The organism is Mesorhizobium sp. B2-5-11, assembly GCF_006440835.1.
Classification (GTDB): Bacteria; Pseudomonadota; Alphaproteobacteria; order Rhizobiales; family Rhizobiaceae; genus Mesorhizobium.
In genome coordinates, this window is sequence record NZ_VFUK01000015.1 from 56,871 (window position 1) to 113,166 (window position 56,296).

The 56,296-nt window shown below is 64.5% G+C and carries 53 protein-coding genes and 1 pseudogene (2 of these 54 only partly in view); 29 read left to right on the forward strand and 25 right to left on the reverse strand.

The window, feature by feature from the left end:
* The 4 genes from FJ490_RS29315 to hisS form a co-directional block, all read right to left on the reverse strand.
* Positions 1 to 518 carry the 5' portion of an AMP-binding protein gene (locus FJ490_RS29315; RefSeq protein ID WP_140729351.1) on the reverse strand. The gene continues 1,255 nt to the left of window position 1, outside the view, so only the first 518 of its 1,773 coding nucleotides appear in the window; it begins with the start codon at positions 516 to 518; the stop codon falls past the left edge of the window.
* A gap of 246 nt (positions 519 to 764) precedes the next feature.
* The gene (hisG, locus tag FJ490_RS29320) at positions 765 to 1,463 is read right to left on the reverse strand and encodes an ATP phosphoribosyltransferase (RefSeq protein WP_140498360.1); all 699 of its coding nucleotides are present in this window, start codon (positions 1,461 to 1,463) and stop codon (positions 765 to 767) included.
* On the reverse strand, positions 1,460 to 2,581 hold the full coding sequence (locus FJ490_RS29325) for an ATP phosphoribosyltransferase regulatory subunit (RefSeq protein ID WP_140524793.1): 1,122 nt from the start codon (positions 2,579 to 2,581) through the stop codon (positions 1,460 to 1,462). The genes hisG and FJ490_RS29325 overlap by 4 nt, the downstream gene beginning before the upstream one ends.
* A gap of 178 nt (positions 2,582 to 2,759) precedes the next feature.
* Positions 2,760 to 4,265: a histidine--tRNA ligase gene (hisS, locus tag FJ490_RS29330; RefSeq protein WP_140581203.1), complete on the reverse strand. Its 1,506-nt coding sequence runs from the start codon at positions 4,263 to 4,265 to the stop codon at positions 2,760 to 2,762.
* Between the two features lie 249 nt (positions 4,266 to 4,514).
* Here hisS and FJ490_RS29335 point away from each other — a divergent pair, with 249 nt between their 5' ends.
* Complete coding sequence (locus FJ490_RS29335) at positions 4,515 to 4,760, forward strand: hypothetical protein (protein WP_140498363.1); 246 nt, start codon at positions 4,515 to 4,517, stop codon at positions 4,758 to 4,760.
* A 2-nt stretch (positions 4,761 to 4,762) separates the two neighbouring features.
* On the opposite strand, the gene FJ490_RS29340 is transcribed toward FJ490_RS29335, so the two are convergent.
* Entirely contained in the window at positions 4,763 to 5,401 is a 639-nt protein-coding gene (locus FJ490_RS29340; RefSeq protein WP_140729352.1) for a DNA-3-methyladenine glycosylase I, read from the reverse strand.
* 214 nt (positions 5,402 to 5,615) lie between these two features.
* Here FJ490_RS29340 and FJ490_RS29345 point away from each other — a divergent pair, with 214 nt between their 5' ends.
* Entirely contained in the window at positions 5,616 to 6,350 is a 735-nt protein-coding gene (locus FJ490_RS29345; RefSeq protein ID WP_140498365.1) for a L,D-transpeptidase, read from the forward strand.
* A gap of 252 nt (positions 6,351 to 6,602) precedes the next feature.
* Positions 6,603 to 7,523 carry a bifunctional 5,10-methylenetetrahydrofolate dehydrogenase/5,10-methenyltetrahydrofolate cyclohydrolase gene (locus FJ490_RS29350; RefSeq protein ID WP_140524795.1) on the forward strand — a complete coding sequence of 307 codons (921 nt, stop codon included), beginning with the start codon at positions 6,603 to 6,605 and terminating at the stop codon, positions 7,521 to 7,523.
* A 14-nt stretch (positions 7,524 to 7,537) separates the two neighbouring features.
* Here the strand turns inward: FJ490_RS29350 and glcF are convergent, their stop codons facing one another.
* The 4 genes from glcF to FJ490_RS29375 form a co-directional block, all read right to left on the reverse strand.
* Positions 7,538 to 8,863, reverse strand: a complete 1,326-nt coding sequence (glcF, locus tag FJ490_RS29355; protein ID WP_140558675.1) for a glycolate oxidase subunit GlcF — start codon at positions 8,861 to 8,863, stop codon at positions 7,538 to 7,540.
* 11 nt (positions 8,864 to 8,874) lie between these two features.
* The gene (glcE, locus tag FJ490_RS29360; RefSeq protein ID WP_140558673.1) at positions 8,875 to 10,080 is read right to left on the reverse strand and encodes a glycolate oxidase subunit GlcE; all 1,206 of its coding nucleotides are present in this window, start codon (positions 10,078 to 10,080) and stop codon (positions 8,875 to 8,877) included.
* Between the two features lie 217 nt (positions 10,081 to 10,297).
* Positions 10,298 to 11,794 (reverse strand): FAD-linked oxidase C-terminal domain-containing protein, encoded by a 1,497-nt coding sequence (locus FJ490_RS29370; protein ID WP_140656596.1) that lies wholly within the window; start codon positions 11,792 to 11,794, stop codon positions 10,298 to 10,300.
* Between the two features lie 160 nt (positions 11,795 to 11,954).
* Positions 11,955 to 13,277: a DUF3422 family protein gene (locus FJ490_RS29375; protein WP_140498370.1), complete on the reverse strand. Its 1,323-nt coding sequence runs from the start codon at positions 13,275 to 13,277 to the stop codon at positions 11,955 to 11,957.
* Positions 13,278 to 13,485: 208 nt separating this feature from the next.
* On the opposite strand from FJ490_RS29375, the gene FJ490_RS29380 reads away from it, so the two are divergent.
* Genes FJ490_RS29380 through FJ490_RS29390 form a run of 3 tightly spaced genes read left to right on the forward strand, consistent with a single transcriptional unit; the run spans position 13,486 to position 16,258 of the window.
* On the forward strand, positions 13,486 to 14,289 hold the full coding sequence (locus tag FJ490_RS29380) for an FCD domain-containing protein (protein WP_140515030.1): 804 nt from the start codon (positions 13,486 to 13,488) through the stop codon (positions 14,287 to 14,289).
* A gap of 25 nt (positions 14,290 to 14,314) precedes the next feature.
* On the forward strand, positions 14,315 to 15,451 hold the full coding sequence (locus tag FJ490_RS29385; protein ID WP_140524799.1) for an alpha-hydroxy acid oxidase: 1,137 nt from the start codon (positions 14,315 to 14,317) through the stop codon (positions 15,449 to 15,451).
* A 39-nt stretch (positions 15,452 to 15,490) separates the two neighbouring features.
* Entirely contained in the window at positions 15,491 to 16,258 is a 768-nt protein-coding gene (locus FJ490_RS29390; protein WP_140729353.1) for a metallophosphoesterase family protein, read from the forward strand.
* A 40-nt stretch (positions 16,259 to 16,298) separates the two neighbouring features.
* Here the strand turns inward: FJ490_RS29390 and FJ490_RS29395 are convergent, their stop codons facing one another.
* Both FJ490_RS29395 and FJ490_RS29400 read right to left on the reverse strand, forming a co-directional pair.
* On the reverse strand, positions 16,299 to 16,439 hold the full coding sequence (locus FJ490_RS29395) for a hypothetical protein (RefSeq protein WP_181165325.1): 141 nt from the start codon (positions 16,437 to 16,439) through the stop codon (positions 16,299 to 16,301).
* A gap of 281 nt (positions 16,440 to 16,720) precedes the next feature.
* Complete coding sequence (locus tag FJ490_RS29400) at positions 16,721 to 17,419, reverse strand: type 1 glutamine amidotransferase (protein WP_140729376.1); 699 nt, start codon at positions 17,417 to 17,419, stop codon at positions 16,721 to 16,723.
* A gap of 88 nt (positions 17,420 to 17,507) precedes the next feature.
* Between FJ490_RS29400 and FJ490_RS29405 the strand changes: the two genes are divergently transcribed.
* From FJ490_RS29405 to FJ490_RS29420, 4 genes are all read left to right on the forward strand, one after another.
* Complete coding sequence (locus FJ490_RS29405; protein WP_140729354.1) at positions 17,508 to 18,170, forward strand: hypothetical protein; 663 nt, start codon at positions 17,508 to 17,510, stop codon at positions 18,168 to 18,170.
* Between the two features lie 31 nt (positions 18,171 to 18,201).
* Positions 18,202 to 18,936 (forward strand): 16S rRNA (uracil(1498)-N(3))-methyltransferase, encoded by a 735-nt coding sequence (locus FJ490_RS29410; protein WP_140729355.1) that lies wholly within the window; start codon positions 18,202 to 18,204, stop codon positions 18,934 to 18,936.
* Between the two features lie 243 nt (positions 18,937 to 19,179).
* The gene (locus tag FJ490_RS29415; RefSeq protein WP_140498377.1) at positions 19,180 to 20,553 is read left to right on the forward strand and encodes a glutamate--cysteine ligase; all 1,374 of its coding nucleotides are present in this window, start codon (positions 19,180 to 19,182) and stop codon (positions 20,551 to 20,553) included.
* 99 nt (positions 20,554 to 20,652) lie between these two features.
* Positions 20,653 to 21,699 carry a DUF937 domain-containing protein gene (locus FJ490_RS29420; RefSeq protein ID WP_140729356.1) on the forward strand — a complete coding sequence of 349 codons (1,047 nt, stop codon included), beginning with the start codon at positions 20,653 to 20,655 and terminating at the stop codon, positions 21,697 to 21,699.
* Positions 21,700 to 21,868: 169 nt separating this feature from the next.
* Here FJ490_RS29420 and FJ490_RS29425 read toward each other — a convergent pair whose 3' ends face one another.
* A complete protein-coding gene (locus FJ490_RS29425) occupies positions 21,869 to 22,159 on the reverse strand; it encodes a DUF1127 domain-containing protein (RefSeq protein WP_140498379.1) in 291 nt (96 codons plus the stop codon).
* Positions 22,160 to 22,336: 177 nt separating this feature from the next.
* Between FJ490_RS29425 and FJ490_RS29430 the strand changes: the two genes are divergently transcribed.
* The 3 genes from FJ490_RS29430 (at position 22,337) to FJ490_RS29440 (ending at position 26,128) form a co-directional block, all read left to right on the forward strand.
* Complete coding sequence (locus tag FJ490_RS29430; RefSeq protein WP_140498380.1) at positions 22,337 to 23,293, forward strand: LysR substrate-binding domain-containing protein; 957 nt, start codon at positions 22,337 to 22,339, stop codon at positions 23,291 to 23,293.
* Positions 23,294 to 23,369: 76 nt separating this feature from the next.
* Positions 23,370 to 25,001, forward strand: a complete 1,632-nt coding sequence (gene xseA, locus FJ490_RS29435) for an exodeoxyribonuclease VII large subunit (RefSeq protein WP_140729357.1) — start codon at positions 23,370 to 23,372, stop codon at positions 24,999 to 25,001.
* A gap of 8 nt (positions 25,002 to 25,009) precedes the next feature.
* Positions 25,010 to 26,128 carry a P1 family peptidase gene (locus FJ490_RS29440; protein ID WP_140558658.1) on the forward strand — a complete coding sequence of 373 codons (1,119 nt, stop codon included), beginning with the start codon at positions 25,010 to 25,012 and terminating at the stop codon, positions 26,126 to 26,128.
* 52 nt (positions 26,129 to 26,180) lie between these two features.
* On the opposite strand, the gene FJ490_RS29445 is transcribed toward FJ490_RS29440, so the two are convergent.
* Together FJ490_RS29445 and FJ490_RS29450 are read right to left on the reverse strand one after the other, a co-directional pair.
* Entirely contained in the window at positions 26,181 to 26,432 is a 252-nt protein-coding gene (locus FJ490_RS29445) for a DUF768 domain-containing protein (protein WP_140498383.1), read from the reverse strand.
* A gap of 410 nt (positions 26,433 to 26,842) precedes the next feature.
* Complete coding sequence (locus FJ490_RS29450) at positions 26,843 to 27,532, reverse strand: SDR family NAD(P)-dependent oxidoreductase (protein WP_140729358.1); 690 nt, start codon at positions 27,530 to 27,532, stop codon at positions 26,843 to 26,845.
* A gap of 30 nt (positions 27,533 to 27,562) precedes the next feature.
* Here FJ490_RS29450 and FJ490_RS29455 point away from each other — a divergent pair, with 30 nt between their 5' ends.
* Positions 27,563 to 27,829 (forward strand): hypothetical protein, encoded by a 267-nt coding sequence (locus FJ490_RS29455; RefSeq protein ID WP_140729359.1) that lies wholly within the window; start codon positions 27,563 to 27,565, stop codon positions 27,827 to 27,829.
* Between the two features lie 48 nt (positions 27,830 to 27,877).
* On the opposite strand, the gene FJ490_RS29460 is transcribed toward FJ490_RS29455, so the two are convergent.
* Positions 27,878 to 28,897, reverse strand: a complete 1,020-nt coding sequence (locus tag FJ490_RS29460) for an isopenicillin N synthase family oxygenase (protein ID WP_140729360.1) — start codon at positions 28,895 to 28,897, stop codon at positions 27,878 to 27,880.
* A gap of 372 nt (positions 28,898 to 29,269) precedes the next feature.
* Between FJ490_RS29460 and FJ490_RS29465 the strand changes: the two are divergent.
* Positions 29,270 to 29,580: pseudogene (locus FJ490_RS29465) on the forward strand (ABC transporter ATP-binding protein); the annotation flags it as partial.
* 185 nt (positions 29,581 to 29,765) lie between these two features.
* On the opposite strand, the gene FJ490_RS29470 reads toward FJ490_RS29465, so the two are convergent.
* From FJ490_RS29470 to FJ490_RS29485, 4 genes are all read right to left on the reverse strand, one after another.
* Complete coding sequence (locus tag FJ490_RS29470; protein WP_140729361.1) at positions 29,766 to 32,045, reverse strand: xanthine dehydrogenase family protein molybdopterin-binding subunit; 2,280 nt, start codon at positions 32,043 to 32,045, stop codon at positions 29,766 to 29,768.
* Between the two features lie 2 nt (positions 32,046 to 32,047).
* Positions 32,048 to 33,067, reverse strand: coding sequence for a xanthine dehydrogenase family protein subunit M (locus FJ490_RS29475; RefSeq protein WP_140498388.1), 1,020 nt, complete (start codon positions 33,065 to 33,067; stop codon positions 32,048 to 32,050).
* Position 33,068: 1 nt separating this feature from the next.
* Complete coding sequence (locus FJ490_RS29480) at positions 33,069 to 33,689, reverse strand: (2Fe-2S)-binding protein (RefSeq protein WP_140558654.1); 621 nt, start codon at positions 33,687 to 33,689, stop codon at positions 33,069 to 33,071.
* Positions 33,690 to 33,901: 212 nt separating this feature from the next.
* Entirely contained in the window at positions 33,902 to 34,735 is an 834-nt protein-coding gene (locus tag FJ490_RS29485; protein ID WP_224519174.1) for a 3-keto-5-aminohexanoate cleavage protein, read from the reverse strand.
* Positions 34,736 to 34,815: 80 nt separating this feature from the next.
* Here FJ490_RS29485 and FJ490_RS29490 point away from each other — a divergent pair, with 80 nt between their 5' ends.
* On the forward strand, positions 34,816 to 36,231 hold the full coding sequence (locus tag FJ490_RS29490) for an amidase (protein WP_140729362.1): 1,416 nt from the start codon (positions 34,816 to 34,818) through the stop codon (positions 36,229 to 36,231).
* A gap of 9 nt (positions 36,232 to 36,240) precedes the next feature.
* Here FJ490_RS29490 and FJ490_RS29495 read toward each other — a convergent pair whose 3' ends face one another.
* The 5 genes from FJ490_RS29495 to FJ490_RS29515 form a co-directional block, all read right to left on the reverse strand.
* Positions 36,241 to 36,999 (reverse strand): ABC transporter ATP-binding protein, encoded by a 759-nt coding sequence (locus FJ490_RS29495; RefSeq protein WP_140498392.1) that lies wholly within the window; start codon positions 36,997 to 36,999, stop codon positions 36,241 to 36,243.
* Positions 36,999 to 37,754 carry an ATP-binding cassette domain-containing protein gene (locus tag FJ490_RS29500; RefSeq protein WP_140498393.1) on the reverse strand — a complete coding sequence of 252 codons (756 nt, stop codon included), beginning with the start codon at positions 37,752 to 37,754 and terminating at the stop codon, positions 36,999 to 37,001. The genes FJ490_RS29495 and FJ490_RS29500 overlap by 1 nt, the downstream gene beginning before the upstream one ends.
* Complete coding sequence (locus FJ490_RS29505; protein ID WP_140729363.1) at positions 37,744 to 38,724, reverse strand: branched-chain amino acid ABC transporter permease; 981 nt, start codon at positions 38,722 to 38,724, stop codon at positions 37,744 to 37,746. The genes FJ490_RS29500 and FJ490_RS29505 overlap by 11 nt, the downstream gene beginning before the upstream one ends.
* Positions 38,725 to 38,734: 10 nt before the next feature.
* A complete protein-coding gene (locus tag FJ490_RS29510) occupies positions 38,735 to 39,634 on the reverse strand; it encodes a branched-chain amino acid ABC transporter permease (protein ID WP_140632363.1) in 900 nt (299 codons plus the stop codon).
* A gap of 77 nt (positions 39,635 to 39,711) precedes the next feature.
* Positions 39,712 to 40,941: an ABC transporter substrate-binding protein gene (locus FJ490_RS29515; RefSeq protein WP_140632365.1), complete on the reverse strand. Its 1,230-nt coding sequence runs from the start codon at positions 40,939 to 40,941 to the stop codon at positions 39,712 to 39,714.
* Positions 40,942 to 41,048: 107 nt separating this feature from the next.
* Here FJ490_RS29515 and FJ490_RS29520 point away from each other — a divergent pair, with 107 nt between their 5' ends.
* Together FJ490_RS29520 and FJ490_RS29525 are read left to right on the forward strand one after the other, a co-directional pair.
* Positions 41,049 to 41,933 (forward strand): MurR/RpiR family transcriptional regulator, encoded by an 885-nt coding sequence (locus FJ490_RS29520; protein WP_140558647.1) that lies wholly within the window; start codon positions 41,049 to 41,051, stop codon positions 41,931 to 41,933.
* The gene (locus FJ490_RS29525) at positions 41,930 to 43,261 is read left to right on the forward strand and encodes an aspartate aminotransferase family protein (RefSeq protein ID WP_140560389.1); all 1,332 of its coding nucleotides are present in this window, start codon (positions 41,930 to 41,932) and stop codon (positions 43,259 to 43,261) included. Before FJ490_RS29520 ends, FJ490_RS29525 begins: the two co-directional genes overlap by 4 nt.
* Positions 43,262 to 43,302: 41 nt before the next feature.
* Here the strand turns inward: FJ490_RS29525 and FJ490_RS29530 are convergent, their stop codons facing one another.
* A complete protein-coding gene (locus FJ490_RS29530) occupies positions 43,303 to 44,328 on the reverse strand; it encodes a substrate-binding domain-containing protein (protein WP_140632367.1) in 1,026 nt (341 codons plus the stop codon).
* Between the two features lie 199 nt (positions 44,329 to 44,527).
* Here FJ490_RS29530 and FJ490_RS29535 point away from each other — a divergent pair, with 199 nt between their 5' ends.
* The 11 genes from FJ490_RS29535 to FJ490_RS29585 form a co-directional block, all read left to right on the forward strand.
* Entirely contained in the window at positions 44,528 to 45,364 is an 837-nt protein-coding gene (locus FJ490_RS29535) for an inositol monophosphatase family protein (protein ID WP_140566411.1), read from the forward strand.
* 35 nt (positions 45,365 to 45,399) lie between these two features.
* Positions 45,400 to 46,446, forward strand: a complete 1,047-nt coding sequence (locus tag FJ490_RS29540) for an ABC transporter substrate-binding protein (protein ID WP_140560387.1) — start codon at positions 45,400 to 45,402, stop codon at positions 46,444 to 46,446.
* A gap of 78 nt (positions 46,447 to 46,524) precedes the next feature.
* The gene (locus FJ490_RS29545) at positions 46,525 to 48,735 is read left to right on the forward strand and encodes an iron ABC transporter permease (protein WP_224680648.1); all 2,211 of its coding nucleotides are present in this window, start codon (positions 46,525 to 46,527) and stop codon (positions 48,733 to 48,735) included.
* Positions 48,736 to 48,748: 13 nt separating this feature from the next.
* Positions 48,749 to 49,858 (forward strand): ABC transporter ATP-binding protein, encoded by a 1,110-nt coding sequence (locus tag FJ490_RS29550; RefSeq protein WP_140514996.1) that lies wholly within the window; start codon positions 48,749 to 48,751, stop codon positions 49,856 to 49,858.
* Positions 49,859 to 50,096: 238 nt separating this feature from the next.
* A complete protein-coding gene (locus FJ490_RS29555) occupies positions 50,097 to 51,305 on the forward strand; it encodes an ABC transporter substrate-binding protein (protein ID WP_140498402.1) in 1,209 nt (402 codons plus the stop codon).
* Positions 51,302 to 52,102: an ABC transporter ATP-binding protein gene (locus FJ490_RS29560; RefSeq protein WP_181165310.1), complete on the forward strand. Its 801-nt coding sequence runs from the start codon at positions 51,302 to 51,304 to the stop codon at positions 52,100 to 52,102. The genes FJ490_RS29555 and FJ490_RS29560 overlap by 4 nt, the downstream gene beginning before the upstream one ends.
* Positions 52,095 to 52,799: an ABC transporter ATP-binding protein gene (locus tag FJ490_RS29565; RefSeq protein WP_140498404.1), complete on the forward strand. Its 705-nt coding sequence runs from the start codon at positions 52,095 to 52,097 to the stop codon at positions 52,797 to 52,799. Before FJ490_RS29560 ends, FJ490_RS29565 begins: the two co-directional genes overlap by 8 nt.
* Before the next feature lie 7 nt (positions 52,800 to 52,806).
* Positions 52,807 to 53,694: a branched-chain amino acid ABC transporter permease gene (locus tag FJ490_RS29570; protein ID WP_140729364.1), complete on the forward strand. Its 888-nt coding sequence runs from the start codon at positions 52,807 to 52,809 to the stop codon at positions 53,692 to 53,694.
* A gap of 1 nt (position 53,695) precedes the next feature.
* Complete coding sequence (locus FJ490_RS29575; protein ID WP_140729365.1) at positions 53,696 to 54,673, forward strand: branched-chain amino acid ABC transporter permease; 978 nt, start codon at positions 53,696 to 53,698, stop codon at positions 54,671 to 54,673.
* Between the two features lie 230 nt (positions 54,674 to 54,903).
* On the forward strand, positions 54,904 to 55,986 hold the full coding sequence (ugpC, locus tag FJ490_RS29580) for a sn-glycerol-3-phosphate ABC transporter ATP-binding protein UgpC (protein ID WP_140514990.1): 1,083 nt from the start codon (positions 54,904 to 54,906) through the stop codon (positions 55,984 to 55,986).
* Positions 55,987 to 56,024: 38 nt separating this feature from the next.
* Positions 56,025 to 56,296 carry the start of an ABC transporter substrate-binding protein gene (locus tag FJ490_RS29585; RefSeq protein WP_140498408.1) on the forward strand. Its footprint extends 1,054 nt past the window's final position, so the window shows 272 of its 1,326 coding nt (coding positions 1-272); it begins with the start codon at positions 56,025 to 56,027; its stop codon lies off the right edge, out of view.

Genomic DNA, 56,296 nt, shown 5'->3' on the forward strand with positions numbered 1-56,296 from the left:
GTCGCGATCTCCGGCGCCAGCGTCTCGATCATGCCGATATAATCCGAGGTCTTGAAGCTGGCCGCGGTGACCAGAGCCTTGCAGCCGACCTTGTTCAGCGCATAGTCCAGCTCGGTGAGCCGGTAGGCCGGGTTGATGTTGACCAGGATCAGGCCGATGCGGGCGGTGGCGAACTGCGTCACCAGCCATTCCCAGCGGTTGGGCGACCAGATGCCGACGCGATCGCCCTTTTCGAGGCCCAGCGCCAGGAAACCGGCGGCCAGCGCATCCACCGTGTCGGAAAGCTCGCTCCAGGTGAAGCGCTTGTCCTGGCCGACGAAGACGGCGGCATCGAGCGTGCCGTATCTGCCGGCCGTGTCGGAGAACAGCGCGGGGATGGTCTTGTCGAGCAGCGGCACGCCGCGCTCGCCCGAGACGTGCGCCTTGCCGTCGACGGGCGCGACAAAGACGCTGCCGGCGCGCGCCCCGCGTCCGCGCAAACTGGTGGCGTTCTTCAGCTCGTCGAGATTGACCGGCATCGCTCTCTCCTCCCAGAACATCCGAGCCTATCAGCCTGCCGGGACGGTGGAAATCCCGCCGAAGGTAGGGCCAAGCTTCGAAGGCGGACCGCGCCGCCTTCCACGGTCATAAGAATGGCAGGGTCGTGAGAATGGCGCAGAACGAAAAACCCCGCCTCGAAGGGCGGGGGGCGCAAATCATCACCATAGCGGTATTTGTAGCATAGTGGCCGGCACAAAGCAAGAACAAAATTTGTCCGCCGCCAGCTATCCCTTCACCGAGGCCATGCTGGCCGCTATGTCGCGCAGCATCGTCTCGTCGGCCGTGGAACGCGTCTTTCGCGATGCGACAAGACACGCCTGCGACCGCAGCACGACGCCGTCGACCAGCACCTTGAGATGGTTGGCGCGCAGCGTCGAGCCGGTGGTGGTGATGTCGACGATGACATCGGCAAGGCCGGCCGCCGGCGCGCCCTCGGTGGCGCCCAGGCTCTCGACGATGCGATAGACTTGGATACCGTGCTTCTGCGAGAAGAATTGCTGGGTCAGCCGCCAGTATTTGGTGGCGATCCTGAGCCGCCTTCCGTGACGCTGGCGGAAATCGGCGGCGACATCATCGAGGTCGGCCATGGTCTCGACGTCGAGCCAGATGTCGGGCACGGCCACCACGACATCGGCATGGCCGAAGCCGAGACGGGCGACGATTTCGGCGCGCGCCTCCCAGTCGGCGAGGTTCTCGCGCACGAGGTCCTCGCCGGTGATGCCGAGATCGACGGCACCTTGCCCGATCTCGCCCGATATTTCGGAGGCGGACAGGAAAACGACCTCGACATTGTCCATGCCTTCGACGCGGGCGTGATATTTGCGCTCGTCACCGGGCAGGCTGATGGCGAGGCCGGCTTTCGCCAGCACCTCCAGCGCCTGCTCCTTCAACCGGCCCTTGGACGGGATCGCCAGCGTGATCATGGCGCATGCTCCCGCAATGCCTCGATGCGGTCGAGCCAGACCGAGAAGCCGACGCCGGGGATCGGCGTCTTGGCGCCGAGCAGCGTCAGCAGCCGGTCGTAGCGGCCGCCGCCGGCCAGCGGCCTTTCACCATCTTGCGCCGCGATCTCGAAGACGAGGCCGGTGTAATAATCGAGCGGGCGGCCGAAGGCGGCGTCATAGCGGATCTTTTGCGCCGGCAGGCCGTTCGCCTCGACGGCCTTGGCGCGCGCCGCGAATTTTTCCAGCGCGGCCCCGAGCGATAGCCCGGCGGCACCGGCAAAACTCTCGAGCGCCTGGGCCGCGCCGTCGAGCGGCACGTCGATCGCCAGAAAGGTCTTCAGCGCCGCGAAGGCTTCGTTGGACAGCCGCACGCTGCGCAGCTCGGCCTTTTCGATCAGCCGCCGCGCGATATCGGCCGGCGCGCGTCCGGCCGAAGCCGACAGGCCGGCCTGTTCCATGCCGCCGGCTATATGCGCGGAGAGACCGTCCAGGTCACCGTCGAGCACAAGTGCCGCGACCGGGCCGGAGAGCTGGCTGTTGCGCGGCGGATTGGCGAGATCGGCAAGGGCTGCCTCCAGCATCGTCGCCGAGCCGAAGGCGCGGGCGAGCCGCATGCGCCAGCCGCGCGGCAGGCCGAGAGCCGCCAGCACCGCCTCGAAGATGGCCTGGTCGCCGAGCGTGATCGAGAGCTGCTGGCCCGGCAGCGCCAGCGACAGCAGTGCATGCGCGTCGGCCACCGAACGGGCATCGGCAGCGGCCGTGTCGCGGTCGCCGAGATCCTCGATGCCGGCCTGGAAGAACTCGTTGCCGCCTTCGCGGCGCTGGCGGAACACTTCGCCCAGATAGGAGTAGCGACGCGGCGTACCGGCCTGGCTGGCGATATGATCGAGGCAGACGGGAATGGTGAATTCCGGCCGCAGGCAGAGCGTCTGCCCGGTCTCGCTTTCGGTCAGGAAAATGCGGCGGCGCAAATCCTCGCCGGCCATATCGAGAAACGGATCGGCCGGCTGCAGCACGGCGACCTCCACCGCATGCGTGTCGCGGGTCGCGAAGAGGCCGGCGATGTCGGCCGCGATGGCGGGATAGCGGGAGGTCATAGAGCGCATGGGCGCGAGGCACCCCCCTCTGTCCTGCCGGACATCTCCCCCGCAAGGGGGGAGATCGGCAGCTTCGAGCGCAGCGCCTTTTCTGCCACGACGGAGATTGGCGAAAGCATACGCGACATCCAATCTCCCCCCTTGCGGGAGAGATGGCCGGCAGGCCAGAGGGGGGTGCTCAAGCGCCACCCTTCGCGCGGTCGGCTGCCTGCTCCGCCAGGATCTTTCTCACCTGCGCCACCAGCTCGCTTTCCGCCACCGTGACCTGTGCCGGGCGGGCGGCGCGCCATTCGGCATTATCCGTGATCTCGGCCGACAGGCGCGCGCCTTCGATCAGGTCCTTGATCTGCAATTCGCCCTTGGCGCGCTCGTCGCCGCCCTGGATGATCGCGACCGGGCAGCCGCGACGGTCGGCATATTTGAGCTGCGCCTTCATGCCGGCGCCGCCGAGATACATTTCGGAGCGAATGCCTGCGGCACGCAGCTCGCCCACCATCTTCTGGTAGCGGCCGAGGCTGTCGGTGTCCCTGTCCATCACCAGCACGACGACCGGCGCGATCACGTCGGCGTTGTCGAGCTTGCCGAGGTTCTTCAGCGCCGTCATCAGCCTGGAAACGCCGATGGAAAAACCGGTCGCCGGCACCGGCTCGCCGCGGAAGCGCGACACCAGCCCGTCATAGCGGCCGCCGCCCCCGACTGAACCGAAGCGCACGATCTGGCCATCCTCGTTGGGGATCTCGGCCAGGAGCTCGGCTTCGAAGACCGGGCCGGTGTAGTATTCGAGGCCGCGCACCACGGAGCGGTCCATGGCGACGCGATCTTCGCCGTATCCCGCCGCCCTGACCAGGGCCTCGATGGTCGCGAGCTCGCCAACGCCCTCCTGGTAGACGGCGTTCGCACCGACGCTGGCATCCTGGCCGGCCTGCGCGTTTCGCGCCGTCGCCAGAAGAACCGCCTCGGCTTGCGTATCATTCAGCCCGGCGCCTTTGGCGAAGTCGCCCTCGCCTTCCTTGCCGCCGTCCCAGCGCCCTGGTCCCAAGAGAAGCCGCACGCCTTCCGGCCCGAGCTTGTCCAGCTTGTCGATCGCCCGCAGCACGGTCAGCCGACGACTCGTATTCCCTTCACCTCCGAGGCCGATCGCCTCGAGCACGCCGTCCAGCACCTTGCGGTTGTTGACGCGGATGACGTAGTCGCCGCGCTTGATGCCGAGCGCTTCCATCACATCGGCCATCATCATCGCCATCTCGGCGTCGGCGGCGACGCCCGGCGTGCCGATCGTGTCGGCGTCGAACTGCATGAACTGGCGGAAGCGGCCGGGACCGGGCTTCTCGTTGCGGAACACCCAGCCGGAACGGTAGCTGCGATAGGGTTTTGGCAGGCGCTCGAAATTCTCGGCGACGAAACGCGCCGTCGGCGCGGTCAGGTCGTAGCGCAGCGACAGCCACTGGTCGTCATCGTCCTGGAAGGAGAACACGCCTTCGTTCGGCCGGTCCTGGTCGGGCAGGAATTTTCCGAGCGCATCGGTGTATTCGATCAGCGGCTGGTCGGCGGGTTCGAAACCGTAGAGTTCGTAGACCGAGCGGATGGTCGCCATCATCTTCTCGACGGCGCGGATATCTTCGGCGCTGCGGTCGGCAAAACCGCGCGGCAGCCGCGCTTTCGTCTTTTCCGATTTGTCGGCCATGGATTCGCCCGGTGTTTCGTGTTGCTGAAAACTCAACAGCGTTGCGATTTTCGCAACGGGCGTGTCCTAACCGAACAGGTCCTACCGGGCAAGGCCGGTGGCAGGCGCTGTCTCCATGCATGCGAGAAGGCACGCGGGCGTTCGCCGAAACAAAAACGCACCGAAAATGAAACAATCCCGCCATCGGCGCGGCATCGTGCCGACATAATCGAGGCCGATACAGCGCACCGCAATGGAGGGGTTCGGGACATGATGAGCGCGGTGGAATTTCACGACAACAGGGATGCGGGCGACATGCCGGCACGCCTGCGCGCCGCAGATGTCCAAGCTCCCAGCATGATCGGCCAGCCGGCCGGACCGTTCGAGGTACACGCCGATACCGGACCTTCCCTGCGCGACGCATTGGTGACCGGCCTGCTGGTGATCTATCCAACCGTCGCCACCGTGGTCGCGATCGTCGCCGACCTGTTCCTGGGAAGTGCCAACGGCGCCTGAGGCTATTTCGGCCGTTTGAAAGCCTTCCGTTCTTTCTCGACCTCTTTGCGGCACACACACCCCTCGAGATGATCGTTGACCAGGCCCATCGCCTGCATGAAGGCGTAGACCGTGGTCGGGCCGACGAAGGTCCAGCCGCGCTTCTTCAGATCCTTGGAAATGCGGATCGAGACCGCCGTGGTCGGATTGGCGCGCAGATGGGCGAGGTCGACCACCTGCGGCCGTTCCTCCCTGCCGGGTTCGAACTTCCAGAACCAGGCAGCGAGCGAGCCGAATTCATCGGCCATTTCGCGGGCACGCCTGGCGTTGTTGATGGTTGAGACGATCTTGCCGCGATGGCGGATGATGCCGGCATCGCCGAGCAGGCGCTCGACGTCCTTGTCGGTGAAGGCGGCGACCTTGTCGAAATCGAAGCCGGCGAAAGCGGCGCGAAAATTCTCCCGCTTGCGCAGGATGGTCAGCCAGGACAGGCCCGACTGGAAGCCTTCGAGACAGATCTTCTCGAACAGCCGGCGGTCGTCCGCCACCGGGCGGCCCCATTCATGGTCATGGTAATGCAGGTAGTCGGGCAGATTGCCGTGCCAGAAGCAGCGCGCGACACCGTCGGGTCCGGCGAGAAGGCCGGTTCTTTCCTTGTCCATGGCGAGAATTCCATTCGTTAACGCGCTGGTTGCGCTGCTTTACCTTGGCTTTACCAGATTCCTGAACGCGGCGGTAACCACACCAAAAGGTTTACCGACAGTTCCGCATTTTACACATTCCGATTCATGTTTCGGTTGCTGTTCCCGCGCCAATGATCGCTGAACCGGGAGGTGGTTTCCACCCGGTTTGTCAGACGATCAAGGTGCTTTCCCGATGAAGAGAGTTTTGTTTTCCGTGCTCGGCGCCGTGGCTGCGTTTGCCGCAGGCGTCACACCTTCCACGGCCGGAGACCGCTATGCCGACAGACCGCCGGTGATGGTGAGCCCCGACCTTTCCGCCCCCTGGGTGCTGCAGCTTGGCCAAGCGCCGGGGATCGTGCGGCAGAACCGGCAGGTCGCGCAGCAGCCGCGCCCGCGTTATGCGCAGCCCGACCGCGTGCAAACGGCGGCCGTGCAGGCCCCGGCCAAGCGCATGGTCGCGCGCCCGCAGATCAATCCGATCTACCTGCCGCAGGAAGTCGCCTATGACGGCTCCCAGAAGCCGGGCACCATCGTCATCGATACGACCCAGAACTTCCTCTATCTGGTCGAAAAGAACGGCAAGGCGCGGCGCTATGGCGTCGGCACCGGCAAGCCGGGCTTCGAATGGTCGGGCACGCACAAGATCACCAACAAGCGGGTCTGGCCGGACTGGCGCCCGCCGGCCGCGATGATCAAGCGCGAGGCCGCCAAGGGGCGTTACCTGCCAACCTACCTGGCCGGGGGCATGGAGAACCCGCTCGGCGCGCGCGCGCTCTATCTCGGTAGTACGGAATATCGCATCCACGGCACCAACCAGCCCTGGACGATCGGCGGCGCCGTGTCGTCGGGCTGCATCCGCATGCGCAACGAGGATGTCGTCGACCTTTATGAACGGGTCGATGTCGGAACCACTGTCGAGGTGATATAATAGTTGCTGCGAATCACCCGATCCGGAAGCGCAGCGCTTCCCGGGATCGGAAGGAATAACGGGGGACGGGCCGTATGGGGATGCGGCCGGTCAGAAAGGGCGGCACGGGAAACCGTGCTGCCCTTTCCGTTTCGGACGAAGCACTGCCGCGCCCGCACGTCGCGCAAAAGGCATGACGGTTCGCATTCGTGCTGCCATTGCCGCTGTTCTTTTGCTATGGCAAGGCAACGCTCAGGTCAGAAGAGTCCGATCATGTCACTGTCCGACGACAGCCGCTATCTCAAGGGCGGCCCGGTTGCCCGGCGCATCATCGCCTCCGTGCGCGAGGATGCGGCGATCGCAAGGGCCGAAGGGTTCCCGCCCAAACTGGTGTCGATCACCGTCGGCGATACGGCGGCGGTGGATGTCTATGTACGAAACCAGCGCGCCAAGGCAGAGCTGGCGGACATCGATTTCGACGAACGGCGCTTTCCCGCCACCATCACCGCGGGCGAACTGGAAGCGGCGATCCACGGCCTGAACGCCGATCCGCGCGTTACCGGCATCATCATCCAGCGGCCGGTGCCGGCACATATCCCGATCAGGACGTTGCAGGCGGCGGTGCATCCGCTGAAGGACGTCGAAGGCATGCATCCGGCCTCGATCGGCAACATCGTCTACAACCAGCTCGATCTGGCGCCCTGCACGGCGGCCGCCTCGGTCGAGTTGCTCAAGGAAACCGGCCTCGACCTCAAGGGCCTGGAAGTGGTGATGGTCGGCCACTCCGAGATCGTCGGCAAGCCGATCGCCTTCCTGTTGATGAGCGAAGGCGCGACGGTCACGGTCTGTCACCACATGACGCGCTCGGTCGCCGCGCACGCGCGCCGCGCCGATGCGCTGTTCGTCGCCGTCGGCAAGCCGCGCCTGATCAAGGCCGACATGGTAAAGCCGGGTGCGGCCGTCATCGATATCGGCATCAATTCCGAGACGCTGCCGGACGGTTCCACCCGTATCGTCGGCGACGTCGACACCGACAGCGTGAAGGACGTGGCCTCCTGGATCACGCCGGTGCCGGGCGGCGTCGGCCCGATCACCGTTGCGATCCTGCTGCGCAACACGATGGTGGCGCTCAGCCGCCAGCGCGCGCTCTACGAGGCGACCTACGGCACGATCGACAGGCTGGCGGCCGAATAACGCCGGGGCGGCCCCTACTCAGCGGCGATCAGGCCGGGTTCGGCGACACCTTCCGGCCTCGGCCCGCCATAGGCCCAGTCGAGCAGCTTGATCGTATGCACCACCGGCAGCTTCGCGGCGGATGCGATCTGCGTTATGCAGCCGATATTGCCGGTGGCGACGACCGAAGCGCCGGTAGCCTCGATGTTTTTCACCTTGCGGTCGCGCAGCCTGGCCGAAATCTCCGGCTGCAGGATGTTGTATGTGCCGGCCGAACCGCAGCACAAATGCCCTTCGCGCGGCTCGCGCACGATGAAACCGGCTTTGGCCAGCAATTCCCTAGGCTGGCGGGTGATCTTCTGGCCGTGCTGCATCGAACAGGCCGAATGATAGGCGACGACCGTGCCCGGCTTGCGCACCGGTTCGGGCAGGTCGATGGCGGTCAGGTATTCGGTAATGTCCTTGGCCAGCGCGGAGACACGTGCAGCCTTTTCGGCGTAGGCCGGATCAAGCCGCAGCATGAAACCGTAATCCTTGATGGTCGTGCCGCAGCCCGACGCGGTGATGATGATGGCATCGATCCCGCCTTGTTCAATCGCGCGGGTCCAGGCATCAACATTTTGCCTTGCAGAAGCAAGGGCGGCTTGCTCGCGGCCCATGTGATGGACGAGCGCGCCGCAACAGCCCTCGCCCGGCGGCACCACGACCTCGACGCCAAGCCGCGTCAGCAGTGAAATGGTCGTGTCGTTGATGGCGGGATCGAGCACCGATTGCGCGCAACCGGTGAGGATGGCGACGCGGCCCCTCTTCGCCCCCTGCCCGGTATGGGTGCCCGGCGAAGCCATCGGCGATGCTCCCGGGATCGATTCCGGCGCGAGCTTGAGCATTGCGCCAAGCGGCTTCAATGCCGGGATCTTCTCGAACAGGCCGATGAACGGCTTGCCCAGTTTCGCCAATTTGAGCGCGGCGCGAAAACGCGGGGGATAGGGCAGGACGAAGGCCAGCATGGCGCGGGTCAGGCGATCGAGCAGCGGCCGCCTATAGGTCTGCTGGATATGGGCGCGGGCATGGTCGACCAGATGCATGTAGTTGACGCCAGACGGGCAGGTGGTCATGCAGGCGAGGCAGGAAAGGCAGCGATCGATATGGGTGACGATCTCTTTGTCGGCCGGGCGGCCGTTTTCCAGCATGTCCTTGATCAGGTAGATGCGCCCGCGCGGTGAATCGAGCTCGTTGCCCAGCGTCACATAGGTTGGACAGGTGGCGGTGCAGAAGCCGCAATGCACGCATTTGCGCAGAATCTTTTCCGACTCGGCGACATGCGGGTCGGCAAGCTGTGCGGGCGAGAAATTGGTCTGCATCTCTTGATGTCCTAGGCCATGCGGCCGGGATTGAGGATGTTCTTGGGGTCGAATTCGTGCTTCAGCCGCTGGCTGAGCGCTGCCAGTGAGGGAGCCTGCGGCTCGAACACCGGCAGGGCGGCGCGGTGCGAAGGAGCCGCGCGCACCAATGTCGCATGGCCGCCGCCATGTTTTCTCAGAAGTCCGCGCAGCAGCGTCGCTTCCGGGTCACCCTCCTCCATGCGCAGCCACACCAGTCCGCCCTGCCAGTCATAGAAGGCGCTGACGGCGGCCTGCATGCGCAGCGTCAAAACCATCTGGTGCGCCTGGGCAGGCGCCATCGATACGCGCCAGAGCGGTTTGTCGTTGTTGTCCGCGAAAGGCCTGCAATCGCGCACGTCACGCCACAGGGCAGCTGACGCTTCGCTGCAAATCTCCTCCAGTGGTCCGGCATTTCCGAGCAACGCCTTCAGCGCGGCGATGCGATAGGCGACGGAGGGGCCAAAACCCTCCACCCGAAGCAGCGTGGCCGCATCATTGCCGAGCGCACCTGCGGCAACCCGTGCGGCAATCCGCTCCGGAAGGTGCGCGGCGCTCGATACTTCAGCACTGGAGCCGAGCGCCAGGGCCATGGCCGCGGCGGCCGCATCGTCGAGCAGGCCGCGGATGGCGAGCGTAACCTCGGTCTCGGCCGACGGCAGCACCTTGAAGGTGACGTCGGTGAACACAGCCAGCGTGCCCCAACTGTTGGCCATCAGCTTGGACAAGTCATAACCGGTGACGTTCTTCACCACGCGGCCCCCGGATTTGAAGGCCTCGCCGCGCCCGGAAACCACATGGATGCCCAGGATGTGATCGCGCGCCGCCCCCGCTTTCAGCCGGCGCGGGCCGGAGAGGTTCGCTGCAAGCGCACCACCAAGCGTGCCCTTGCCCGGCTCGCCGCCGAGCAGCGGGCCGTAGTCCATCGGCTCGAAAGCGAGTTGCTGGCCGTTTTGCGCCAGCAGCGTCTCGATTTCGGCCAGCGGCGTGCCGGCCTTTGCGGACAGCACCAGTTCGGCTGGTTCATAGAGCGTGACCCCGGCGAGCCTCGACAGGTCGAGCGTGTGCTCCGTCTGCAGCGGACGGCCGATGCCGCGCTTGGAGCCGTGACCGAGGATTTCGAGCGGCGAGCCTTCCGCCGCCGCCCAGGCGACGGTGGAGAGGACTTCGGAAGGGGTGATGGGAGTGAAGGTGGTCATGGCGCCGATGCGCAATATGCGGGAATGCCGCGTTCCTTCGCGCCCCCCTCTGTCCTGCCGGACATCTCCCCCTCAAGGGGGGAGATTGGATGCCGCGCCGGGTTTCGCCAATCTCCAGCGTTGGCGGAAGGGCGAAGCGACGAAGCTGCCAATCTCCCCCCGTGAGGGGGAGATGTCCGGCAGGACAGAGGGGGGCGTTCAGGCGCTGACATAACCCTCAAAACCTCGGAATGTCCGGAAACGCCATCTGTCCGCGATGCACATGCATGCGCCCCAGCTCCGCGCAGCGGCGCAGTTGCGGGAACACCTTTCCCGGGTTGAGCAGATGATTGGGATCGAAGGCGCATTTGACCCGCATCTGCTGGTCGAGGTCGATCTGGTTGAACATTTCCGGCATCAGGTCGCGTTTCTCGACGCCCACCCCATGCTCGCCGGTCAAGACGCCGCCGACCTTGACGCACAGCCGCAATATGTCGGCGCCGAAACTCTCGGCCTTGTCGAGTTCGCCCGGCACGTTGGCGTCATAGAGGATCAGCGGGTGCAGATTGCCGTCGCCGGCATGGAAGACATTGGCGACGCCGAGCCCGTATTTTTCGGAGAGCTCGCGCATGCCGGCCAGCACGCGCGGCAGTTCCTTGCGCGGGATGGTGCCGTCCATGCAATAATAGTCGGGCGAGATACGGCCGACCGCGGGGAAGGCAGCCTTGCGCCCTGCCCAGAAGCTCAATCGCTCCTGCTCCGACTGCGAAATGCGGCAGGTGGTCGAACCGTTGCGGATGGCGATCGCCTCGACCGCGGTGATGAGATGATCGACCTCGACGCTGGGCCCATCGAGCTCGACGATCAGCAGAGCCTCGACATCCAGGGGATATCCGGCATGGACGAAATCCTCCGCCGCATGAATCGCCGGACGGTCCATCATCTCCATGCCACCTGGAATGATGCCGGCGCCGATAATGTCGGCGACGCATTGGCCACCCTGCTCGCTGGTCGGGAAGCCGATCAGCAGCGCACGTGCCGTCTCCGGCTTCTTCAAAATGCGCACGATGACTTCGGTGACGACGCCCAGCAGGCCTTCGGAGCCGGTCATGACGCCGAGCAGGTCGTAGCCTTCCGCGTCCAGATGCCTGCCGCCGAGCCGCACCACCTCGCCGCTCATCAGCACCATCTCGATGCCGAGCACATTGTTGGCGGTCAGGCCGTATTTGAGGCAGTGCACGCCGCCGGAATTTTCGGCGACATTGCCGCCGATCGAGCAGGCGATCTGGGAAGATGGGTCGGGGGCGTAGTAAAAACCCTCCTGCTCGACGGCGGTGGTGATGCCGAGATTGGTGACGCCCGGCTGGGCGACGACGATGCGATTGGGGAAATCGATCTCGATAATGCGGTTGAAGCGGCTCATGACCAGGAGCACCGCGTCCTCCAGCGGCAGCGCACCGCCCGACAGCGAGGTGCCGGAGCCGCGCGGCACGACGCGGATGTTGCGGTCATTGCAGTATTTCAGCACGCGCGAAACCTGTGCCACCGTTTCGGGAAGCACCACGACCAATGGCAATTGCCGGTAGGCGGTCAGGCCATCGCTCTCGAAGGCGCGCATTTCGTTGGCCGCGTCGACCACACCCTCGCCCGGCACGATAATGCGCATGTCGGCGACGATCTCGCCGCGCCGGCGCATCGTGGCGTCGTCTGGCTTGGGCATGGCAAGGCCGGACATCGGCAGCCTCATCTCGCGTGACTGGTCAAAATCTTTTACCAGTGAAGGGCGTCGGTTGCAAACCCCGCTTTGACCGAGAGCGGACACGGACGCAACGGACGCCTTCCGTAGCGGCAATCTGCCGCTGGCGCGCTTTACCCTGTGGGAAGTAAAGGCGCGCCTACTCGCCCGGATGTTTCGTCGGCTCGGAATGCATGCGCCGCACCCGCCGCACGCCCCACCAGACCAGCAGGATGGCGAGCGGCACGCACGCCGCCGTGACCACTTCGGGCGCGAAGGCATGGCCGAAGATCGAGGCGCCCTTGGCGACATAGCCGACGAGGCCGACGACATAGTAGGAAACGGCCGCGACCGACAGGCCTTCGACGGTCTGCTGCAGGCGCAGTTGCAACCGGGCGCGATTGTTCATCGAGGCGAGCAGGTCGCGGTTCTGCTTCTCGACCTCGACATCGACCCAGGTGCGCAGCAGCGTGGTGGCGCGCGTCAGCTTGCGCGACAGGTTGGCCTGACGCTCCTCGACCGAACGGCAGGTGCGCATGGCAGGCGCCATGCGCCGCCGCAGGAACCCCGCCCAGGTGTCATATCCCTGTACGGCTTCTTCCTCGAGCGCTTCCAGCCTTTCGCCGACGATACCGTCATAGGCACGGCTGGCACCGAAGCGGTAGAGGCTCGACGCCGCGTCGGCTTCCAACTCAGCCGCGAGTTCGGTCAGGTCGGCAAGCAATTTCTGGCTGTCGCGGGTCTCGGCGAGTTTCATCTCCAGCGTGATCTGGGCCAGCCTGTCCTCGATACGGCGGGCGCGGCCGGACAAGGCCAGCGCCAACGGCAGGCCGAGCATGGCCAGCGTGCGGTAGGTCTCGATGTCGATCAGCCGCTGCGACAAGGCGCCGGTGCTGGCCGGCGTCAGGGCGCGGTCAAGGATCAGCATACGGGTTAGGCCGTCGCCATCCTGGCGGAAATCGGTGACGATTGCTGCATTGCCGCGTTCGACCAGCGAATAGCAGAGGCTGGTCGGATCGAAGCCGGCGATCGACCGCTCGCCCGCCTGCGTCCATTTGCGGATCTCGAGCCGGATGCCTGAAATAACGGTTCCGGGTGGAGAAAATCCGTTGCCGAACGGCGAATCCTCCTGGCCCTTGCCGCCTTCGGCAAGCGGCCCTTCCCACAGATAGGTGGAGAATTCGGTATGCCGCTCCCAGCGCAGCGAGCCCTGGCCCCATCTCATGGCGTGATGGCGTGCCTGACGGTCGGGCGCGGCGATGCCGAGGCGACGCGACAGCTCGGAAAGCACCGAATGATCGACGCCGGCGCCACCCTCGGTCATGAAGGCGAGCTGGATCAGCACACGCGGCTTCTCGACCAGCGGGTGCGGACGGGCATGGACCTCGCCCAGCGCGCCGGGCCGTCCCTCATGCGCCGGAAAGCCGAGCACGCTGCCCTTGGCGCGCGGCTGAAATTCGAGATTGGAAGGATCGTGCGACACGGCTTGTTCCCCGGGTTTCTTTGAACCCTCTTGCAGTTGCGTCTCTAGAGCCAATAGGCTCCTGACGCAAACAGCAAAGTTTAGCCGAAGAGGATAGGGGCGCGAGCGGGGAACCGGCACGCTTCAACCAATTGGATAAATAATTTGACCAGTTGGCGACGCTGGCTTTATCTTGCGCGACACCGGTTCAACACTCCCAGGCATGCCGTTGAGCGACATTTTTTCCAGGATCGAGCACTCGCGAACCGCCGACGAGGTGGTGCAGCAGATCGAAAGCCTCGTCCTCGAAGGCGTGCTGCGCACCGGCGACCGGCTGCCTGGCGAGCGCGAGCTGGCGCGCCAGTTCGATGTGTCCCGGCCGATCCTGCGCGACGCGCTGAAGGCGCTCGAGGGACGCGGCCTTTTGACGACGCGGCCGGGCGGCGGCACATATGTCGCCGACATCATCGGCCAGCTGTTCACCAAGCCGGTGGCGGACCTGATCTCGACGCATCGCAAGGCGGTGGCCGATTACCTGGAATATCGCCGCGAGGTGGAGGGGATCGCCGCCGAATATGCGGCGCGGCGCGCCACGCCGGAGGACCTGGCCCTGCTCGACCGCATCATGGCACGCATGGACGAAGCGCACCGCACCGGGGATTTCGACGACGAAGCCGAGATCGACGTCGAGTTCCATCATGCGATCTGCGAATGCGCGCACAACATCCTGCTCCTGCATACGCTGCGCTCCTGCTACAGGCTGCTGTCGGAAGGCGTGTTCCAGAACCGGTTGCTGGTGTTCACCGTGCCCGGCGCGCGCGATGCGCTGCTGGCCCAGCACCGGGCGATCCACATCGCGGTCAAGGCCGGTGACCCGGCCGGCGCGCGGCAGGCGGCGATGGACCACATGATCTATGTCGAGCGGTCGATGGCGCAAGCCGAGCGCAGCGGCGACTGGCAGCGCGTATCGCGGCTCAGGCTCAGGCAACGCTCTGAAGCCGGCGATGCCGAACCGGCGCGCAAACGCTCCTGAACGATATCGATCAAGCGGGGACACGATGAGCGACATTCTCACCATTGCCGACCTCAAGGACCTGGCGCGACGGCGCGTGCCCAGGATGTTCTTCGAGTATGCCGATTCCGGCGCATGGACCGAGAGCACCTACCGGGCCAACGAGGAGGACTTCCAGAAGATCAAGTTCCGCCAGCGCGTGCTGGTCGACATGAGCAACCGCTCACTGGAATCGACCATGATCGGCGAGAAGGTGGCCATGCCGGTGGCGCTGGCCCCAACCGGCCTGACCGGCATGCAGCATGCCGACGGCGAGATGCTGGCGGCGCAGGCGGCCGAGGAATTCGGCGTGCCGTTCACGCTGTCGACGATGAGCATCTGCTCGATCGAGGATGTCGCGTCGGTGACGAAGAAGCCGTTCTGGTTCCAGCTTTACGTGCTGCGCGATAAGGACTTCGTGCTCGACCTGATCGACCGGGCAAAAGCGGCGAAATGCTCGGCGTTGGTGCTGACGCTCGACCTGCAGATCCTCGGCCAACGGCACAAGGATGTCCGCAACGGACTTTCGGCGCCGCCCAAGATGACGCTGGCCAACATCGCCAACATCGCGGTCCGTCCGCGCTGGTGGATGGGCATGGCCGGCACGAAGCGCCGCACGTTCCGCAACATCGTCGGCCACGCCAAGGGCGTCGGCGACGTGGCTTCGCTGGCGTCATGGACGACGGAGCAGTTCGACCCGCATCTGTCGTGGAAGGATGTCGCCTGGATCAAGGAACGCTGGGGCGGCAAGCTGATCCTGAAAGGCATTCTCGACAAGGAAGACGCATTGATGGCCGCTGAAACGGGCGCCGACGCGATCGTCGTTTCCAACCATGGCGGGCGTCAGTTGGACGGCGCATCCTCGTCGATCATGGCGCTGGAGGAAATCGCGGACGCGGTCGGCGACAGGATCGAGGTGCACATGGATGGCGGCATCCGCTCCGGCCAGGACGTGCTGAAGGCACTGTGCCTCGGCGCCAGGGGCACCTATATCGGCCGGCCGTTTCTCTACGGCCTGGGCGCGCTCGGCAAGGAAGGCGTTACCAAAGCGCTGGAAATCATCCGTAAGGAGATGGACATCACATTGGCGCTGTGCGGAAAACGTCTGGTGACCGACATGGGCAAGGACCAGATCCGGCGCTAGCCAGGTCGGCGACGGCCTGATCACGGAGACAGCGATACGTTGGCAGAACCCGACATTCATTTCCTGGACGCGCGCGGACCGGACGGCATGCGGCTCTACGCAATCGGCGATGTCCATGGCCGGCTCGATTTGCTGGCCGCCATGCATCAGCGGATCGAGAGCGAGCTCGAATGGAAGCCGGCTCGCGACTGGCGCGTCATCCACCTCGGCGACTATGTCGACCGTGGGCCGGACTCCAAGGACGTCGTCGATTTCCTGATCGAGGCGCGCAAACGCGATCCGCGAAACCTGATGCTTGCCGGCAATCACGATCTCGGCTTTCTCGATTTTCTCGATACCCCTGACCCGGACGGGCTTTTCATGCGCTATGGCGGGGTCCAGACGGCGCTATCCTACGGTGTGCCCCTCGCGGCCGACGCCGGCTGGTTCGGCAGGATGGAGACGATGAGACGGGGGCATCAGGCTCTGCTCGAAGCCGTACCGCAACGCCATATCGACTTCCTGCGCTCGCTACCCTTCTCAATCAGCTTCGGCGACTTCTTCTTCTGCCATGCCGGCATCAGGCCAGGCGTTGCCCTGGAGAACCAGAATCCGCAGGATCTGATCTGGATCCGCGACGTTTTCCACGATCACGCCGGCCTTTTCCCGAAGATCGTGGTGCACGGCCACACGCCCGTTCCCGAGGCGGAGGTCATGGCCAACCGCGTCAATGTCGATACGCTCGCCTGGCAATCAGGCATGCTGAGCGCGCTCGTTGTCGAGGACGCCGACAAACGCATTCTGACAATGACAATAAGGGAAGCTTGAGTGGCGCGCGCCGCGGAAACGACGCGAACGGTCCGGCTATTCAGCGCAGCGAAGCGGTGACGCCGTAGCCGTCGACGGCGTTGTGGTTGTTGGCGGCATCGGCCGCATAGATGCCGAGACCGCAAATCACGATGGCGGACATCATGGCAAAGGACAGAAGCGCTGCTTTCACGGACGTCATCTCTTGTTGAGCTTCCTGCATCTGTGCACGAGGCGGTTACCAATGCGTTGAAACCGAAAATACGTCTCAAAGTTTCGACGATTTCGCGCTTCTAGGCACGTTCTGTATCGGCGGTGTGTCGCACGGGCCACACAAAGGTCCGTCGCGGTTGCACCGGTGATGCAGAGCGCGCGCCTTCTAGGATGGCGGGCGTACACAAGCCAAGGACGAAACCGGTTTTCCCCAGGCGGATTCACCGCCGCGTGCCAATTATGCCACGCCCTGGTCCGCAGAGATGATGCTCAGATCGTCGCCACCCATGCGCGGGCGATGGCAAGGCCGGCAGCATCGGCATCCGGTCCGTTACGGGCCATTTCGCCCTCGAGCTTGCCGGCCCAGTCGGGGTGGCGCGCTGCAATGATCGGCGCGAAAGAGGTGCTCCAGTCCTTCACCAGCGGCCGATCGGCCTCGAAATGGAACTGGAAGCCGTAGACGGCGCGGCCGACGCGGAACGCCTGGTTCTCGGCGACATCATTGCCGGCGAGCCGCACGGCGTCTTCAGGCAGCACGAAGGTGTCGTCGTGCCATTGGAAGATCGGGAACTTTTCCGGAAGCTCGGCCAGCACCGGATCGGCCTTGGCGTCCGGCGTCAGCGAAACGCCGCGCCAGCCGAATTCGTTGGCGCCGCCGATGCGGTTCTCGCCGCCGAAGGCGCGGGCAACCAGCTGGCTGCCGAGGCAGATGCCGAGCACCGCGCGGTCCTTGCCGGCGAAATCGCGGGTCAGTTCGAGCAGCGCCGGAAAATAGGGATATTCCTCATCGGCCAGCGCGTTCTGGCCGCCGCCGAGCACCACCATGGCGTCGTGGTCGTTCGCATCATCCGGCAGCGGATCGCCCTTGTAAGGAAGGCGGATGTCGAGATCGGCACCGGCTTCCGCAAGTGCCGCGCCGACCTGGCCGAGGCCGGTGTTGTCGTAGTTCTGGACCACCAGCACCCGCATCGCAAAACCCTGCTGACGTGAAAACGATGCGACGAGCGATATCATGGCGCCGGCATTTCAGCCAAGATGCGGGCGCGCGGAGAAAACTATGCCACTGCAAAACCGGGTCGATCCGTTCGGCGCTATCCACGCCGTGCCCGAGCGCGGCCTGTTCATGGGCAATCGCGGCATCATCCACGATCCCGAGACCAGGACGCTGTTGAAAAAACGCTGGGCGCTTCACGCCTGGATCATCTGCGTCTGCGACTTCGGCGACGTGCGGCGCGAGCCGATGGGCCGCAACCGGCGACGTGATGATCTATCGGGACCCAAGGCGGGCTGGACGGAACTGTTCTTCCTCGACGAGGTGACGGCGCTGGCGGCGGGCCATCGGCCCTGCTTCTTCTGCCGGCGCGAACGGGCCAGGGATTTTGTGGGTCGCTTCGGCGAAGCCTTCGGCATAACGGAGCCGCGCGCGCCGCAGGTCGACAAGCGGCTGCACAAGGAGCGGCTGGCCGCGGGCGGCAAGCCGCCGGTGGTGGAGGCTGACGAGCTTGCAGGCCTGCCCGACGGCACGATGGTCGAGGGTGGAGGCAATGCCTACGCCTTGCGTCGCGGCAAGGCGCTGCGCTGGTCGTTCGCAGGATATTGCGGACCGCAGGATTTCAACGACCTCGCTCATCGGTCGCTACGGCTGCTGACGCCGCCGACCACGATCGGGGTGCTGAGGCGAGGCTACGAACCCGTCTGGCATCCTTCCGCCAAGGCTTGACGGCAACCGCCGGCTCGCCCATTCCTCGGCCATGCGCGCCAATTACAAGATGCAACGCCTGTTCGTGCCCGACGATCTCGGGCCGGAGATCGAGTTCGACGCCGGCCACCAGCAGAGCCATTATCTTCTGCATGTGCTGCGGCTTGGCGAGGGCGCCGAGGTCCTGTTGTTCAACGGCCGCGACGGCGAATGGTCGGCGGCCATCGCGGCCAAATCCAAGAAGGCGGTGAAGCTGAGGGTGCTGGCGCGGCAACGGCCGCAGCCGCCGCTGCCCGATCTCGTCTATTGCTTCGCACCGCTGAAGCAAGGCCGGCTCGACTATCTGGTGCAAAAGGCGGTCGAAATGGGCGCCGGCGTGCTGCAGCCGGTCATCACCCAGCACACGCAAGTGGCCAAACCCTCCATCGACCGCTTGCGCGCCAATGTCGTCGAGGCGGCCGAGCAGTGCGGCATACTTGCGGTGCCGCAGGTGCGGGAAGCGGAAAAGTTCGAACGCCTGCTGACCGGCTGGGACAAGGAGCGGCGGCTGGTCTTCTGCGACGAGGACGCTTCGACCAACAATCCCCTGCCCGCGCTGCAAGCGGTAAGCGAAAGGAAGCTCGGCCTGCTGGTCGGGCCGGAAGGCGGATTTTCCGATGAGGAGCGCAAGCTGTTGCGCGCTCTGCCTTTCGTTACTGCCATTCCGCTCGGCCCGCGCATCCTGCGCGCCGATACGGCCGCCGTGGCCGCACTGGCGGTGATGCAGGCCACAATCGGCGATTGGTGAGGGTTTCTTCCTCCCCTCTTGTGGAGATGGGAAGAGCCGCATCGTTCAATTCCTGTTGACCTCTGGCTCAGGATTTTTCGCTTGATCGGCTACTGACATTTCGTCCATCTAGCGCCGGCGGTCTTCCGGCCGCCCTGCAGTGCCGCGCGTCGACGCGCAAAGGCCGCTGTAGTACTTTGATTTTGGCGCATATCCCGAAAATCGAGGTCGATTTCGGGATCATAGCGCCGCAGGGGCTTGATGATGGCGCGCGACACAACCGATTTCCGGCCGATCGAAGGCATGGACGAACTCGTCGCGCATCTGGCCGAGGGCAACAAGCCGCGGAACAAGTGGCGCATCGGCACCGAGCACGAGAAATTCCCGTTCTACGTCGACGGCAACGGGCCCGTGCCCTATGGCGGCGAGCGCGGCATACGCGCCATCCTCGAAGGCATGCAGTCAAAGCTCGGCTGGGACCCCATCATCGATGACGGCCGCATCATCGGCCTGGTCGAGCCGACCGGCCAGGGCGCGATTTCGCTGGAGCCCGGCGGCCAGTTCGAACTCTCCGGCGCGCCGCTGGAGACGATCCACCAGACCTGCCGCGAGGGCAATGCCCACCTGGCGCAGGTGCGCGAGATCGCCGAGCCGATGGGCATCCGCTTCCTTGGCCTTGGCGGCAGCCCGAAATGGTCGCTGGCCGAGACGCCGAAAATGCCGAAGTCGCGCTACGAGATCATGACGCGCTACATGCCCAAGGTCGGCACCAAGGGCCTCGACATGATGTACCGCACCTGCACGATCCAGGTTAATCTGGACTTCGAGAGCGAGGTGGACATGCGGCGCAAGATGCAGGTGTCGCTGAAGCTGCAGCCGCTGTCGACGGCGCTGTTCGCCAATTCGCCCTTCACGGAAAGCCGGCCGAACGGCTTGCAGAGCTGGCGCGGCGACATCTGGCGCGACACCGACAACCAACGCTCGGGCCTGCTCGAATTCTGCTTCTCGCCCGATTTCGGTTTTGCCGATTATGTCGAATGGGCACTCGACGTGCCGATGTATTTCGTCATCCGCGACGGCCAGTACCACGACATGACGCACGTCACCTTCCGTCAGTTCATGGCCGGGGCCGTCCGCAATGAAATCCCGGACGGATTGCCGACGATGGGCGACTGGGCTAACCATCTGTCGACGCTCTTCCCCGACGTGCGGCTGAAGCGCTTTCTCGAGATGCGCGGCGCCGATGGCGGGCCGTGGCGGCGCATCTGCGCCCTTCCGGCCTTCTGGGTCGGGCTGCTTTATGACGAGGCAGCGCTCGATGCGGCCGAGGCGCTGACCTCGAGCTGGACCTACGGGGAAGTGCTGGCGATGCGCAACGCCGTGCCCGAACAAGGCATTTCGGCGCCGTTTCGCAACGCCACGTTGCGCGACATCGCGCGCGACGTGCTTACCATCTCGCGCATGGGGCTGAAGAACCGCGGCAAGAAGAACCGCGACGGCTATGACGAGACCTCGTTCCTCAACACGCTCGACGAGGTCGTGGCGCGCGGCACCACCAGCGCCGAGGAGATGCTGTCGGCCTACCACACACGCTGGGGCGGCTCGATCGAGCCGGTGTTCATGGAATACGCCTATTAACCCTCGGCTTTGAGGCGGCCGAGCTCCTGCAAAAGCCGCTTCAATCGGCGGTGGAAACGAATTAGGCTTCTCCGGCGGGGATTTCCGGAGGAGAGACCAATGCCTTCCTTGTTCGACATGCTGGCACAAGCCCAGAACGGCAGCGGCATGCAGGCGCTTGCCCAACAATACGGGCTCTCGATGCAGCAGACACAATCTGCGGTGGAGGCGTTGCTGCCTGCCTTTTCGCAAGGACTGAGGCGCAACACCGCCGATCCCTATGGGCTCGGCGCCTTCATGACGGCGATGGCGAGCGGCCAGCACGCCAAGTATTTCGAGGACGCGACCCGGGCCTTCTCGCCGCAAGGCATCAATGAGGGCAACGGCATTCTGGGGCATCTGTTCGGCTCGAAGGATCTGTCGCGCGCGGTTGCCGGCCAGGCGGCGCAAGCGACCGGTATCAGCCAGCAGGTGCTGCAACAGATGTTGCCGGCCCTGGCCTCGATGATGATGGGCGGGCTGTTCAAGCAGACCACCAATCAGTTGGCCGGGGGGCAGATGCAGGCGGCCAGCGGCTTCGGCGCCGCCGGCAGCAATCCGCTGGGCGAGATCATCGAGCAGATGATGCGCCAGGGAGGCGGCCTGGGCGGCGCCCAGGCGCCGGCGCCGCAGCCGAGCCCGCCATCGCAAGACCCGATGGATAACCCGCTTGGCAAGGTGCTGCAGGACATGTTCGGCGGCGGCGTGCCTCAGCCGCAAAGCCGATCCCAGCCGCAACCGCAGCAGACACAGAACCCCTTTGGCGACAATCCGCTCGGCAAGGTGCTGCAGGACATGTTCGGCGGTGGCGCGCAGCCGCCGCAAGGCCAGCCTCAGCCGCAGCAGACCCAGAGCCCCTATGGCGACAGTCCGCTGGGCAAGATCTTCGAGGAGATGCTGCGGCAAGATGGCGGTGTATCAGGCGGCGGGAAGCCGGCGCCGCAGCCCCAAGCTCGGCGGCAGCCCCAGGCGCCGCAGCCGCAGGCCAATCCGAGCGGCAGGCCGACGAACCCGTTCGACGATCTGTTCGGTAAGATGTTCGAGACCGGAGCGCAGCAGCGCGACGACTACCAGAAAGGCATGGAGTCGATTTTCGACCAGTTCAAGCGCGGCATGGATCGGCGGTAGCCGTCGCCCAGGTTTTGGCTTTTGCCTAGCGCAAAAAGAAAGCCCGGTCCTTGGGAGGACCGGGCAGCGTGCAGGCAGGCCGGCGGGGGACCGGCAGGGAGTGGGAAGCCTGCATAACCTTTGTCGCGCTGACTGAGGAAAAGGTTCAGCGGGACCGAAACTCAACCGATCAGGCCACCCTGCGGGCGATGTCCTCGATGGTTTCGACGCGATCGCTGGCGATTTCGCGCAGCATCGCCGTCGGATCGCGGCCAAACGGCACGTCGATGGCGACGTGCAGGTCGGCGCGCGTCAGGCCGATATCGGCAAGCTCGGCGTCCGACATCTCGCCGAGGCGATAGAAGGCACGGCGGTTTTTCCAGGCCTGATAGACATTGGAGACCGCATTGATCGCGCGCGTCGCAACGGCCGGACGCGTGGTGATGCGCGAGGTCTCGGTGGCGAAATCAAACGTAACCATGTCGGTCTCCTTCAGACTCGAACGGGCAAAACCAGGCGATCGGCGCTGGCGACAGCGGCCGTTCCGGCTTCGATTCACATGCCTTCATGTGGACATCAGTAATTTGCCATTGCTCGATTGATTAATCCAACGAATGTTTCTAATCTTAAGCATCAACACCAGTGATGGATCATGCCGATGAAAGCGCCGCTCGATCTCGATCAGTTGCAGACCTTCATCTCGATCGCCGACACTGGCAGTTTCACCCGGGCGGCCGAAGAGGTGCACCGCACCCAGTCGGCGGTGTCGATGCAGATGCGCCGGCTGGAGGAGCGGATCGGCAAGCCGCTGTTCGAAAAGGAGGGGCGCAGCAACCGACTGACGGAGGAAGGCGACAAACTGCTTTCCTACGCAAGACGGCTGCTCTATCTCAACCGCGAAACGCTGGCTGCCTTCGACGACCGGCGACTCGAAGGCACCATCCGGATCGGTACGCCGGACGACTACGCCGACCGTTTCCTGCCCGAGATCATGGCGCGCTTCACGCGTTCCAATCCACGCGTCGAACTGACCGTCGTCTGCGAACCGACGCCGGGGCTGGTCGAACACATCAAGCGCGGCAATCTCGACTTGGCGCTGGTGACGCATAACGACGTGCGCGGCCAGTCCGAGGTGGTGCGGCGCGAACCGCTGCTGTGGGTCACCTCGGCCAACCATGCCACGCACGAGCAGGAAACGCTGCCGATGGCCTTTGGCCGGCCAAACTGTATCTGGCGGCGCGCCGCCGTCGACGTGCTTGACCAGCAGAACCGCGACTACCGCATCCTGTTCACCAGTTTTTCCGCAACGGTCATCACCGCTGCGGTGTTGTCGGGCCTGGCGATCTCGGTGCTGCCGGAATGCGCGCTCAGGCCCGGCATGCGGGTGCTGGGCGAGGCCGACGGCTTCGGCGCCCTGCCCGACTGCCGCATCGGCATCATGCGCGGCCAAACCTCGCGGCCGGAGATCGTCGATGCACTGGCCCGGCACATCTCGGAAAGCCTGGACAACATCTCGGTGCCGCTTGGCGAAGAGGCGGGAACGTTCGATTTCGCGGCACTCGCCTTCAGCAAGATGCGGCGAACCAAGCCGAACCAGATCCTGCCGGGCTGGTAGGCGATCAGACGCATCTGAACGCTGACCTGAAAACAGCCAGCTTGACGCCGGCGCGCAACCACCCCCCAATCGGCCGATGAGCGAAGCAGCATCCGAATCACGCAGCAACGCCACCGAATATACGGTGAGCGAAATATCAGGCGCCCTGAAGCGCACGGTCGAGGATGCCTTCGGCAATGTGCGGGTGCGCGGTGAAATCTCGGGTTATCGCGGGCCGCACTCCTCCGGCCATGCCTATTTCACGCTGAAGGACGACCGCGCTCGGCTCGACGCCGTGGTGTGGAAAGGCACGATGGGCCGGCTGAAATTCCGCCCCGAAGAAGGAATGGAGGTGATCGCCACCGGCAGGCTCACCACCTATCCCGGCAAATCCAACTACCAGATCGTCATCGACAATCTGGAACCGGCGGGCGCCGGAGCCTTGATGGCGCTGCTGGAGGAACGCAAGCGCCGGCTGCAGGCCGAAGGACTGTTCGAGGGAGGCCGCAAGCGGTTGCTGCCCTTCATGCCGCGCGTCATCGGCGTCGTCACCTCGCCCACGGGTGCCGTCATCCGCGACATCATCCACCGGATCAAGGATCGTTTTCCGCTGCATGTGCTCGTCTGGCCGGTGCGGGTGCAAGGCGAAACCGCCGGTGCCGAAGTGACCTCCGCCGTCGCCGGTTTCAACGCGCTGGCAAGGGATGGCACCATCGAGCGCCCGGACCTGCTGATCGTGGCGCGCGGCGGCGGCAGCCTCGAGGACCTGTGGGGCTTCAACGACGAGGCGCTGGCCCGTGCCGTCGCCGCCTCCGCCATTCCGGTGATCTCGGCCGTCGGCCACGAAACCGACTGGACGCTGATCGACCTCGTCGCGGATGTGAGGGCGCCGACGCCGACGGGGGCGGCCGAAATCGCCGTTCCGGTGAAGGCCGACCTCGAAGCGACGCTCGCCAGTCTCGGCGCGCGGCTCAAGGCTGCGGTTTCGCGCAATTTCGAGCGCAAGCGCCAGTCCGTGCGCGCGGCGGCGCGTGCGCTGCCCTCGCCCGATCAGTTGCTGGCGCTGCCACGTCGTCGCCTCGACGAGGCGGCGAGCCGGCTCGGGCGCGGCCTCATGGTTTCGACCGAACGAAAGCGCGGACGCTTCCTCGCCCTGAAACTGACGCCGGCAATGCTGTCGCAGCGAATTGCCGAGGCGTGGCGGACCAACGAGCGCAATCTCCTGCGGGCACAGGGCGCGTTGCGCACGCTGACGAGGGCCCGGCGCGCGGAGCTCAATCGCGCCGCGGATCAGTTGCCGAAATGCGCCCGGGCGTCGCTGCAGCGGCACCGGCAGCAACTGGCGGCGCTGCAGGGCCGCATCACCATAGAGCCCACGGCGCGGCGGCAGCGGATCCAAAGGGATTTCCTGACCGCGCTGACGCGGCGCAGCACGCATGCGGCATCGCTGAGGCTGGAGCGGCTGCGCAGTCGCGTCGCCCAGGCCGACCGCTTGCTGGCGACGCTGTCGCACAAGGCCGTGCTGGCACGCGGCTTCGCCCTGGTGAAGGATGCCGACGGCGCCGTCGTCAAGCGTGCGGCGGAATTGTCGGCGGGGATGGCGCTGTCCCTGGAGTTCGCCGACGGGACGGCAGATGCGGTCGCGACCAGCGGCTCGGCGCGGCCACGACCGGCCGCCAAAACCGCGATCAAGGCCAAGGAGCCCGGCAGCCAGGGCTCCCTATTCTGAACCGTGACATGACAGACAATCCGCATCATCACAAAACGCCCTCCGGCAAGCCGCGCGCGCGAAGCTTCGGCATCGGCTTCGACGGCACGCCCGGCCCGTTCAACGCGATCACCGACGTGGCTGGAGTGTCGGTCGGCTATTCCACGCTGATTTCAGGCGACGGCCCGCTCGTCGTAGGCCAGGGACCGGTGCGCACCGGCGTGACCGCGATCCTGCCCAGGCCGCGGGCCGACCTTGCCACACCGGTCTTCGCCGGCATCTTCAGCCAGAACGGCAATGGCGAACTGACCGGCTCGCATATCGTCGAGGAGACCGGCGCCTTCAACTTCCCCATCACCGTCACCAACACGCATTCCTGCGGCGTTTCGCGCGACGGTACGCTGCGCTGGATGAGCAAGGTGCTGCCAGCCGCACTCGACAGCGGCTGGGGACTGCCGGTGGCAGCGGAAACCTATGACGGCTTCCTCAACGACATCAACGGCCACCACGTGACATCAGGGCATGTTGCCGAGGCGCTCGACGGTGCCGCCAGCGGACCGATCGAGGAAGGCAGCGTCGGCGGCGGCACCGGCATGATCGCCTTCGGCTTCAAGGCCGGTTCGGGCACCGCGTCGCGCATCACCGAATGGCAAGGGCGTGCCTATACTGTCGGCGCCTTCGTGCAGGCGAATTTCGGCAAGCGGCGCAATTTCACGCTTCGAGGCCTGCGCGCCGGGCCGGAGCTCGTCGAACCCGCGATCCGCGAAGGCACGCCACGTGCCGAAAAAGGCTCGATCATCGCCGTTATTGCCACCGACGCACCGTTCCTGCCGCATCAGATGAAGCGGCTGGCCCGCCGTGTGCCGCTCGGCGTCGCCATGACCGGCGGCTTCGGCTATCACAGTTCCGGCGACATCTTCCTCGCCTTCTCTACCGCCAATCCCGACGCGGCCCTGGCGCCGCCGGGCCGGATCGCTCGCGCCGAGTTCATTCCTGACAGCGACATCGATCCGTTCTTCGATGCCGTGGTCCAGGGCGTCGAGGAAGCCGTCCTCAATGCGATGGTCGCCAACGAGGACATGACCGGCCGCGACGGCAATTTCGTGCCGGCGCTGCCGAAGGCGTGGCTGAAGGAGAAATTCGGCTGAGACAAATACGCGGACCGAATGGTCCGCGTATTCATACAGGATTGCTCCTGAATTATTCCGCGGCCTTGCTCGCGGCCTGCTGGTGCTCGTCGGCCTCGGCCGCTTCCTCGAGCCGGGAGGCGATGAGTTCCTGGATATCGCCGACTTCTTCCTGGATATCCTCCAGCGGTATGCCGACCTCGGCCGCCTTGGCAGCGCATTCCCTGGCCAGCGTCTCGGCCTGCTTCTCGATCCTGGCGTGGGACTGGCAATGGACTTTTTCGCCAATCCATCCCTGCAAGAATTCGATGGCGTGCTCACTCATATTGCTTTTCCCTGGCGGCGAAGCCGGTTGGTAATCATAAACGTCGGCATCCGGTGAAGGATGCATGTCCCCATTCCAGCCGAGTCGCCACCGGACGGCAAGCCGATGTCGTCCAAGGTCCACAGAGCCAAAGGAAATAGAGGATTGAAGAACATTTTCTGTTTCTGGGGGGGCGGGTATCGTTTGGCGGGAATCCTGTCCCGCCTCGAGAGGCTGCTTCTACTTGCTTCTTACGGTTTTCAGGTCCGTTTGCATCTCAATGGCTGTCACAACAGCTGCCCGATGACGTTGCCGTTTCCAGGCACAAGCCATCGAAGCCGCCGCTATATAGTGACATCCCCATGCAATGTCGACTCTCTCCGCCGCCTTGCATGGAAGCCCCGCGAAAGCTGCATAGGTCACCGTGCCGATCAGAAGGTCTCGACCCAGGGCCTGAGCTCGAGTTCCCAGGTCCAGGCGCTGCGGTTCTGGCGATGGATGCCGAGATAGGCCTCGGCGATCGCGTCCGGCGATAGCCGTCGATCTTGCGGGTCGGGAGCCTCTCCCGGCACGGTCGAGGCAATGGCACCATCGATGACGAAATGCGCGACATGGATGTTCTTGGGGGCCAGTTCGCGAGCCATGGATTGCGCCAGTCCACGCAAGCCGAATTTGGGCATCGCGAAACCGGCCGAGCCGGCGAACCCCTTGACGCTTGCCGTCGCGCCGGTGAAGAAGATCGAGCCCGAGCCTTGCGAAAGCAGCCGGTTGGCCGCTTGCTGGCCAACCAGGAAGCCGCCATAGGCCCCCACCAGCAAGGCCTGCCTGACAGCCTCTGGATCGAGTTCGGCGATCGGGCCACGGGCGCGTCCGCTGGCATTGAAGACCACGAGCGACAGCGGGCCGGCCTTGTCAGCGACCTCGAACAGGCGCTGCACCGACGCGGCATCGGAGACATCGGTTGCCACGGCTTGGGCGCCGGTCTGCGCCAGCAATGGGTCGAGCTTCTCGATGTTGCGAGCGGCCAGCACGACACGAAAACCTTCCGTTGCGAGAAGGCGCGCAAGCGAGGCGCTCAATCCGGATCCCGCTCCGGCAATGACGGCGACATTGGATGTCATGAGCATCTCTCTTTCGCGGTGGTGACTGGATTGGACAAGGTTGCGCCTTCCCAAGTAGAACGCAAAAGAAAGCATTTCCAACAAAATCGCGTATCGTCGCGGCGCGGTTCCGTTGGCATCGCGCTTCCCGGGCTGCAAAAAGACTGCTTTCGGCAAAGAAAAATGGCCGGGCGCGAAGACGGCCCGGCCAGAAAGAAGGTCATAACCTTCAGAGGGGAACACCGTTCGGAGGAATGGGAGGAAACCTCAAACGATATTTTTATGTTGAGCCCATTTTCGTGCGCTGGCGACGAATAGTATTCTAAAATCGTGCTGTCCTACAAAAATTTCTACCTGCCGAATGGCTCAGCCTGCCCGGGTCTCGGGCTCAAGCAGATCGGCATAGTGACGCCGCGCAACGTCGGGATGGGAGCGCAGCCTGCTCTTCAGCACATTGGTTCCGACATCGCGAAACAGCGGATTGTCGGGATCGCTGGCCGGCCCGCGCGCCTGCTCCGCCAGTTCCTCGGGAAGCTCGAGCAGCGGTATCGTGGCATCGAGCTTGGCGCTGAAGAAGAACGGCACCGAGATGCGTTCGACGCCGGCGGGCGGCGTCACGACGCGATGCACGGTGGCTCTCAAATAGCCGTTCGAGGCGAGCTCCAGCAGCTCGCCGATGTTGACGACGAGCGTTCCGGGAATCGGATCCACGTCCACCCAGCTTCCGTCATAGTCGACCTGGAGGCCCTTGTTGTCGTCCTGAAGCAGCAGCGTCAGGAAACCGCCGTCCTTATGCGCGCCGACGCCCTGGTCGCCGCCGGTCGCTTCGCGGCCGGGATAGCGCACGATCTTCATGCGATGATTGGGTTCGCCGCCATAGATCGGATCGAAAGCGTCCTCGGCCTGGTCGAGCGACAGCGCGAAGGCCTTGAGCAGACGAATGGCCACGGCCGTCGCCTTGGCCTGCCAGGCCAGCAGCGCCGGCTTCAGCGCCGGCAACGCCGACGGCCACTGGTTCGGCCCCTGCAGCCGCGTCCAGGCAGGAATTCCCGGGCCTTGCGCGATGGGCGGGCGCTCGACGCCGATGTCGAGCTGCTCGCGCCAGTCGGCCTTGCCCTTGGTCAGTTCGCCGCCAGCGCGGGTATAACCGCGGAACTGCGAGGAATTGACCATCTCTATCGACAGCTTGTCGGCTTCCGGCAAGGCAAAGAAACCCCGCGAAGCGGCGAGCGTCTCGCTGATGTCGGCCCATGGGATGCCGTGGCCAGCCAAATAGAAAAAACCGATGTCGCGCGAGGCGGAGCGCAGATCCGCCAGAAACGTCCGGCGCTCCGACGCGCCTTGTTCGAGACGGCTCAGATCGAGCACGGGCACTATTCTGGGCATGTCAGCTCCTTTCCGGGTTCTTTCCGGGTGCTGCTTGAAAACTTCGCCCGGAAACCCGGGCCCGTGGATGTGCTGCTCCTTTTCCAGCGGCCGAAGCCGCCATCGATGCCCCAAATCTCACGGAGTTCGGTGCGCCGGGAAAGGAACGATCGGCTTTTCGGGGCCGCCGGGACGAACAATTTTTCTATTTGGGCGGGCAGCCTGACGATGAGCGCGATCATTGCGCGAAATACGGGCGTGTCATTTCAGGCACAGCGCGAAGCTGTCATTGGCCCTTGAACGGCCGCGCGGGAGGCGCGTAACATCACGGCACTTGAATTTGAATCTGTTTCATTCGTCCGGGCTAAAGTCCGGATCGGTTTGGATAGGTCCTTGAACACGCAAGCAATCGGCAGCGCGGCGGGGCGCGGCAAATCGTTTGCCGATGTGGCGCAAGCCTCCTGGGGCAAGGGCCCTGGCACCTTGCTGCGTATCATGCGCATGACGCTGCGCCACCCTTGGCAGGTCGCCATCACCATCGTCTCGACCTTCATCGCCGCGACGCTGCAGCTTTTCATTCCGCGCCTGCTGGGACACGCCATCGACCAGGCGCAGGGCGTGGTGGCTGCCGGTGCAAATACCGGGCCGAGCAGGCGCTGTGGAATACGGCGCTGACGCTGCTCGTCGTCAGCATCCTGCGCGGCCAAGGCTGAGCGCTCCTACGGTCAGTTCCGTTCGATGGGGCGGGAAGGGTTCCGGCTGTTCCGGATCACCCTGGCATGAAACAGTCGGTTCCTGACGCATCAGCATCCCGATCCGCAAGGCAGTGAAACTGGGCGAGGACAAACCCACGCTTGTTGCGGCGGAGCAATCCTCTTTGTCTCGGTCCTCAAACGATCAGATCGTCAATTCTGATCGGCAAGTCGCGGATCCGCTTGCCGGTCGCGTGGTAGACAGCGCTGGCGACGGCAGCGGCGGTGCCGACATTGCCGAGTTCGCCCAGGCCCTTCACACCAGCCGGATTGACCTCATGGTCGATCTCCGGAACCAGTATGACGTCAAGGTCCCTGACATCGGCATTCACCGGGACCAGATAATCCTGCAGGTCGCGGTTCACATAGCGGGCATAGCGGGTATCGATCTCGGTCGCCTCATGCAGGGCCTGGCCAATGCCCCAGATCATGCCTCCCATCAGCTGGCTGCGCGCGGTGCGCGTGTTCATGATGCGGCCGGCCGCGAACGCCCCGACGATGCGCGGCACACGGATTTCGCGCGTGTAGCTGTTGATGTGCACCTCCACGAATTCGGCCCCGAACGCATATTTCACCGAATCCGCGTCGGACTCGCCGCCGTGGAATTCCGACTGGCCGGCATAGAGCTTCTTGAGCGCTTCGGGGGTCGAGCCCTTCGGCGCGAATTCGGCATATTCCTCGATGGCGCCTACCTGCATGGCCTTGAATATATCGGCGGTGCTTGCCGACGCCCCGCCCTTGGTGAGGATCCGTCCCCCGTGGAGGTCCAGTTCCTCATTGTGCGAGCCTGCAAGAGGGCCACCCTCCGCGACCGCTGCGGCGAACAATTTCGTGCGCACAGCATCACACGCCTTGAGCACGGCCGAACAGACGCTGGCAGTGGAAATCGAACCTCCCGATACCGGCGCCGGCGGCAAGGCACTGTCGCCCATCTCGACGGCGACCTTGCCGATGTCGACACCGAGACGTTCCGCCGCCATCTGGCCGGCAACGGTTCGCACACCTGTGCCGATTTCATGCGAGCCGCACTGCACGCGCACGTCTCCTTCGGCGGTCAGGCGCACGCGGGCCGCGCATGGCGCGGCAGCGGTCGGGTAGACTGCCGTCGCACAGCCCATGCCGACGAGCCAGTCGCCGTCGCGCATCGAGCCGACTTTCGCATCCCGTCTCGTCCAGCCGAAGGCATCAGCGGCCTGATCGTAGCATTTCATTAGCGACCGGCTGGAGAACGGCTTGCCGCCGATCGGCTCCTTCTGGGGCTCGTTGATCCGGCGAAATTCGATCGGGTCCATGCCGAGTGCGACGGCCATTTCGTCCATGGCGCTCTCGAGGGCATAGACGTAGGGCGTCTCGGGCGGCGAGCGCATATAACCGGGCGTGTTGCGATCCGCCTGCACCAGCGAGACATGCGTCAGCACGGAGCCATAAGCATACATGCGACCGGTGGCCGAAGTCCCGCCGACGACATAGGAATCGGGTCTCGAGGTCACCTCCCAGCCTTCATGGCCGAAAGCAGTGATGCGGCCGTCCTTGCCGGCGCCGATGCGGATGCGGTGCCGGGTTTCGGCCCGATAGGTCTGGGTGCCGAACGCCTGCATGCGGCTGACCACACAGCGCACCGGCCGGCCAAGCCGCCTGGCGGCCACAGCCACGATGGCCGTTCGCGCCGTCATCGGCCCCTTCGAGCCGAATGCGCCGCCTACGTTAGGGCAGACGATGCGCACATTCGCTGGGTCGAGCCTCAATTGCCGCGCCAACTCGACCTTCCAGCCGGTCACGTTCTGGGAGGGCTCGTAAACGGTGAGTTGGTCGCCATGCCAAACAGCGGTGGTCGAGAACAGCTCTATCGGGTTGTGATGCTGGGTCGGCGTCGAATACCGCGCATCGATCTTCATCGGGGCCGATTCATACGCGGCATCGAAATCGCCGGCCTTGACGTCCTCCTTGAACAACGGGCTTTTGCCGGCGGCGTCGATGGTCTTTGTCCCCGGCATGTCGAAACTGGCGGTCGGCTTTTCCTCGGCATAGTCCGCGCGGATCCTTTGCGCCGCCTCCTCGGCTGCTTCGAAGGTCTCGGCGACCACCAGCGCAATGATCTGACCGTCATGGAAGATCGCCTTGTCATGCAGCGGCCCGATAGAACTCGCGCCGGTATTTCCGAATTTCGGCGTCTCGACCTTGTCGAGGTCGCCATAGGTGACGATGTCGAGGACGCCGGGCACCGAGCGCGCGTCATCCAGGTAAAGCCTGGCGACCTTGCCCTTGGCGATGCTGCTCGTCGCGAGCACGGCGTGCGCAATGTTGGCGGCCGGGAGATCCGCCGCGTATTCGGCCTGGCCGGTCACTTTCAGCCGCGCATCGATACGCGGCAGCGGCTGTCCCATGTTTTCCTTCGGCTGTGGAGCGGCGACGTTCATGATCACACCTTCATGTCACGGGTTTCGAGCAGCCCCCTGATCAAGGTTCGCTTGCCGAGTTCTATCTTGAATGCGTTGTGCCGACGCGGCTGGGCCTCGGCGAACGCGGCTTCGGCGGCCTCGGCCGCCGCTGCCTCGTCGAGCACCTTGCCGCGCAGGATCTCCTCCGCCGCTCTTGCCCGCCAGGGTACGGTCGCCACGCCGCCAAGCGCGATGCGCGCCTCGTTCACGGTCTCGCCGTCGAGGTCGAGGGCGACCGCGGCCGATGCAAGGGCAAACGCATAGGATTGCCGATCGCGGATCTTGAGATAGCGCGAACGCCTGGTCCATGCGCCGGCGGGCACCTCTATGGCGGTGACGATCTCGTCGGGTGCCAGGTCGGTCTCGATGTGAGGGCTGTCCTCGGGCAGGCGATGCAGGCTGGCAAACGGAATCTTTCGCCGCCCGTTGTGGCCTTGGACATGAACCGTGGCGTCAAGCGCGATCAGGGCCTGGGCAAAGTCACCGTGATAGGTCGCGATGCAGTTCTCACTGGTCCCCAGCACGGCATGCTGGCGGTTGAACCCGTCCATCGCGGCGCAGCCCGAGCCTGGCTCGCGCTTGTTGCATGGCCATGAGGTTTCGCGGAAATATTCGCAGCGGGTGCGCTGCAGGATGTTGCCGGCAAGACTTGCCATGTTGCGCAGCTGGCCGCTTGCCGCCAGTTGCAGGCTCTCCGCGATCACCGGATACCGACGCTTGATCTCGGCATTCTCGGCCGCGTCGCCCATCCGCACAAGAGCGCCAAGGCGCAGACCCTCACCATCGGTCTCGATCCGCCGCAATGCCGGTTCGGAGAGACCGTTCAGATCGAGCAAGCGTTCCGGCCGGGCGACGCCGAGTTTCATATAGTCGGCGAGATTGGTGCCACCGGCAATGAACTGCGCGGGGGCTTGCGTCGGCGGATGCCTGGTGGCCGAGCGCGAGGCGACGGCGACCGCCGCGGAGAGGCTGGCGGGCCTCTCATAGACGAAAGGATGCATCTCAGGCCCTCCTGATCTGGTCGCGGGCCTGGACGATTGCCGCGACGATGTTCGGGTATGCCGCGCATCGGCAAAGGTTGCCGCTCATATATTCGCGAATGTCGTCCTCTGAACCGGCATGTCCTTCGTGGACGCAGCCGATCGCGGACATGATCTGGCCGGGCGTGCAATAGCCGCACTGGAACGCATCGTGATCGATGAAGGCCTGCTGCATCGGATGCAGGCCGCCATCCGTCGACGCCAACCCTTCGACGGTGGTTACCGCCTTGCCCTCGTTCATCACCGCGAAGCTGAGGCAGGAGAGCACGCGATGGCCATCGACCAGCACCGTACAGGCACCGCATTGGCCATGATCGCAACCTTTCTTCGTGCCCGTCAGGCCGACATGGTCGCGCAAGGCGTCGAGCAGGCTGGTTCGGCTGTCGAGCGCCAGATTGTATGGCTGCTTGTTGATGGTCAGTGTTGTCATGACAGGCTCGTTTGGCTTGGCGGCAGCAGCCGGAGGCTCCTCGGACCTGGCTGTCGAGGCCAGAAGCGGAGTCACCGCAGCCGCGGAGACGGTCGCGGTCATAAAGCTTCGTCTGCTGAGACTGGAGGAGTTTGAGGGAACATGCTCGGACATCGCTGGCTCCGTCGCTCGCTATGTCGCGACCAAACCCCTCATCGGGGCCATTGTTCCGGGCCATCCGCGATAAAACGCACAAGGAAGACGGCTCGCAAGGCAAGCCGCCCGATTTGGATGCAAGGATATGACGGTCCGTTCGAGACCGTGCCCGTCCTCCCCTGGCGAATTTGCAGGCGCGCGGCCGATCCCCTAACAAGGCGCGCGGGCCCTCATTGCTGGCGGGCAATTCCGAGAATATCAAGCGCCTGCGCGGCAGAAGCAATCGGGCGCCCCGTGCGGCCAGCGGCTTCGACGATTGCCGCGACCCGTTCGGCATTGTCGCGGGCGAGGCTGCCATCGGCGTGCCAGAGAGAGTTCTCGAAGCCGACCCGCACGTGCCCTCCCGCCGCGATCGCCGCCGTCAGCGCCAAGGTCTCGCCCCGTCCGAAGGCGCAGACCGACCATACGGCGCCTTCAAGATCATGCGCATCGAGCCCTTCAAGGAAGACATCGAGGTCTTCGGGCCGGCTTTCCTGATCGGCGGCATAGCGTCCAAGGACGAACAGCAGCCGGGGGCTTGTGGGCTCCGCCAGAATGCCTCGCCGCCGCAGATCGATGAAACGGTCGAGATCGGCCCGATCATAGAGAATGTGCTGGACCGCGATGCCTTCCCGACCGGCCCACGCGAAGAAGCGGGCCGGCTCCGCCTCGCCATCGCTGATTATCTCACGCAAGCCGATCGAGACGGAAACCGGATGAAGCGCCCGAACAAGGTCCATCTGTTCGCGTGGCGAATAGAGCCCGATCGCTTCAGTCGTGATCTGGATCGCCATGACGCCCTGCGTCCGCTCCCGGATCGCCGCGATGGCATCCCGGTAAAGCGCGGCGTCAAGCGTGTGCCGGCCTGAAGCATCGCGGACATGCACATGGATGGCGGCGGCGCCGGCAGCGAGACACTGCCTCGCCGTTTCGGCAAGTTCGTCGGCGGTCATCGGCAGAGCCGGATGATCGGCCTTCGTTCTGCGCGCCCCGTTCGGCGCAACCATGATCAGCAACGGCTTCAATTTCATCTCCGGGCCCAATTGGCTCTCCCGCAACGTGGTTTTCCATGCTTCATTTCACCGACTCGCACAGGTAGGACAGCATGAACGCCACCGCCCAAGGGATTTCCGCCTTCGCCACCGCCGCCGAACTCAGCCGCGCGCTCGCCGATGGCAACACATCCTCGACCGAGATCGTCCGGCGCGCGCTGGATCGTGTCGACGTTCATGACAATTCGCTGCATGCGTTCGTCCGGCTGTTTCGTGGGGCTGCGCTCCAGGCCGCCGGCGAAGCCGACGAGCGTCGCAGTCGCGGCGTCTCGAAAGGGCCGCTGGACGGTATCCCTTTCGCGGCCAAGGACCTGCTTGACGTCGAAGGCTATCCGACCCTGGCAGGCTCGAAAGCGCTTGCGGGCGAACTCGCAACCGCCACGGCAACGGCAATCGAACGCCTTGTCGCGGCCGGGATGATCCTGCTGGGCAAGGTGCACACCGTGGAATTTGCTTTTGGCAGTTGGGGGACCAACCCGGTCGCCGGCACGCCCCTGAACCCGCGTGACAGCGCCATCCCGCGCGCGCCGGGCGGATCGTCGAGCGGTTCGGGCGTGGCCGTCGCCGCCGGACTGGTGCCGGTCGCGCTCGGCACCGACACTACGGGCTCCATCCGCAATCCGTCCGCCATGTGCGGAATCGTGGGCCTGAAGACGTCCTTCGGCCTTATCGGGCGCGGCGGCTTGCTGCCGCTTGCCATGTCCTTCGACAGCATCGGTCCCATGACCCGGTCGGTGGAGGATGCAGCCCTTCTGCTGGCCGCGCTCGAGGGTCCCGATCCCGGCGATCCGGCCACCTTTGGCGTGGCGCCGACCTCGCCGCTCGACGGGCTCGAGCGGAGCATATCGGGCCTTCGCCTGCGCATCCCCTCGGCCGTGGACCTTGCCGGCGTAGACCCCGGCATCCTGGACCGCTTCGACTCCACCGTCGCTGAACTGGAGGCGCTCGGTGCCAATGTCGATCGGATGCCGATGCCGCAATCTTACGACACCTACAAGGCCCTGGCCGGCGACATCATGGCCGTCGAAGCCTGGCATCATCTCGGCCGTTACGTGGAACCCGCGGACAGCGGCGTCGGCACGGCGATCCGCATGCGGGTTCTCAAGGGCAGGGAAATCGGCCTCGCCGCTTATCACGAGTTGATTGCAAGGCGCCGAGCCGCGCAGATCGAGTTTCATCGCGATCTCGAAGGCGCCGATGCGTTCCTGACGCCAACGGCGCCGATTACCGCGCCGCCATTGGCCGACATCGATGAGACAACGACGCCGCTTGGGACGTTTACCCGCATGGTGAACCTCCTCGACATGGCAGCGCTCAGCGTCCCCATCGGTCTCGTCAATGGTCTGCCCGCAGGATTGCAGATCGCGGTTCGCCGCTTCCAGGATCCGCTGGCGCTGAGGATCGGGCGGGCGCTAGAGATTCGGCGCGACGGCCTGTTCGAACAGCCGCCGGGCTACGCCACGCCGTAAGCTGCCCGTTCATTCACCGCTCGCATACAGCCAACGTGCGACAAGAGCGTCGGTGTCGGCACCGAAATCCGCGCGCGCGCCTTCGGAAAAAACCGTGCCGTTCTTGACCACATAGACGTAGTCGGTGATGGCAAGCGCGGCGCGAATATCCTGGTCGACCAGCAGCACGGCCTTGCCGAGTTCGCGGGCAAGATCGCGGACGATGTCGTAGATCGTCTCGCTGGTCTGCGGATCGACGCCGGCGGTCGGTTCGTCGATCAGGTAGACCGACGGATCGGCCATCAGGCTGCGTGCGATCTCGACCTGCCGCTGCTGGCCTCCCGAGAGCTGGCCGGCAGGCTGCGCGCGTTTCTCGCGAACGACGGGAAACCGCTCATAGACATGTTCCAGTTTCTCGGTCAGCACCGTCTTCTTCGGCCTGGCATGCCAGAGACCGAGTTTCAGGTTCGATTCGACCGAGAGATGAGGAAAGAGGCTCGGCCGCTGCGGCAGGTAGGCCAGGCCAAGGCCCAGCATCCGGAAGGGCGGGTTTCCGGTGATGTCCACGTCTCGCAGAAGCACCCGGCCGGCACTCGGTTTCAGAAAGCCGAACAACGCCTTGAGAAGCGTCGACTTGCCGGTGCCGTTCGGCCCGACCACACAGGAAATGCTGCCAGGCCAAGCCCTGACCGAAACGTCGCGCAATATGTCGATGTCGCGCGTATAGCCGGCGACAAGGTTCTCGCAGGCGATCAGCGGCGGGGTCGATGGCAGGGAAGCGGTTTCCATTATCGTGCTTCCCGATGCGTTGCGCGGGATCCCGTATAGGCGTGCACGACCTCGGGATTGCGCAGCACCTCGGCGACCGCGCCGTCGGCGATCTTGCGCCCTCGCGCCATCACCATGACGCGCGTTACGACCGACTGGATAGCCTCGAGGTTGTGATCGACAACGACGATGGTGTGACCGTCGCGATTGAGGCTCCTTATGTGCTCGATGATCTCCTCCAGCAGGCGCGGGTGGACGCCGGCGAAGGGCTCGTCCAGAAGCAGCAATCTCGGTTTGAGCATCAGCGCCCGGCCGAGTTCCAGCAGCTTCTGCTGGCCGCCGGAAAGCGCTCTTGCATAACTGTCGGCGAGATGGTCGAGCCTCAGGAAAGCAAGGACCCCACGGGCGCGCTCCTCTGCCGCGGCGCGCCGCTCAGCCGGGTCGGAAAGTGCCGGCACGATCAGGTTTTCCAGCACGGTCATGCGGCGGAACAGGCGGGGAACCTGAAAAGTACGGGCAACACCGCGGCGCGCGAAAAGATTAGCCGGCGAGCGCGCCATGTCGATGCCCTCGACGAGGATGGCACCGCCGTCGGGTTTGAGCGCGCCCGTCACCATGTTGATGGTGGTCGTCTTTCCCGAGCCGTTGGGACCGATCAACCCGACAATTTCGCCGCGGGCCAGGGCAAAGGATAAGCCTTCGACGGCATGGATGCCGCCGAAATGCTTGGCAAGACCACTGACCGAGAAAAAAGCGGTGTCCTTCTCAACCGGCATGGGGTTCCTCGGTGGTAGCAGTTGGAACAGGCGCTTGTTCCCGTGGCCGCGCGCGGAAGCGCGCCCAGTTTTCGACCATCGGATACAGGCCGTTCTGCGCGAAGCGTTGCACCAGGATAAGCGCCAGACCCATCAGCACGAAACGCCATTCGCCGTAGGACCGCAGCGTCTCGGAAAGCAGGAAGACGACGACTGCACCGACCACGGCGCCGGGCAGGCTTTCGATGCCGCCGATCACCGCCATCGCGATAACCAGACCCATCTCCGGCAGGATAGCCATGTTGGGCGTCAGGATGCCGATGAAATGGCCGTAATAAATGCCGGCTATCGCCGCGATCACGCTGGTTACCACGAAGACGAGAATCTTGTAGCGCGTGGTATCCACCCCGCTGGCGCGCGCGGCGCCCTCGTCTTCCCGGATGGCACGTAGAAAAAGACCGACGCGGGTCGCCAACAAGGCATTCATTCCCAATACCGCCAGGACGACGAGCGCAAGGCCGAAATAGTAATAAGACAGGTCCGATCGACCGGAAAAGAGGCCGGGCACCGGCAAGCCCAGCATGCCGCGTGTGATGTCCTCCTCCGCGACCAGCACGAGGCGGAAGATTTCCGAAATGGCAAGCGTGAAGAGGGCCAGATAAGGCCCGGAAAGCCTCAGGACGAGCGCGCCGATCAGGGCGCCGGCCACGACGGCAAGAGCGATGGCGGCAAGAATGGCAAGCGGCAGCGGCATGCCGATCTGGCCAACGAACAAGGCCGAGGCATATCCGCCCAGCCCGGCAAAAGCCACATGGGCGAAGGAGAACTGACCCGCGAAACCGGCAAGCAGCGCCCAACTCGCGGCAAGCAGTGCATAGTACCAGGCGATGGCGCCGACGTGGGTCCAGTATGGTCCGACGCCGAGCGGCACCAGCAACGCCACCACGAGCAGAATCGCCTGGGCCGATTGCGAGAATGTTGGACGGACCATTGCCGTGATCCTATTCCAGCCGCAGATGCGAGCGGCCGAACAGGCCGGTCGGCCTGAAGAGCAATGCAATGACGAGCAGCAGCGCTCCGAACGCCTGCGTATAGGCAAGCGCGCGATTGGGATCCGGCAGATAGCCGACACCCAGCCCTTGCACCAGGCCGAGCAGGATGCCGCCGGTAATGCTTCCGCCGACGGAACCCATGCCGCCGAGCACGATGATGATGAAGGCCTGCACGGCCGGCAACTCACCCATCGACGGCGACAGGGCGAAGATCGGCGCGATCAACGCCCCTGCCCCGCCGGCAAGCGCCGAGCCGATGCCGAAAGCGATGGTGTACATGCGGCGTGGATCGATACCGATGACCGCGGCGGACTCGCGGCTCTGGCTCACCGCATCGAGTGCCTGGCCAAGCGAGGTGCGCTTCAGGAAAAGCGTCAGACCGACAAGCAGGACGACGGCAGCGACCGCAGCGATCAGCCGGTCGTAAGGCAGGATCAACGGACCGAGGATCAGCGCTCCTGTCATGAAGGACGGCGGCGCCTTGGCGAAGGGACCGAAGACGACAAGGCCGAGATTGGTGATCAGAATGGTGAGGCCGAAGGTGACGATAATGGCGTATTCGTCCTTGCGCTCGACCTTGTCGGTATACATCGGCGCTATGACGAGCCTCTCGAAGAGCACGCCGAAGATGAACAGGGCCACCATCGCGCCGGCGACACCGAGAAGCGGCGGCGCATGGAACCAGGCGATGATGTAGTAGGACGCATAGCCGCCCAGCATATAGAGCGATCCATGGCCGAAATTGACGACCTTCAACACCGAGAAGACCAAAGTGAGCCCCGCCGCCGTCAGCGCGAAAATGAGGCCGATGACCAGGCCGTTGACGGCCAGGAGGAGGAAATAGCTCATGGGTTCACATCACCTCGTTGTCGGCCGCCTGTCCAGTGAAGCGGCCGCCGGCGGCCATGGAGCCGCCGGCGTGCCGTTCATTTGCCGGGCATGACCTTGTCGGTGGTGGCCCACTTCTTCGGATAGACGATCGCAGCATCCTCCGGCGCCTGGTTCACGGCCGTGTATTGGATGATCGTGAACGGCACGTCGACGAACTGATGGAAAGCCCAGTCGGGAGATTTGGTGGTCGGGAAGGTGTAGGTGGCGTTCACCCCTTCATATTTGATCTCTTCCAGTGCCTTCACGATCGCCGCGCGGTCAGCCGAGCCTGCCTTCTTGATCGCTTCGACGACGACACCGAACGTGTCATAGGCCTCCATGGCCACGCCGGTCGGTGCCCTATTGTAGCGTTCGGTGAACGCCTTCACGAATGCTTTGGCCTTGTCGTTCCATTGCGACTTGGGCTGCGCGACGTTGACGATGAGAAGATTGTTGGCGCATTCGCCGTCGACTTCCCACACTTCCTTCTGCAGCAGACCCGAGGAGCCGATGAGGGCCGTTTCGGCAGTCGGTGCGAGGCCGAGCTGGCAGGCCTGCTTGACGAGTTGATACTGCGCCTGTCCGGCGATCACCATCTGGATCGCATCGGGCCTCGGGCTCTGATTCATCAGCCGCAGCAGCGCGGGCGTGAAATCCTGCTGGTTGAGGTCGATCGTCGCCAGCGTATAGGGGAGGTTCTTGGCCTTCAGCTCATCGGCGATGACCTTGGCCCCGCCCTGGCCGAAATCCGTGTTTTCGGCGATAATGGCAATGTTCTTGAAACCTTGCTCGACCGTCCAGTCGGCCGCCTTGACGTAAACGAGGGAGTTGGCCGGAGCGAGACGATAGACTTCCGGATACTGCTTGGCCGTGATGGCATCCGCCCATACGTCTGTACCGACCCAGGCGACGCCGTATTTGTGCGCCTCCTCGATTTCGGCGAGGGCGACCGAGGAATGGAATTCGCCGAAGATTGCGGCGACGTTGTCCTTGGTGATGAGCCGAACCGCCGCCGCGCTGCCGTCGGCCGGCTGCCCTTTGGTGTCCTCGTAGCTCACCTTCAGCTGACGGCCGAGCACGCCGCCGGCCTTGTTGACCTCGTCAACTCCGAGCTGCACCGCCCATTGCATTTCCTGGCCGCCGGAATAGTTGCCGGGCGGCGACAGCGGCCCCACCCAGCCTAGCGCGATTGGATCCTCGGCCAGAGCCGGTGCGGCTGCGAACGGCAAGGAAGCCAGCGCGAGTGCCGCCAGCGCTCCCAAATGACTGGATATGGTCTGTTTCATGCGAATTTCCCCTGTTCTTGTTTTCTGATTGAATGAAACACTACGCTCATTTCTGGCAGATTGAAATATTCATTGCAGCTCGTCAACGGCCGGCGTAAATTCGCGCCATGTTGGAACCCGCCTTCCGCTCGCGCCTGCTCGAGAGTTTCGAGACGATGCCGCGCCAGCTTCGCGCGGCGGCGCAATGGGTGCTCGACAATCCGCGTGACGTTGCCCTCCTGTCGATGCGCGTCCAGGCGCAGCGCGCCGGGGTGACCCCGGCATCGATGACGCGGCTTGCCCAGCGCATGGGCTTCGACGGCTACGATAGCCTGCGCGACCTCTACGCCGAGCAACTTCGCCGCGGCGAGAAGGAGTTCTTGGGCAAGGCCGAAGCATTGATGGCGCGGCGCAAGCGCGGAGGAGACGGCGCGCTGGCCTTCGAGCTGGCCGAAACGCTCGAGCGCCATATGGCGAAGCTTTGCGATCCGGCGACGCTGGAGGCGGTGACCCGGGCAGCCTCGGTGCTGGCAGGCGCCAAGCGCATCTATGCGCTGGGCTATCGGTCGAGCTACCCCGTCGCCTGCCATTTCGCCTACGTCTATGGCCTCGCCGGCGGCGCGGTGCGTCTGCTTGACGGCGTCGGCGGAACCGGACCTGATCCTTTGTGGGAATCGGGAGCGGGCGACGTGCTTTTGGCGATCAGCGTCAAGCCCTATACGCGCGCCGCCGTCGAACTCGTCGATTATGCACGCAGCCGTGGGCTCGAAATCGTGGCGATTACCGACAGCGTCGTCTCGCCTCTCGTCAACCGGGCGGGCGCCGTCATCATCGTGCCAACCGAGAGCCCGTCCTTTTTCCACACCATGGCGCCGGCCTTTGCCATCGCCGAAACGCTGGCCGCGATCCTGGCGGCCGCCGCCGGCGATCGCGCGCTGGCCGCCATGCGCGACGTCGAACGTCAGTTCGATACCCTTTCCACCCATATCTACGAAACCAGGCAACGGTCATGACGCATATCCTCCATCGCCAGATCCACCACGACTATCCCGTTGCCGTCGGCGGCGATGGCGTCACCGTCATCGACAGCAAGGGACGCCGCTATATCGACGCCTCCGGCGGTGCGGCCGTCTCATGTCTTGGCCATCAGCATCCGGCTGTTCTTGCCGCGATGCATGCCGAACTCGACCGGCTCGCCTATGCGCATAGCAGCTTCTTCACCACCCGGCCGGCGGAGGAACTGGCGGACGAACTTGCCGCTCACGCGCCGGGCGATCTTCATCACGTCTATTTCGTCTCCGGCGGATCGGAAGGCATCGAGACCGCCCTGAAGATGGCGCGGCAATATTTCGTCGAGCGCGGCGAGCCGCAGCGCCGCCGCTTCGTGGCCCGTCAGCAGAGCTATCATGGCAATACGCTGGGCGCGCTTTCGGTGGGAGGCAACGCCTGGCGCAAGGCGCCGTTCGAGCCCATGCTGATCGAAAACCATCATATCGAACCATGCTATGCCTATCGGCATCAGCGGCCGGATGAAGGCAGCGAGGCCTACGGGCTGCGCGCCGCCGATGCGCTTGAGACGAAGCTGCAGGAACTCGGGCCGGAAACGGTCATTGCTTTTGTCGCAGAGACAGTGGTTGGAGCGACTCTCGGCGCCGTGCCACCCGCACCCGGTTATTTCAGGCGCATCCGCGAGATTTGCGATCTCCACGGCGTGCTGCTCATCCTCGACGAAGTCATGTGCGGCATGGGTCGTACCGGAACACTGCATGCCTGCGACCAGGAAGGCGTCGCACCCGACATCATGGTGATCGCCAAAGGGCTCGGCGGCGGCTATGCCCCGCTCGGGGCGGTGCTGGCATCCGACCGGATATTCGATGCTTTTTCGCAAGGCAGCGACTTCCAGCACGGTCACACCTATATCGGTCATCCGCTCGCCTGTGCGGCCGGCCTCGCCGTGCAGCGGGTCATCGAGCGTGATGGTCTGCTTGCCAATGTCGCGGCGCGAGGCGCCACGCTCGAACGACGGCTGCGTGAGCGCTTCGGCAACCATCACCATGTCGGGGACATTCGCGGGCGCGGCCTTTTCCAGGGCATCGAACTTGTCGCGGATCGCTCGGCCAAGGCCCCGTTCGATCCGCGCCTGAAGGTCCATGCCCGGATAAAATCGGAAGCGATGCAGCGGGGGTTGATGGTTTATCCGATGGGCGGCACCGTCGATGGGCGGGCCGGCGATCACGTCCTGCTTGCACCGCCATTCATCGTCGACGACGGCACGGTCGATATTATCGTCGACCGTTTGGGCGACGCCGTCGATGCCGCGATCGGCAGCATTGCGATCTAGCGCATGAGACGCTCACCGACCGGACTCTGGTCCAATCGGCATCAGCCCCGACCTGGCCTCACAGTGCCGCGCCAGACCATCGGCGCGTGGCAGGTCAGGCGACTGCCGGCGCCTGCTTCCTCGCGCGAACCGGCGGCCAGTCGCACGGCGTGCGTGGCGATCTCCTCAATCGGCGGCGCAAAGGTCGTCAGCCGGTAGGAAGCCCAGTCAGCCTGCTCGATGTCGTCGAAGCCGGCGACGCAGAGATCGCGCGGGACGTCGACGCCGAACTCGTGGCGCGCCGCGTCCAGAAAACCGCAGGCGATCAGGTCGGTCACGCAGAATGCCGCATCCGGTCGCTGCCGGCCCGAAAGCAGGCGCCTTGCGCCTTCTGCCCCGGTCGCATAACCCGTGCGGCCCTCGCGCCACTGGATCACCTCCAGTCCTTCCTTGCGCGCTGCGGCAAGAAAGGCCGTCTCGCGCGCCACCAGACTGGGCGTGCCGGCTGCCGACGTCACCAGGGCAGGCCTGGTGCAACCGGCACGAATAAAGGCGTGAAGTGCCGCCTCGGCGGCGGCGGCGTTGTCCACGCCGATGTTATGCGGTCCGTCGAACCGGTCGTCGCGATTGATCAGGATCAGGCGCTGCCCGTTCTCGAGGCAGGTTCGGATCAGCTCCTGCGGCGGCGTGCCGGACAGCACGATCGTCGCATCGGCACGGTAGTTCAGCGTGTTGCGCAGCGCCTGGTCGACATGGTGGCTGGGGCCCGACGTGTTGAATACCATGGCCACTTTGCCGGCATCCCTCAAATGCTGTGTCAGCGCCCGCAGGATACGAGCCTGATAGGGCGTGTCGCCATCGGCGACGACAAGGCAGACGATGCCCGTCGATGCCCGCATCAGGCCGCGCGCCAGGTGGTTGACGTGATAGCCGAGCTGCTCGGCCGCCAGCAGCACCCGCTCGCGGGTTTCTTCCGAAACGCTGGCGCCGGGCGTGAACGTGCGTGATACCGCCGAGCGCGAAACGCCGGCAAGCTCCGCGACCTGCTGGGCACTGGAAAAGCCAATACGGCCTCTTGGCGTCGTCATGCACACTCTCGCTGCGTTTCTCGATTCTTTGCACGCACGTGCAGCATAGCGCAAGCCAGTCACAGGTGTAACCGCTGCCCTTGACACACATGCGTAAATGAAACAGCTTTGCACAGCCGTGCATGAAGCCGGCGCCGGAGGCTACCTTGCCCATTTCTTCGCGGACCGCATCGGAACTGCCATTGTCTGGACGGACAGCATGAACAGCGTGGCGGTGCAGCCTAACGCGAGCCGGATGTCCGAAGCCGAACTCGACAGGCGTGCCGATGTTTGCCGGCAACTGCTCTTGTCGTCGGGAAACATGGCGATGCAGGGCTACAGCCAAATCGACGGCGCGCAGCCTGTGGAGATGAAGGGGCCGCAGGATTTCCTGACCGAGACCGACGGCAAGGTCGAGCATCACATCCGCACGACGTTGGCCGCGGCCTTTCCCGAGGACGGGTTTTTGGGCGAGGAAACCGGTGGCAGCGGCGGCTCTGATCGCATGTGGGTCGTCGACCCGATCGACGGTACGGCGAATTTCATGCGCGGCATTCCGCATTTCTGCGTTTCGATCGCCTTCGTCCAGGACGGCCGCAGCGAGATCGGCGGCATCGCCAATCCGGCCATCGGGGAGGTCTATTTTGCCCGCCGCGGGCACGGTGCGACGCGCAACGGCGCGGCGATCCATGTTTCGCGCACCCAGGCCTTCGACCGCGCCTCCGTGGAGTTCGGCTGGTCGCCGCGGATTCCCAACCGCGACTATCTGGACAAGGTGGCCCTGGTCTGGTCGCTGGGCGCCAATGTGCGCCGCTCCGGTTCGGGGGCGCTCGGCCTTGCCTATGTGGCCGACGGCCGCTCGGATGCCTATGCCGAGCTTCATATCAATGCATGGGACTGCCTGGCCGGATTGCTGCTGGTCGAGGAAGCCGGCGGGCGCGTCAACCGCTTTCTCGACGGCGACGGCATGGCGAAGGGCAATCCGGTGCTTGCTGCGGCGCCGGGTGTGGCGGCGAGATTGTCCCAGGTGATCGGAGTGCCGCTCGACGACGAATAACCAATTCCAGAGAGCATGAAAGGGAGGAATTATCGATGAAAGGTCCATTTGATCGCAGACAAGGCAGGACGTGGCTTGGCCTTGCGGTGCTGGCCATTTTCGGTCTGGCCGGCGGCGCCCATGCGGCGGATCGCAACCTCGTGATGTATTGCGGCGTCGACGAAGCCTGGTGCCGGGCCATGGCCACGACCTACCAGAAGGAAACCGGCGTCAGCGTCGACATGACCCGCATGAGCGCCGGCGAGATCTATGCGCGCCTGCGGGCCGAGAAGGACAATCCGCAAGCCGACATCTGGTGGGGCGGCACCGGCGACCCGCATCTTCAGGCGGCGGAAGAAGGTCTCACCCAGGAATACAAGTCGCCGCAGCTGGCGAACCTGCGCGACTGGGCTTTGAGGCAGGCTGAACGCGCCAAGAACCGCACCGTCGGCATCTATCTCGGCGCGCTTGGCTACGGCTACAACGAGGAAGACCTGAAACAGCGCGGCCTGACGGCGCCGGCCTGCTGGGCGGATCTGGTCAAGCCCGATTTCCAGGGCGAGATCGAGATGGCCGACCCCAATTCCTCGGGTACCGCCTGGACGATGCTGGCGACAATCGTGCAACTGATGGGCGAGGACAAGGCTTTCGACTATCTCAAGCAGCTCAACAAGAACATCGCCGAATACACCAAGGCGGGCGCCGCACCCGCGCTCGCCGTGGGCAAGGGCGAGACGCTGGTCGGCATTTCCTTCCAGCACGACGTCATCAACGCCGCCAAGCAGAACCCGGCCGTCAAGGTGGTCTCGCCCTGTGAAGGCACCGGTTTCGAGATCGGGTCGATGAGCATTGTTGCCGGGGCCAAGCACATCGACGAGGCGCGGAAATTCTACGACTGGGCGCTGACGCCAGACGCGCAGAAACTGGCGGCTCCGAACGGCAGCTACCAGATCCCGTCGAACACCGGCACCCCGGTGCCGCCCGAGGCGCCGGACCTCAGCAAGATCAAGCTGATCGACTACGACTTCGCCAAATATGGATCATCAGCGGAGCGCAAGCGGCTGTTGAAGAAGTTCACCGATGAGATCCGCAACGGCGGCTGATCTGGTCCGTACGGCCGATCCGCCGGCTGCCTGCGGGGCAGCCGGCGCAACCCCGACCATACCGAAGGAAGATGTCGAATGGCACGGGCTTCGCCCTATCCCATGGCCAATGACCTCCCGGGGCGCAGTGCCGCCGGATGGCTGGCGCTGGCATGGGCGAGCTTCATTGTGCTGCCATGGTACAAAGTCGAAGGCGGCTTGCTTTCCTTTGACTGGCTGGCGCGTCCGGCGGAGGCGGCACCAGCCATCCTGCTGTCGCTGAACGGTCAGCTGTGGCTGCTTCCCTTGATCCTGCCACTTCTCCTGGCAAGCTGGCTCGTCGCGCGCCGGAACCTCCCCGGCCTGGCGGTGGCGGGCGCAGCCGGCCTCGCCTGGCTGGTGATCGAGGGTTTTTCCATCATCCATTCGGGTTGGGGATTTGCCTGGCTCGGGCATCTCGCCAGTACGCCGGGACCGGTGCAGCCGGGGCTCGGCTGGGGTGCCGTGCTGTACGCGCTGGCGATGCTGATGTTCATCGCCGAGGCGCTGGCCGCGCGTGGCTGGTGCAAAGGCGATCGTTTTGTCGTCGGCTCGCTGCTGATCGTGATCGCTTCGCTGATCCTGTTCGTGGCCTATCCGCTGTTGTCGATCCTCGCTTCCGCCATCGAGGACAATGACGGCAATATCGTGCCGGCTCTGTTTGCCGAAAAGCTGTTCAGTGCCAACATCTGGAGCCTGCGCTGCCTCTACGACGACGGTTCCTGCGGCGTGGCGTGGAATACGGTGGCGATCGCGGTGCTGGTGGGTTTCTTCTGCACGGCGCTAGGCCTGGCGCTGGCGCTGATTGCGTTGCGCACCAGGCTGCCTGCCAAATGGCTGCTGCGCGGCCTCTCCATCCTGCCGATCATCACGCCCCCTTTCGTCATCGGCCTGGCGCTGATCCTGTTGTTCGGCCGGGCCGGCATCGTCACCAATCTTTTGTCCGAACATCTCGGTATTCCGCGCAGCCGCTGGATCTACGGCATGGCCGGCATCACCATCGCGCAAGTGCTGGCCTTCACGCCGATCGCTTTCCTGGTCCTGGCCGGCGTGCTGCAGGGCGTCAGCCCGAGCATGGAGGAGGCCTCGCAGACCTTGCGCGCCAGCCGTTGGCGCACTTTCAGCACAATCACCTGGCCGCTGATCCGCCCGGGGCTGGCCAGCGCCTTCCTGATCTCGTTCATCGAGAGCATGGCCGACTTTGCCAACCCGCTGGTGCTGGGCGGCAACTTCAACGTGCTGTCGACGGACATCTTCTTTGCGGTGGTGGGCGCTGCGCATGATCAAGGCCGTGCGGCGGTGCTGGCGATCGTGCTTCTGGGATTCACGCTCGCCGCTTTCGTCATCCAGCGCCGCTGGATCGGCAGCCGCAGCTACGTCACCGTCGCGGGCAAGGGCGATGGCGGTGTGCCGGCCACGCTGCCCAAGGGCTTGCGCATCGGCTGCTACGCCGCCGTCGTTCCCTGGTTGCTTCTGACCGTCGTGGTCTATGGCATCATCCTGGGCGGCGGCTTCGTGCAATCGATCGGCCGCGACAACACGCCGACGCTCGAATATTTCCTCACCGCTTTCTCCGTCGAGAAAGGCGTCAATGGCTGGTTCCTGAGCGGGTCAGCCTGGCCGTCGCTGCTGATGACCATCGGCCTTGCGCTGGTGGCGATGCCGTTCACCGCCGCGCTCGGCATCCTGACCGCCTATCTGCTCGACCGGCAGCATTTCGCCGGGCGCACGATGTTCGAATTCCTCGCCATGATGAGCTTTGCCATTCCCGGCACGGTCGTCGGCGTCAGCTATATCCTCGCCTTCAACGTGCCGCCGGTGCAACTGACCGGCACCGGACTGATCATCGTCATCTCGTTCATCTTCCGCAACATGCCGGTTGCGATCCGTGCGGGCCTCGCCAATCTTGGGCAGATCGACAAGAGCCTGGACGAGGCATCGCTGACACTGGGGGCGCGTTCCTTCGCCACCTTGCGGCGGGTGATCCTGCCGATCCTGAAGCCGGCTATCGTGACCGCGATGATCTACAGTTTCGTGCGTGCGGTCACAGCGGTCAGCGCCGTCATCTTCCTGGCGACCGGCCGCTTCAATCTCGCCACCGTCTATATTGTCGGGCGAGCCGATGTCGGCGAATACGGCATCGCCATCGTCTATTCGGCGGTGCTGATCGTCGTCATGATGATCATTCTGATCGGCATCCAGCTGCTGGTCGGGGAACGCCGGCTTGGCCGGCGCCGGGCCGAGGCGCAAGCCGTCGTGGCACCAATCTGATCGGGAGAAGCGTATGGATCAAACGGCGAAGAACGCTGCCCCCGGCGTGGTGGACAGACCGGCAGTGCGTTTCGAGGGCGTCACCAAGAAATACGGCGCCGTCACTGCCGTCGACAATGTCAGCTTCGACATCGCACCGGCCAGCCTGGTGACGCTGCTCGGACCTTCCGGCTGCGGCAAGACGACGACGCTTAGGCTGATTGCCGGGCTGGAGCACGCAAGCCACGGGCGCGTCGTCATCGACGGCAAGGACGTCACCTTGCTGTCAGCCGCCGAACGGGACGTCAGCATGGTCTTCCAGTCCTACGCGCTGTTCCCGCACATGAACGTCATAGAAAATGTCAGCTACGGCCTGCGGGCGACCGGGCTCGGCAAGGTTGAGGCCGCGGGGCGCGCCGCCGAGAAGCTGGCACAGGTCGGCCTGTCCGGCTACGAGAAGCGCCAGCCGAGCGAACTTTCGGGCGGCCAGCAGCAGCGCGTGGCCGTGGCGCGCGCCATCGTGCTGGAGCCGAAGGTGCTTCTGTTCGACGAGCCGCTGTCCAATCTCGATGCCAAGTTGCGCCGGCGCGTGCGCGATGAAATCCGCGGTCTTCAGCAGGACCTCGCGCTGACCGTTGTCTATGTGACGCATGACCAGGAGGAGGCGCTGGCCGTGTCCGATCGCATCATCGTTATGAACGCTGCCCGCGTCGCTCAGGACGGGACCCCGCGCGACCTCTACAACGAACCCAGGAACTCTTTCATCGCCGATTTCATGGGCGACGCCAACCTGCTCGATGTCGAGGTTCTCGCCAGCAATGGGACGAATGCCGAGGTAAAGATCGGGCCGCTGCGGCTCGACATGCCGCATCGCGGCATCGCGGCGGGGCCGGCGGTGCTGGCCGTCCGGCCGAATGCCGTGCGCCTCGTCGCCGGCCAGCCGGCAGCCGGCGGGATGAGAGGGCGCGTGGTCAAGAGTTCTTATCTCGGCGACCACATGGAATACCGCGTCGCGATAAACGATCCGGCGGTCGAGCTGTTTGCGACGTCGCCGATCGTCACACCTGCCCTGCCGGAAGGCAGCGTCGTCGCGGTCGATTTCGATCCGGCAAAGATCGTGCTGATAGCGCGCGACAAGTCCTAGCCAGCAGCGCACACCGCTACCGGTGCGCCTGATACGAAAATAGTGGTTCTCGACGTTCCATGTCGATGTTACGAATCCCTGTGCATTCCGAATGTGCGCTTGTGACCATGTGTCCGGGCACTTTGGAACTGTGGCGAGCACAGGACGTATTCTTCACGCGGGACCAGACGGTGCACTCGAAGCCGTCACAGGGCCGCAATGGGCGTTTTCGACAGTGGCCACAAGGGAGGAAATACCAGTGAAAGCATCCTATCTCATCTCAGCCGCGCTGCTTGTGGGGACCGCGATGCCAGCGGCAGCAGCCGAAATTTCCGACGGCAAGGTCAAGATCGGCATCCTCAACGACCAGTCGGGTGTCTATGCCGATTTCGGCGGCAAATGGTCCGTCGAGGCGGCCAAGATGGCTGTCGAGGATTTCGGCGGCAAGGTCCAGAACGCGCCTATCGAGGTCATCAGCGCCGACCACCAGAACAAGCCGGACATCGCCTCCAACATCGCGCGCCAGTGGTACGACACCGAGCAGGTCGATGCCATAATGGAACTGACCACCTCCTCGGTGGCGCTAGCCGTTCAGGGACTTTCCAAGGAAAAGAAGAAGATCGACATCGTCACCGGCGCGGCTGCGACCGACCTGACCGGCAAGCAGTGCTCGCCCTATGGTTTCCATTGGGCCTACGACACCCATTCCCAGGCCGTCGGCACAGGCGGTGCCCTGGTGCAGCAAGGCGGTGACAGCTGGTATTTCATCACCGTCGACTACGCCTTTGGCTATTCGCTCGAGGAGCAGACCGCCAAGCTCGTCAAGGATCGCGGCGGCAAGGTGCTTGGTGAAGTGCGCTATCCGCTCGGCTCGACCGACTACTCATCCTTCCTGCTGCAGGCGCAATCCTCCGGCGCCAAGATCGTCGGCCTTGCCAATGCCGGTCTCGACACTTCCAATTCGATCAAGCAGGCCGCCGAATTCGGCATCGTCGCCGGCGGCCAGCGGCTCGCGGCACTTCTGTTCACGCTGGCCGAAGTGCATGGCCTTGGCTTGCAGGCGGCCCAGGGCGTCGTGCTGACCGAAGGCTATTACTGGGATCGCGACGACAAGAGCCGCGAGTTCGCCAACCGCTTCTTCAAACGCACCGGCAGGATGCCGAACATGATCCAGGCCGGGACCTATTCGGCGGTGTCGCAGTATCTCAAGGCCATCGACAAGGCCGGCACCGACGAAACCGAAGCGGTGGCCAAGGAATTGCATTCGATGCCGGTCAATGACGTCTTTACCGCCAACGGCAAGGTGCAGGCCGACGGCTCCATGGTGCACGACATGTACCTCTATCAGGTCAAGAAGCCCGAGGAGAGCAAGAAGGATTGGGACTACTACACCTATCTTGCAACCATTCCGGGCGACCAGGCCTTCATGAAGGCCACGGATAGCGGCTGCCCGCTCGTCAGCAAGTGACGACGGCAACCGCCGCGGCCGTCAGGCCTGACGGCGATGGAGCCGTGCTGCGGGTGGTGCTTTCCGCCCGCGGCCTCAGGCGCGATTTCGCCGGGTTCGTTGCGGTGAAGGATGTCGATCTCGACGTTCATCACGGCAGGATTCACGCCTTGATCGGACCCAACGGCGCCGGCAAGACCACGATCTTCAACCTTTTGACCAAGTTCCTGCAGCCGACCAGCGGCACGATTGAACTGCTCGGCACCGACATAACCCGGACACCGCCGGCCAAGGTGGCGCGGATGGGCCTCGTGCGCTCGTTCCAGATCTCGGCGATCTTTCCGCATCTGAGCGTGCTCGACAATGTGCGCGTCGCGCTGCAGCGGCCAGGGGGGCTGGGCTTCCAGTTCTGGCGCCCGCTTTCGGCGCTCGACCAACTGACGCCGCGGGCGCGCGAGCTTCTCGGCACGGTCGGCCTCGACGACGCGGCGCACCGGCTCGCCGGCGATCTCTCCTATGGCCGCAAGCGCGTGCTCGAGATCGCCACCACGCTGGCGCTCGATCCAAAGGTGCTGCTGCTCGACGAGCCGATGGCCGGCATGGGGCACGAGGATGTCAGCATGATCTCCGGGATCATCCGCGCCTTGGCCCGCGATCGGGCCGTGCTCATGGTGGAGCACAATCTGACCGTCGTTGCCGATCTTTGCGACTGGATCACCGTGATGCAGCGCGGCAAGGTGCTCGCCGCGGGCGACTATCCGACGGTCAGCCAGGATGAACGCGTCCGGATAGCCTATATGGGAACCGAGCATGAGTGAGCCGCTGCTTGCCGTGCGCGATCTCCATGCCTGGTACGGCGAGGGCCACGCGCTGCACGGCGTCGACCTCGATGTGTTCCGCGGCGAAACTGTGACGCTGCTTGGCCGCAACGGCGTCGGCAAGACCACGACGCTGCGCGCCATCATGGGGCTGATCCGCAAGCGCACCGGCAGTGTCGTCTTCAACAGCAACGACTTGATCGGCCTGCCCTTGCACCGTGTCGCCCACCAAGGCATCGGTTTCGTTCCCGAGGAGCGCGGCATTTTCGCCACGCTGACAGTCGACGAGAACCTGATCCTGCCGCCGGTGGTGGCCAAGGGCGGCATGAGCGTCGAGGAGATCTTCGAGCTCTTTCCCAACCTGAAGGAGCGCCGCAACAGCCCGGGCACCAGGCTATCCGGCGGCGAGCAGCAGATGCTGGCGATCGCCCGCATCCTGAGGACGGGTGTCCGGATGCTGCTCCTCGACGAGCCGACCGAAGGCCTGGCGCCGGTCATCGTCCAGCGCATCGGCGAATTGCTTGCGACGTTGAAAAAGCGCGGCATGACGATCCTGCTCGTGGAGCAGAATTTCCGTTTCGCCGCCCGCATTGCCGACCGCTTCTACCTGATGGAGCACGGCAAGGTGCTGAGCGGGTTTCCGGTCGGCGAACTGGCCGCCCACGACGCTCAACTTCACGAGGTGCTCGGAGTATGATCGCGCCATGACGATGATCTTCGGCATCCCTATCCAGGCCTTTCTCGGGCAGTTGCTGGTCGGGCTGATCAACGGTTCCTTCTATGCGATGCTGAGCCTTGGCCTCGCCGTCATCTTCGGCCTGCTGCGCATCATCAATTTCGCCCACGGCGCGCTCTACATGCTGGGCGCCTTCATCGGTTATCTGCTGCTTGTCCATCTCGGCATCGGCTATTGGCCGGCGCTGATCCTGGTGCCGCTCGCCGTCGGGCTGTTCGGCATTGCGGTCGAGCGTGCAGCGCTCTCGCGGCTCTACCAGCTCGACCCTCTCTACGGCCTGCTCTTCACTTTCGGCCTGGCCTTGGTCATCGAGGGCGTCTTCCGTTATTATTACGGCGTCTCGGGAAATCCCTATGCGGTGCCGGCGCTACTTGCGGGCGGCACCAATCTCGGCTTCATGTTCCTGCCCAACTATCGCGGCTGGGTGGTGCTGGCATCGCTTCTCGTCTGCCTGGGCACATGGCTTTTGATCGAGAAGACCAGGCTTGGCTCTTATCTGCGCGCCGCGACCGAAAATCCAGAACTGGTCCAGGCTTTCGGCGTCAACGTGCCACTGCTTTTGACACTCACCTATGGACTGGGTGCGGCACTTGCCGGTTTTGCCGGGATCCTGGCGGCTCCCGTCTACCAGGTCAGTCCGCTGATGGGGTCGGATCTGATCATCGTCGTCTTCGCCGTCGTCGTGGTCGGCGGCATGGGCTCGATCCTGGGCGCCATCGTCACCGGCTACATGCTCGGCCTCGCCGAGGGCCTAACCAAGGTATTCTATCCCGAGGCGTCGAACCTTGTCGTCTTCGTCATCATGGCGATCGTGCTTCTACTGCGGCCGGCCGGCCTGTTCGGAAGGGACGCCTGAGATGAGCGAGCTGACGCTTCACGAAAAGCGCGCCGCGGCCTCCGTGCGGCTGGAACGCGCGCTGGTGGCGCTGGCGGTATTGGCGCTCATCGCCGCGCCGTTCTTCGTCTACCCGTTCTTCCTTATGAAGATGCTGTGCTTTGCGCTGTTTGCCTGCGCCTTCAACCTGTTGCTCGGCTACACCGGCCTGTTGTCCTTCGGCCACGCGACCTTCTTCGGTGGCGCCGCCTATTTCTGCGCGCATGCCGTCAAGGTATGGGGCTGGCCGCCAGAGGCAGGCATTCTGCTGGGTACCGCCGGCGCGGCCCTGCTCGGGCTGGTCATGGGCTTCTTCGCCATCCGCCGGCAAGGCATCTATTTCGCCATGATCACGCTGGCGCTGGCGCAGATGTTCTTCTTCTTCTGCGTGCAGGCACCGTTCACGCAAGGCGAGGACGGCATCCAGGGCGTTCCGCGCGGCAACCTCTTCGGCATCATCGATTTGAACGCCACGGTCAACATGTACTATGTCGTGCTGGCCATCTTCCTGATCGGCGTCTTCGCCATTTGGCGGATCATCAACTCGCCGTTCGGCATGATCCTGCGCTCGATCCGCGAGAACGAGAACCGCGCCATCTCGCTCGGCTATTCCGTCGCCAGGTATAAACTCGCCGCTTTCGTGATGTCGGCCGCGCTAGCCGGGCTTGCCGGCGCGGTCAAGGCAATCGTGTTCCAGTTCGCGACGCTCACCGACGTGACATGGCAGATGTCGGGCGAGGTGATCCTGATGTCGCTGCTTGGCGGCATCGGTACCATGGTCGGGCCGGTCGTCGGCGCCGGCTTCGTCGTCGGCCTTGAAAACACACTCGCCACCTCCGGCTTTCCGGTGACCATCGCCACCGGCCTGATATTCATGATCTGCGTGCTCGTCTTCCGGCGCGGCATCGTCGGCGAATTCCATGCGCGGCTGCCCAGGCCGGCGGACGGTGCAAGTGGTTGATATTCATCCCGTGGCCGATCTCCCTGCTGTCTCCAGCCATGTGGTGGGCAGTCCAGTGAGCAACCGGGAATGCAGCCTGGATGTTTATCGAAGCGCCTGCTTTACAGGCAGGTTTGGTAGCGCTACCGTCTCCGTATCGCGTGACCACATGAAGGTTGGAGGGCCGTCGCCGGGAGAGGTCAGCGGTTCCTTCGAAGAGACGTCGCGGGAATCGTTCGGGAGGAGGATCGATGGCGTCTGTCGCGATTAGCGAGGTTTACAAATCATTCGGGACCGTCGAGGTTCTGCACGGCGTCAGCGTGAACATCGACGACGGCGAATTCGTCACGCTGGTCGGGCCGTCGGGTTGCGGAAAATCAACCCTGCTCAGGATGATCGCGGGCCTGGAAAAGATTTCGCGGGGCCAGATCGCGATTGGCGAGCGTGTCGTCAACAACGTTGCGCCGAAGGAACGCGACGTCGCCATGGTCTTCCAGAACTATGCGCTGTACCCGCATATGACCGTCGCCGAGAACATGGCGTTTTCGCTCATGCTGAAGGGCGTTTCGAAGGCTGAGAGCGGCGCCGGCGTCCAGCGCGCTGCGGAGATTCTGGGGCTCGTGCCGCTGTTGGCGCGCTATCCCCGCCAGCTTTCCGGCGGACAGCGCCAGCGAGTTGCCATGGGGCGGGCGATCGTGCGCGATCCGGCGGTTTTCTTGTTCGACGAGCCGCTGTCCAATCTTGACGCCAAGCTCAGGGTGCAGATGCGCGCCGAGATCAAGGAACTGCACCAGCGCCTGAAAACCACGACGGTCTATGTTACCCATGACCAGATCGAAGCCATGACCATGGCAGACAAGATCGTGGTCATGCATGACGGCATCGTCGAGCAGATCGGGCCGCCGCTGGAACTCTACGACAGGCCGGACAATCTCTTCGTCGCCAGTTTCATCGGCTCGCCCGCCATGAATTTGCTGCGGGGCGAAATCGCGACGAACGGGTCGCCGTCCTTTCGGGGCGCGGGCGGAATTTCCGTGCCGTTGGACGCAGCATCGTCCGTCAAAGGCGGCGAGCCGGTGGTGCTGGGCATACGGCCCGAGCATTTGCGGCTGTCCGACCAGGGCATTGCGGTCACCATCGCGGTGATCGAGCCGACCGGGTCGGAGGTACAGCTCATCGGCCGGACAGCCGGCGGTGAAGAGATCGTGGCCAACTTCCGGGAACGTCATTCCTTCACGCCGGGCGAAACCATCCGGCTCACCGCCGAACCCGGCCTCATTCATCTCTTCCACGGCGAAACCGGGCAGCGGCTTCAAACGCGCAGCAAGCTGTAGAGACCAAAGGGCAAGAGAAACAAACAGGAGGAACGAGCATGAAATTCACCAGACGTGACGTGATCCGCACGACGGCCGGCGCTGCTGCCGGCGTTTTGGGAAGCCGCTTCGCCGGCTCTCCGGCATTCGCCCAGGAGGGGCTGAAGTACAAGCCGGAGGACGGTGCGAAGCTCAGGCTGCTGCGCTGGTCGCCTTTCGTGCAGGGTGACGAGGACCAGTGGCTGAAAAACACCAAGCGGTTCACCGAAGCGACGGGCGTGGAGGTACGTGTCGACAAGGAAAGCTGGGAAGACATTCGCCCCAAGGCAGC

Bases quoted from the DNA above. Each gene is read 5' to 3' on its own strand.
- hisG (WP_140498360.1), bottom strand. From the start codon at position 1,463: ATGATCACGCTGGCGATCCCGTCCAAGGGCCGGTTGAAGGAGCAGGCG.
- FJ490_RS29325 (WP_140524793.1), bottom strand. From the start codon at position 2,581: ATGACCTCCCGCTATCCCGCCATCGCGGCCGACATCGCCGGCCTCTTC.
- hisS (WP_140581203.1), bottom strand. From the start codon at position 4,265: ATGGCCGACAAATCGGAAAAGACGAAAGCGCGGCTGCCGCGCGGTTTT.
- FJ490_RS29335 (WP_140498363.1), top strand. From the start codon at position 4,515: ATGATGAGCGCGGTGGAATTTCACGACAACAGGGATGCGGGCGACATG.
- FJ490_RS29340 (WP_140729352.1), bottom strand. From the start codon at position 5,401: ATGGACAAGGAAAGAACCGGCCTTCTCGCCGGACCCGACGGTGTCGCG.
- FJ490_RS29345 (WP_140498365.1), top strand. From the start codon at position 5,616: ATGAAGAGAGTTTTGTTTTCCGTGCTCGGCGCCGTGGCTGCGTTTGCC.
- FJ490_RS29350 (WP_140524795.1), top strand. From the start codon at position 6,603: ATGTCACTGTCCGACGACAGCCGCTATCTCAAGGGCGGCCCGGTTGCC.
- glcF (WP_140558675.1), bottom strand. From the start codon at position 8,863: ATGCAGACCAATTTCTCGCCCGCACAGCTTGCCGACCCGCATGTCGCC.
- glcE (WP_140558673.1), bottom strand. From the start codon at position 10,080: ATGACCACCTTCACTCCCATCACCCCTTCCGAAGTCCTCTCCACCGTC.
- FJ490_RS29370 (WP_140656596.1), bottom strand. From the start codon at position 11,794: ATGTCCGGCCTTGCCATGCCCAAGCCAGACGACGCCACGATGCGCCGG.
- FJ490_RS29385 (WP_140524799.1), top strand. From the start codon at position 14,315: ATGAGCGACATTCTCACCATTGCCGACCTCAAGGACCTGGCGCGACGG.
- FJ490_RS29395 (WP_181165325.1), bottom strand. From the start codon at position 16,439: ATGACGTCCGTGAAAGCAGCGCTTCTGTCCTTTGCCATGATGTCCGCC.
- FJ490_RS29400 (WP_140729376.1), bottom strand. From the start codon at position 17,419: ATGCGGGTGCTGGTGGTCCAGAACTACGACAACACCGGCCTCGGCCAG.
- FJ490_RS29405 (WP_140729354.1), top strand. From the start codon at position 17,508: ATGCCACTGCAAAACCGGGTCGATCCGTTCGGCGCTATCCACGCCGTG.
- FJ490_RS29410 (WP_140729355.1), top strand. From the start codon at position 18,202: ATGCGCGCCAATTACAAGATGCAACGCCTGTTCGTGCCCGACGATCTC.
- FJ490_RS29415 (WP_140498377.1), top strand. From the start codon at position 19,180: ATGGCGCGCGACACAACCGATTTCCGGCCGATCGAAGGCATGGACGAA.
- FJ490_RS29420 (WP_140729356.1), top strand. From the start codon at position 20,653: ATGCCTTCCTTGTTCGACATGCTGGCACAAGCCCAGAACGGCAGCGGC.
- FJ490_RS29425 (WP_140498379.1), bottom strand. From the start codon at position 22,159: ATGGTTACGTTTGATTTCGCCACCGAGACCTCGCGCATCACCACGCGT.
- FJ490_RS29430 (WP_140498380.1), top strand. From the start codon at position 22,337: ATGAAAGCGCCGCTCGATCTCGATCAGTTGCAGACCTTCATCTCGATC.
- xseA (WP_140729357.1), top strand. From the start codon at position 23,370: ATGAGCGAAGCAGCATCCGAATCACGCAGCAACGCCACCGAATATACG.
- FJ490_RS29440 (WP_140558658.1), top strand. From the start codon at position 25,010: ATGACAGACAATCCGCATCATCACAAAACGCCCTCCGGCAAGCCGCGC.
- FJ490_RS29445 (WP_140498383.1), bottom strand. From the start codon at position 26,432: ATGAGTGAGCACGCCATCGAATTCTTGCAGGGATGGATTGGCGAAAAA.
- FJ490_RS29450 (WP_140729358.1), bottom strand. From the start codon at position 27,532: ATGACATCCAATGTCGCCGTCATTGCCGGAGCGGGATCCGGATTGAGC.
- FJ490_RS29460 (WP_140729360.1), bottom strand. From the start codon at position 28,897: ATGCCCAGAATAGTGCCCGTGCTCGATCTGAGCCGTCTCGAACAAGGC.
- FJ490_RS29470 (WP_140729361.1), bottom strand. From the start codon at position 32,045: ATGAACGTCGCCGCTCCACAGCCGAAGGAAAACATGGGACAGCCGCTG.
- FJ490_RS29475 (WP_140498388.1), bottom strand. From the start codon at position 33,067: ATGCATCCTTTCGTCTATGAGAGGCCCGCCAGCCTCTCCGCGGCGGTC.
- FJ490_RS29480 (WP_140558654.1), bottom strand. From the start codon at position 33,689: ATGTCCGAGCATGTTCCCTCAAACTCCTCCAGTCTCAGCAGACGAAGC.
- FJ490_RS29490 (WP_140729362.1), top strand. From the start codon at position 34,816: ATGAACGCCACCGCCCAAGGGATTTCCGCCTTCGCCACCGCCGCCGAA.
- FJ490_RS29495 (WP_140498392.1), bottom strand. From the start codon at position 36,999: ATGGAAACCGCTTCCCTGCCATCGACCCCGCCGCTGATCGCCTGCGAG.
- FJ490_RS29500 (WP_140498393.1), bottom strand. From the start codon at position 37,754: ATGCCGGTTGAGAAGGACACCGCTTTTTTCTCGGTCAGTGGTCTTGCC.
- FJ490_RS29505 (WP_140729363.1), bottom strand. From the start codon at position 38,724: ATGGTCCGTCCAACATTCTCGCAATCGGCCCAGGCGATTCTGCTCGTG.
- FJ490_RS29510 (WP_140632363.1), bottom strand. From the start codon at position 39,634: ATGAGCTATTTCCTCCTCCTGGCCGTCAACGGCCTGGTCATCGGCCTC.
- FJ490_RS29515 (WP_140632365.1), bottom strand. From the start codon at position 40,941: ATGAAACAGACCATATCCAGTCATTTGGGAGCGCTGGCGGCACTCGCG.
- FJ490_RS29520 (WP_140558647.1), top strand. From the start codon at position 41,049: ATGTTGGAACCCGCCTTCCGCTCGCGCCTGCTCGAGAGTTTCGAGACG.
- FJ490_RS29525 (WP_140560389.1), top strand. From the start codon at position 41,930: ATGACGCATATCCTCCATCGCCAGATCCACCACGACTATCCCGTTGCC.
- FJ490_RS29530 (WP_140632367.1), bottom strand. From the start codon at position 44,328: ATGACGACGCCAAGAGGCCGTATTGGCTTTTCCAGTGCCCAGCAGGTC.
- FJ490_RS29535 (WP_140566411.1), top strand. From the start codon at position 44,528: ATGAACAGCGTGGCGGTGCAGCCTAACGCGAGCCGGATGTCCGAAGCC.
- FJ490_RS29540 (WP_140560387.1), top strand. From the start codon at position 45,400: ATGAAAGGTCCATTTGATCGCAGACAAGGCAGGACGTGGCTTGGCCTT.
- FJ490_RS29545 (WP_224680648.1), top strand. From the start codon at position 46,525: ATGGCACGGGCTTCGCCCTATCCCATGGCCAATGACCTCCCGGGGCGC.
- FJ490_RS29550 (WP_140514996.1), top strand. From the start codon at position 48,749: ATGGATCAAACGGCGAAGAACGCTGCCCCCGGCGTGGTGGACAGACCG.
- FJ490_RS29565 (WP_140498404.1), top strand. From the start codon at position 52,095: ATGAGTGAGCCGCTGCTTGCCGTGCGCGATCTCCATGCCTGGTACGGC.
- FJ490_RS29570 (WP_140729364.1), top strand. From the start codon at position 52,807: ATGACGATGATCTTCGGCATCCCTATCCAGGCCTTTCTCGGGCAGTTG.
- FJ490_RS29575 (WP_140729365.1), top strand. From the start codon at position 53,696: ATGAGCGAGCTGACGCTTCACGAAAAGCGCGCCGCGGCCTCCGTGCGG.
- ugpC (WP_140514990.1), top strand. From the start codon at position 54,904: ATGGCGTCTGTCGCGATTAGCGAGGTTTACAAATCATTCGGGACCGTC.